Genomic DNA, 57,671 nt, shown 5'->3' on the forward strand with positions numbered 1-57,671 from the left:
CAAGTACGTCTTCATTGCTTGGATTAGTCAACTTGTAATATTCCGTGTCCGTTAGTCCTGAAGTATGATTTAGCAGTTGTCTTATGGTTATGTCTTGAAGATAAGCTGGATAATTTGGGAAAAAGACTTTGATTTTATCGTCAAAAGAAAGTTTACCCTGTTCCTGCAACATCATAATCCCCATAGCAGTTACTTGTTTGGAAACCGATGCGATGTAAAAAATTGATTCTGTCGATATTTCTACTTTAGTTTCTTTGTTGGCGTACCCAAAGGCTTTCTTATAAATAAGGGTGTCGTTTTTTGCAACCATAACAGCTCCATTAAACATTCCATTCGAATGACTAAAATTGAACAAGGAATCGAGGTGCTGTGCTTGAACAGTTCTTTTTTCCTCTTGCGCAATTAAGTTCTCTGAGCAGGAAGTGAAAAATACGAGCGCAACTAATAAGCTGCAAATAACATACTTCATTGAGATGGTTTTCATTAAGGAGGATTTGACTAACTCTTGAAAAGGGCTTTTGGTCTGCAACCCAGTAGAGAAACTAAGATTTCTGGGCAGCATTAGTTGATATCACAAAGCGATTAATCTTTCATGATACTATCTATCGGATTTGCGTTTGCGGCATTGATAGTTTTGTAGATCACCGTGACCATACTTACCATAATCGTAATCACCGCCGAGCTAATCAGTAAGAAATTGGTATTGTCGATTTTAGATGCAAATCCGGAAAGCCAGGAATCCATCGCGAAATAGGCAAGCGGAGCTCCTATAAAAACCGAAACCGCAACCAAAACGATAAACTCTTTAGAGAGCAATTGCGTCAATTCGGAAACTGAAGCTCCCAAGACTTTACGCACGCCAATTTCCTTGGTACGCTGATCCAAACTAAAGGAAACCAATCCCCATATTCCCAATAGACTTATCAAAACAGCAAGGCTAGTGAACGTGTAAGCTACTTTTTTGAGACGAATTTCCTCTTGATATACCTTAGTCATCTCATCATCCAAAAACGAATATTCAAAGGGAACACCCGGATTGATTGCCAGCCAATTTTCTTCGATAGCCTGTAATACTTCCGTAGGACTCTCCGCATTAAAACTCACTACTGCATTAGACAGCTCTGTGTCATAAAATGTCGCCACCGGTTGAATCTCACTTTTTAGCGAAAGGAAATTGTAATCTTGTATCACCCCTACAATCTCATATGCTGGACTAACTCCTCCATCTGGGTTCCAAGGCTCAAAAAGCGCTCCTAACGCCTCTTCTTGGGCGATTCCAAAGTGTTTCAAGAATGTCTCATTCACCACCATTTGGGTGCTGTCATTTTCATTAATTGTTCGACCTACCAGTAGTTTGATTTCCATGGTTTCGAAGAAATTCTCTCTAGTCCTATTTATATGAACAATTTTCCCATCACTTACGGAAGTGCCCTTTCTGAACATTTTATTGTCATGCAAAATATTTTGAGAAGGATAGAATTGACAGGCCGTCACTGAGTTGACCTGAGAAAGCGCTTCAAATTGAGTCTTGAGAGTGGTGTAATTGGCAGATACTGAGGCAGTTTTAAGAGGTATCACCAATTTCTGATTCTTGGAGAATCCTGCGTCTTTTTCATTTAAGTGTGATAACTGCTCCGAAACTACAGTTACTGCATAAATCAAAAGGAATACCATCGCAAACTGGAAGACCACCAGACCATTTCGAAGCGAGAAAGGAGATCTGGAGGACTGGCTTTTGACCTTAAATATCTTATTCACATTGACCATGCCTAGATAAAATGCCGGGTAAGCGCCTGAAATAATTCCGGTCGAAAATCCCACCAACAAGATTGAAATAAACATATTCAAGGATAGTACATCTCTAGTCACCAGCGAACTGTCAAATAATTGATTCAGGTAAGGAAGTGAACCAATCAAAATTGGAACGGCGAAAAGTACCGCAAGCAAAGAAAAGAAGATCGATTCGATTACAAATTGAAGCATCAGCGATCTACTCGAAGCTCCATTCACTTTCCTAACCCCTATTTCTTTTGCCCGGCGCATCCCCTGCGCTGTAGTCAAATTGATGTAATTAATACAAGCCATCAACTGTATAAAAAACCCAATTGCAATCAGAATATATAAATAGTTGATGTCTGAGACTTTACTCAATGGAAAACTATAGTTGGCAGATTTAAGATTCAAATCTTTGATCGGAAACAGGCCTAATTTCTTATCCATATTGGCAGATTTTAGCTGCTCTCCTCCGTGACTTTCCAAGAAATTAGGAAGTTTCTTTACTACATCATCTAGGTTGGTTTGTGGGCTAAGTTGAACGTATGTATGTACAAAATTATTCCCCGCCCATCCGTCATTATTCAACACAAAGTTCCCAAATCCAGTACTTGACATACTGAGAATAAAATTTGGATTCAAATGAGTATCACCCATATTCTCATCAAAAACTCCGGTTACTTTCATAGAAAGATCATCATCTTCACTGGTAAGCTGGACTTGTTTTCCAAGTGCAGAATTACCTTCACCGAAGAGCTTTGATGCGAGTTCTGAAGAAAGAACCAAGCTTCTCGGTTCTTTTAAAGCTGTTTTTGAATTCCCTTCCAGCATCGAGAAACTGAACAACTCAAAAAATGTAGAATCCACCATATAACTATTGGATTCAAAAAACGCCTTATCAGAGCCTTCGGGTTTCATTAGATATTCCCCACCCAATCCTACCACTCTTGCTTGTCGGGTAACCTCTTCAAAATCCTCTGCTAACGCCGGCCCGATTGCTGGACTGGCCGAAATAAAATGAGAATCAGGAAACTCACCATGGTTATTGATGTACGTAGTGACCTTATAGATATTTTCGAAGTGGTCAAACTGCTTCTCAAATCCAAATTGCGACTGGACGTAAAGAAGAATCGCCAAACTGCAGACTGTTCCAGCTGTCAGTCCAACCAGATTAATGAGCCCAAAAGATTTGAGGTTTCTGAAATTTCTCCAGGCAATTTTGATGTAGTTTTTGAACATTTTGTGAAGATTGAAATATTGGAAAATTGGAAGACTGGAAGATTAGGCGTTCAGAAGTTGGAAAGTTGAAAGATGGTAAAGTGGTAAAGTGGTAAAGTTGTAAGATGGATATATGTCTGACTGAGCGTAGTCGAAGTCTTTTTCACTACGAATTTTTTTACTCTAATCTTCTTCTTATATCTAGTCTCTTGGTTCCTAATTCTTGATTCTAAAATCTTATGTCTTGTTAATTAATACTTGTCATTACTCGCTCTTCAGCGTCCTAGCAGGATTTGTCAAAGCTGCTTTGATCGATTGGAAACCTACAGTAGATACAGCGATAAGCATAGTGACTATTCCAGTGGCGACAAACACCCACCATTCTATCCCAACATTATACTGATAGTCCTGAAGCCATTTATCCATAATGTACCAAGCAACGGGGATTGACAGAAAAAAAGCTATACCAACAAGCTTTAGAAAATCTTTGGAGAGTAATAAAGAAATACTACCAACACTCGCTCCTAAGACTTTACGAACGCCAATTTCTTTTAAGCGATTAGCTGCCATGTAGGTTGAAAGGCCAAATAATCCCAAACAAGAAATGACAATAGTTAGAATAGTAAAGACTATAGACAACTTGGCCGTCCTGGCCGTGTCATCAAATTTCTTGGCATATTGTTCATCTGCAAAGTGGTATTCAAAAGGAAAATTCGGGTTGAATTCTTCAAAAACTCCCTGAATAGAGGCTAGATTTTCTACAACTGGCTGATTTGGATTGAGACGGATATGCAGGTAACTGTACCAAGATGCTGGCCCAAAAACCATCAAAGGATTCACTGGATCATAAGGCGACTCGAAAATAAAATCTTCGATAATCCCTACAACTGTGTAATCATCTTCTCCATCATGAACTATTTGACCAACGGGATTTTCCAATCGCATTTTCCTTATTGCTGTCTCATTCAATAAAATGGCAGTAGAATCACTTGCAAATTCATAGATGTCAATATCTCGACCTTCAACCAAATTAGTCCCCATCACTTTCATGAAATCAGCATCTGAACTGAATCGAACGAAATCTAGCTTCTCGTCTTCAGGGGTACTCCCTTCCCAAGAATATCCCCACCCATCACTATAACGCTGCGTAATAGGACTCATAGATTTGGTTAATGCAACAGTTGACCCACTATTGAGCAGGGATTGTTTAATGGCATCATAATGCTTTTCTATATCTCCCTGCATGTTGATATAGATTAAGTTATCCTGATTATAGCCTAGCTCACGATTTTGAGCATGACTGATTTGTCGCTGAATAATTATTGTAGAGACAATCAGTACGATCGCGAAGCTGAATTGCAGAACAACCAATATTTTTCTCGGATTGACAGCTGAGGCAGCTGATCGAAAAGTACCTTTCAACACATTAACTGGACTGAATGAAGAGAGAAAAAATGCTGGATAGCTTCCTGCCAAAATACCTGTAAGGAGTATAAACCCAATTAACTGTATCCAGAAAATCAAATCCTTATATGGCAGATATAGCTGCTTTCCTATTAATGTATTAAAGGAAGGAAGCGCGAGTTGGACAAAAAGCAAGGCAAAAACTCCCGCAATTAATGCGATGAGTGTACTTTCTCCAATAAACTGTGCGATTAGAGATGATTTACTAGCTCCCACTACTTTTCTCAAACCTACTTCCTTAGCTCTCTTTTCACTCCTCGCAGTGCTCAGATTCATAAAGTTGATACAAGCAATGATTAAAATAAAAAGTGCGATAAACCCAAACATACGGACAGTAACAATACTTCCTCCCACGAGTTGTCCATTCTCACTTTTTCCATATAAGTGAATTTGTGATAAAGGATAGCTAAATACATCTGCAGTATTCTCACCATTAGTATGTTCCTTAGTGACATTTACCACCTTTTCATTAAAGGCCTCATGGGAGGCATTTTCGGATAGCAACACATAATTCTCGACGGAGTTGTTTCCCCAATATTCATCGTCCCACCCGAGTTTTTTCATGTAGGCCCACGAAACAAAGTAGTCTGATTGGAAGCGGGTATTATTTGGCAAACTCTCTAGTACTGCGGTCACCGTAAAAATATCTGTACTGTCAATTTTGACCGTCTGGCCCACAGCCATTTCTGTACCGAACAGCTTTTTGGCAAAATCTTCAGTGACCACCATGTTATATGGATCTTCCAAAGCCGTAGAACTATTGCCGTGCAGCACAGGAAAATCAAATACTAACAAAAAATCAGGATCAATGAAAGAACCTGATTCATTCATTTTTTTATCACCTACTGTGAAAAGGAAATCAGCATCGTTAATCCGAACAGCCTGCTCCACTTCTGGATAATCCTTTTCTAATGTAGGGCCAAGTACCTTTGGAGTAGTACCCCATGCCCATAGCTCACCGCTAAACGTATCCCGATTGTACATTCTATAGATCCTGTCTGACTTGGGATGCTCCCTATCCATGCTCGTTTCGTTCTGTATCCACAGCAAAATGAGAATAGCCGAAGCCATACCAATACCTAAGCCACCGATGTTGATAAAAGCGTAGCTTTTGCTTCTGACGATATTTCTCCAGGCAATTTTGATGTAGTTTTTGAGCATTTTGTGAAGATTGAAATATTGGAAATTGGAAGACTGGAAGATTAGGCGTTCAGAAGTTGGAAAGTTGAAAGGTGGTAAAGTTTTAAGGTTGCTGTTTCTCCAGTTCTTAGATCATTATTGATATTTTAACTTATCGCAGGTCTTTTATCCTTTTTCTTGATTCTTGATTCTAGCATCTTGAATCTTATGTCTTGATACTTATGTCTTGCTACTTAATACTCTCTTTTAATTAAACTCCAGATTGATACTTCCTCCGGAACTTTGTATAGTCACCGGATTGCCACCTCCGTTGATTTTACCTAGAATTCGGTCTTTCTTTACTTCTCCGCTGAAATTGGAAAGTCTGGAATTCACTCTTCCTCCACTTAGATCAAGATTTAATCCCAACCCCTCAGGAACTACCGCTGTGATGCTTCCACCACTAGATTTCATGGTTAGCTCTTTTTCTACATTAGAAAGCTGGGCTCTGATAGATCCTCCGCTGGTATTGGCAGAGATGCTTCCGCTGATTTCTTCCAAATTCACACTTCCTCCTGAGGTACTCACATTCAAATCACCTGTAAGCTTATTCACTTTCACTGACCCACCACTGCTCTGAACATCTACATTTCCCTTGAAATTCTCAACTCTTAGTGATCCTCCTGAACTATGTGTATCCACATATCCACTGCTGTTTGAGACCTGAATACTTCCTCCACTTGTAGCGATTTCCTGATTTCCGTTTATTCCATCCAATGAAATCGATCCTCCACTGGATTGGAATTTGGAGGACATTTCCTCAGGCACCTGGATTTTGAAAGACAGATTCAATTTACTCCTCCCGCTGTTGTTTTTCTTTTTTACAATCAAAGCGATTGTATTTCCATTCTGACTGATGTCAAGGGTATAATTTTCCAATTCCCTTTCTACATCTGCATTTTCCGTTTCGACTTCTCTTCCGTCGTATTTCACATACATGTCTACGACCACTTGATTTCCTCTTCCACCAGTCACAGAGAATGAGGACCCAGAAGTTTCTACTTTGAGGTTACCAGCACCATTCAGTGTAAATTGCTTAGTGAGGTAAGGATCAGCTTTGAAATCAGATGCAAAGGCTGAAAATTGCAAAGATAGAAGAGCTGAGACTAAAAAGGCAGAGACTAAATTCGAGAATTTCATAGATGGAATGTATAGATTCACCGTTTTCGGCTAACCTATTATTTCCATTTGTATGCCATTAAAAAAACAGAGGATTTTCGTTAGAAATGCTTTTTTAGCATTTTGAGACGGTATATCTCGGACAGTTTTGTTCGCTGGTGGGCAATATTAACTTAGATGAATGTGGCATAATTTTAAGATTATAAAGAGTCCACAGTCTTTGGTTATCCTCATTCTCTTACATTATATCTTAAGTCCCACATCTTTGGTCTAGACTAGCTAAACTTACTAGTTAACTAAAAATAGTCCCTACCAACTCAAGCATTCTTTTCCACCTCATTGCCACTCTGGAAACTATATAATAAGTAGAAAAGCGAAGGAAGAATGAATACACTTCCGATCATCAAGGCCCAAGCTAAGGTGGTAATTGATTTGCCCGTTGCAGAAGAATTGAATACGGATAAGTTCTCGCCTGATTTTAAAATAATCAGATCTGGAAAATAGTGATATCCAAAAGCAGAAAGAATCGCTGCAACCACAAAACCACTTAAGAGTCTAACCAATATTTTATTTCCATTCTTCAAGTTCAACCAAAGTAAGGCAATTGCCAAAGTTGCCAGCACCAATATCCCAATTGTAATCCACTCTGTAAAAAGCAATCCTACTAGTGGCACCTCATCGATAATTGAAGCCCCAAAAACAAAGCCTCCTGCTAAAACCACAAACACGATAAATAATTTTGCTTTTTTTATTACAAAAGATTTTACTTCAGGCCTTTTTGCTTCGCCAACCAAAAAAACAGACGCTAAAAATCCACAGATAGCAATTGTGAAGATACCTACAGAGATGCTAAAAAGGTTGAACCAAGGATGTATATATGCTTCATAGAAACTTTTGGCTTCAGGATCTATCTGTCCTCCAACAGCTGCTCCAAAAATTAGCCCAAGAAAAAATGGCGTGATAAAACTGGAATAGGTAAAAACAAAATTATATACTTTCTGCATATCATCCTTATAGGCATCATAATGTCTAAATACGAACGCTGTTCCCCTTCCAATGATCCCAATTAGCATGAGTGCCAACGGAATATGCAAATGCACAGAAAGTGTAGTGTAAATCGGCGGAAAACCGACAAAAAGTATCACAATGGCAATTATCAGCCACATGTGATTGGCTTCCCAAATCGGCCCGATAGTTTTATAAGTAGTATCCCTCAGTTGATCCCTCATCGATGCGGGAGTAAACATTTCAAGAATCCCTGCACCAAAATCAGCACCACCTAAAATGACATACATTAACAACGAGAGTCCAAGAAATATGATAACGACGTATAGCATAATTTCGAATTAAGATTCACTTGATGTATGAGTATTATTTTTTAAAGATTCAGGCACCGCTTTAATTTGTCTATAGAGCAAGAATGACACTATTGCAGCAAGTGAAACATAAATGGCAGTAAAAATGAAAAATGAATACTGAATACCAGGAATTGGGGTCACAGCATCTTTGGTGAGCATTATTTCATAAATTATCCATGGCTGTCTCCCAACTTCGGTCACAGTCCATCCAGCTTCTAGCGCAATAAATCCCAAAGGAGTCGCAATGACAAACAACCATAGAAACCATCGCTTTACTTGCCAGTTTTTCTTTTTCCAAAGGGAAATGAAATACAATAAGCTCAAGGAAACCAATACCATCCCCAGACCTACCATGATCTGAAAAGCATAATGCACTATCGCGACAGGTGGATGATGCTCTTCAGGGAACTGATCTAAACCAATTACTTCAGCCTCAAAATCGCCATGAGCAAGAAAACTTAAGGCACCGGGAATTTTAATAGCATAGTTCACTTCCTTGGCCTCTACATCAGGAATCCCTCCAATGATCAGTGGTGCGGCTTTGCTAGTCTCAAAGTGAGCTTCCATTGCTGCCAGTTTCGCGGGCTGTCGTACAGCAATATCTTTTGCTGAAATATCTCCAGAAATAGGTTGAAGTAAAGCAGCAACTGCTCCAAAAAATATGGCGATAGTAAAGGCTTTACGATGAAATTCAATATTCTGTCCCTTCAGCATCATGTACGCATGAATTCCTGCCACTGCAAATCCTGTAGAGACAAAAGCTGCTAAAGACATATGCAATGCCTGAGTAAACCAAGCATCATTAAACATCGCAGCGATAGGATCTATATTCAGAAATTTCCCGTCTACATAATCAAATCCACTTGGGCTGTTCATCCAACCATTTGCAGCGACTACTAATATCCCTGATGCTAATCCGCTCACCCCTATCACTACTCCGGTAAACCAATGAAACCAAGGTTTGAATTTACCCCAACCGTAAAGGAAGAAGCCTAAAGCAATCGCTTCAATAAAAAAAGCCGTTCCTTCTAATGAAAATGGCATCCCGAAGATCGGACCTGCATGAAGCATGAACTCGGGCCAGAGTAATCCGAGTTCGAAAGAAAGCATAGTCCCTGAAACCGCCCCAGTCACAAAGAATATAGCCACTCCTTTACTCCAAGCCTTGGTCAAATCCAGGTAGAGCGGATTGTTTGTTTTCAGGTATTTGTAATGAGAGGTCGCCATGAAAAAAGGCATTACCATACCAATACATGCGAAAATAATATGGAAAGCCATAGAAAGAGCCATCTGAGATCGAGCGGCTAAAAGATCTTCCATAGGGTAATTTCGGTTAGAGTTCTGAAGGAAAAACCTCCTTAAAAATTGAGTTTACTTATCCAGTCTTTGACGATTTTACGGTCAGATTAGTTCGTTAAAAATCTCAATAATTTTTTAAATTTTCATTTTTAACGAGACTGCATTTAATAATTCGCATTCCATTATTTATATCTCCCCAACACCAGAGTCCAATCCAATTGATCTAAAATCAATTGGATTGCAGTGGATAATATTAGTATCTTTTTATTATTAAAATAAAAACCAATTTTTATGTATGTAAAGCGGTATTACAGTTTTTGGATGACTATACGCTGGTCCAAATACTCACTTATCTATGGAGTTCTGTACTCTTCTGTAATAATTATTCTTTACGAGATAACCAAAATCCCTTTTTCTCTTCCATGGGAACCGATTTCAGTAATAGGTATAGCTGTTGCGTTTTTCTTGGGTTTTAAGAATAACAGTTCCTACGATAGAACATGGGAAGCAAGAAAAATCTGGGGAGCGATAGTAAATGATAGTCGGATTTTCGCAACTGGAATCCTCAGTTTCCCTAACTCAGATTTACCTTTTGAAAGTAAAAGAAAAATTGTACACAGACATCTAGCGTGGGTTTTGGCACTCAAGCATACCATGCGAAGAGAAAAAACGTGGGAGCACAACCTACCCGTACATAAGCTGCAATTCATACCTAGATTCATTAAGGAGTATTCTGATGGAATGAACGTTGAAATCGAAAAGTACCTCTCTCAAGAAGAACTGGAAAATTTAAAAAATCTGTCCAATATCCCTTCTCAATTACTCAAAAATCAAAGCAATGAAATAGGTTTGCTAAACAAGCAACAATTCATCAGCGACCATAAGCTGGTACGCCTTCATGAAATAGTTGGGGATCTATACGCCAATCAAGGCATGAGTGAGCGGATCAAAAACTTCCCATTTCCTAGGCAATACGCTTCCACTGGTCTATGGATCACATATATCTTTTGCGGGCTGATTCCTTTTGGATTGCTGGACATCTTCGCAGAGTCTAGCGCATTGCATTATTGGCTAACAATTCCTTTTTCAGCTATTATAATTTGGACGTTTTTCGTTGTGGATAGAATTGGTGATTATTCAGAAAACCCATTTGAAGGCGGCTATAATGATGTTCCAATTTCATCAATCTCACGTGCCATTGAAATCGATCTTCTGGAAATGCTAGAGGAAGAAAACATCCCAGCCCCATATGAGATTGAGAATGGCTTTTTGATGTAGAGGGCTTATTACCTTATCTGCAATGATGCCATTAACATTGCATTCTTCGGTGAAATGGCTGGAAGGCCTCCCGGTAGTTCTCAAGAGAAGGGTGACCGAAGTTGCCTTAATTTTTGCTTGATTTTTTACAAATCCAATGACGCTCTTGCCCATGTCTGGTAAAAGAGCGGAATTAATAAAAGAAAATTTTGAGCGAAAAAATGTGCAGAAAACAACTACGTTCGAGGCTTAGAAATCTCATAGGTCATTTCAATCACAGCGTCCTCTTCGAATCCCGATGACCATTGGGACTCCGTGAACTTTTCGGTTAAAAATTCTCACAAAAAAAATCTCTCAAACAGACGCTTGAGAGATTATATCCCTACGTTTAGAAAAGGCTACCTCTTATCTTTTTCTGATACTGCTTGACCCGGAAGTTTTAATATTCCCTAATTGTGGAGAACCAGTGTATGTGACGTCTCCAGATCCTGAGGCACTAACAGATACTTTTCCCAGATCACCAACATGTGTATCTCCAGATCCTGATTTGGCTACGGTTAATTCTCTGATGGCTAGGTTCTCCCCATGAAAATCACCCGAACCAGACTGCTTGATTTCAGCTTCCTCCACAGATCCTCCTTTGATTTTCATATCAGCAGACCCGGAAATAGAAACAGATAATTCTTCCGCTTCAAGCTTTTCCATTATAATATCTCCTGAACCAGATAGTCCAGCATAAAAGGCTCTAGTCTTTACTGGAGATGTCACTTCCATCGTTCCTGAGCCTGAGCATTTCACTCCTTCAATATCCTTGTAAGTGATGTAGAATTTCAATTTGACATTGTTATAGTTTCCTTTTACCAAGCCTACATTTAGCACGCCTCCATCTATTTCGGTCTTGACTTTGTCAAGAGAAACTCCCCGTGCTTCGATTCTTATTTCTTCTTTGTCTCCTTGTTCCAAAATCACTTCCCAGCTTCCACCGGAATGCACTTTTGTGAAATGGCCTGGAGTTCTGGTTTCAGTAGATTGTGCTTGTACACACGATGCCATCCCTAATACGACCAAGGCAAATGCTAGAATTTTTGTATAGATTTTCATTTTTGAATAATTGAAAGATTGAAATATTTGAAAATTTAGTAACTGGAAAATTGAAAGGTTGAAAAGCAGAAAGTTCTAAACATGCCAGCAATTCAGTTTTCATCTATGAGATGCTGTCTGGATCTGAAAGATTGCACTCTCAGACATTAATTCTTCACTCTCCACTCTTGATACTTGCTATTTTGTACTTAATTCTTTTGCCTCAGAACTTACTAATCACTCACTCTTGATACTTTTCACCGGATCAGACCAAGCAGCTCTCAAAGCCTGAGAAATCACAGTGAGTGCTGCAATAGTTCCAGCTATCAAACCAGCCCAAAGAAATACGGTCCAGCTGATGCCTATAGAATAGGCAAAGTCCCCTAGCCAGCTAGTCATCCCAAACCAAGAAATCGGAATGGCAATTAAAAACCCAAGTAGAACAAGCTTTAAGAAGTCTTTTCCTAACAAAATCAAGATACTGGAAGTCTCTGCTCCCATTACTTTGCGGATTCCTATTTCACGTGTACGCTGTGCTGTAGCGAAAGTAACCAATCCAAGTAGTCCCAAAATAGAGATCACTACTGCAAGAGCCGAGAAGAAAGTGAAGATCGTTTTGACCCGCTCCTCTGCTTCGTACTGCTCATTAAATCCTTGATCTACAAATCTAGGCTCAAAAGGAAAACCTGGTCTGAGTACTGCCCATTCATCTCTCAAGTAGGCGATTGCTTCTTCGCGGCTCTCTGCATCAATCTTAATGCTCATTACATTATTTCCATTGGTCCCGATTTCAAACAAGAGAGGAACGATAGGCTGGTGTAGGTTTTCAAAGTGAAAATCTTTCATCACTCCAGTCACAAAGCCTCTTTTGGCCCCATAGTGAAACTGCTTACCAATAGCCACTTCAGGACTTTCAAAACCTATTTCTCGTATAGCTGTTTCATTCAGAATAAATGCTTCTGTAGAATCACTCGCTCGGAGCACATCGAAATCTCTACCTGCTACTAGTGGTATCCCGTAGGTTTTGAGAAAATTATGACTGACGTCAATATCTGCAATTCGAATTTCAAGCTGCGTAAGTTCTCCGTCGATTTCGACCGAACTTCCCTGATTATCCAGCAGTCTTCCTGAAGGTGCCCTACTAGATACGGTGACCGCTTGGATTCCAGGGTGATTTTCTAAACGGTCTTTAATGATGTTATAATTTTGTTCTATGGATGGGCTTGTCGGCAGAAGTACAATATCCTCCTTTTCGAAACCTAGATCTTTGCTTTGCATAAAATCCAGTTGATTCACCACCACTAGCACCGCCACAATCAACACAACTGAAATCGCAAACTGACCGATAACCAATATAGCACGAAAACGCTCGTGGCTCTTACCTGCTTTAAATACTCCTTTGAGAACTTTTCCGGGCTGGAAACCAGAGAGAAACAGAGCCGGGTAGCTTCCAGAAATCAATCCAACTATTATAATCAAACCGAATATCCCCAGTAGAAACTCAGGGTTCTTAATAAAATTAAGACTTAACTGTTTATCCGAAAAATCAGAGAATATAGGGAGAAATAAATAGACTAATAGCAGGGCAATCCCCATAGAGATGGTAGTGAGCATAAAGGACTCCCCCATAAACTGTTTGATCAAGCTGGTTTTATCAGCTCCCATCACTTTGCGCAAGCCCACCTCCAAGGACCTCAAAGATGACCGAGCTGTAGAGAGATTCATGAAATTAATACAAGCAATCAGGAGGATAAATAATGCAACGGCGAGATATATATACACATAAGCAATGTCACCATTTGCTTCGATCTCGGTATCCAGATTAGAATAAAGATGGATATCTTTCAGGGGCCAGAGGTACAATTTTGTTCCTTCGGACATTGGAGTTCCAGCTTGGGTTTCTCCCATGTATTTATCAATAAGGTTCGGAAGTTTTCCTTCAAAAGCCAATCGATCAACACCTTCATTTAACCTCAAGTAGGTAGAAAAACTATTACTTCCATAATTGTTCATAAAAGCGTCAGGCCCGCCATAGAACATCACCACAGGCATCATTGATGCGAAAAAAGTAGGATGAAAATGAGAATTATCAGGAAAATCTTCGAATACCCCACGCACTTGAAAAGTAATTTGCTGACCGCTTAACTCTATCAACAATTCTTCTCCTAGTGGTGAATTTTTTCCGAAATATTTGATCGCAGATGATTTAGAAATCATCAGGCCATCATTTTGACTCAATCCGTTTTTGACATCCCCCTCCAAAATTTTAATCGAAAAAATGTCAAAAATTTCAGGATCGGCAAATGTAAAGTGATCTTCGATAAATTTGGTATCGCCCTTAGTCACCAATGGATTTGCTTCCATCATTCTAGCAGAAAAAGCAACTTCATCTGGATACTCAGATTTGATCAGAGGACCAAAAGGTGGTGCCGTATGACCTAGGTGAAGACTGGTTTCTCCATCGGGGTTGAACCAAGCTCGCGAAACTCGAACAATACGATCGGCATTTTCATGATAGTTATCGTAGCTGAACTCATGCTGTACAAACAAAAATATCAACATGCTCACAGCCATTCCTACTGCCAACCCAGACACATTAATAAACATGTAGAGCGGGTTTTTCCGAGTATTTCGGATCAGTATCTTAAAGTAGTTTTTGAGCATGGTTCCTTGGTTGAAATTACTTGTCCGCCCTGGCGGATTGAAAGATTACAAAATTGAAAGATTGAAATTAGTTGGATAGAGTTACTAAGTATTAAAAGCTGGAAAATCGAAGAGCAATTCTTCAGTCTCCCGTCCTCTGTCTTCAAAACTATTTCCTCACTACTCTTCCAGACCCTAAACTCCCTTTATTAATGTCAGTAGGTTCTCCATTGTAATAAACACTTCCTGAGCCCAATGAACCCACGGTAAGTTCGCCCTCTACCCCAATATAAGTATCACCCGAACCAGTTTTACCGACTTTCACATCTTTGCCCTTCAATGCTGAGGCTTTAAAATCTCCTGAACCAACTTGTCCAATATTGACATCGGAAGCAGTACCGCACGATATCACCACGTTACCTGAGCCAGCCATTCCCACATTCAAATCACCGGTAGTAAGCATATCCAGTGTGATAGTTCCCGAGCCCGCCTGTCCTATGCTAAATTCTTTGGAAGAGATATCAGATCTAACAATTATATTTCCCGAACCACTTAAACCCAAACTTTCTAGATTTCTGACTGTGACATAAGCAGTGAAATTTGCGCGATTATCATCATCGGAATCTTCCAATTCGATTGTTAGACTTCCATCTTCTATTTCGGTGATAACCTCGGCCAGATCAAATCCTTTGGAGACCAGTTTGACTTCATCCTTATCTCCAAGAGTGATGATCACATCCCAAGAGCCTTCGGAATTAACCCCTGTGAATTTGCCAGGCTTGCGTATTTCTGTTTGAGCTTGAACAGTGGTCCCCATCAGAAAAAGTAGCAGGACAAAAGCGGATATTTTAGAGAAGTTCATAGTGAATTGCATTTAGTTGTATTCCCCTAGTACTTTTCAGAGATTGTGCCAATGCCAAAAAACGCCTTTAATCTCGATTTAACAGTATTTCACATACTCAGCCTGTCCGAGCAGGCGCTTTTTTGTGCGTATGCGAACGATTTGTTGGAACATCAAAAAATTAATAATTAAAAGATTTGAGAATTAGGTAAGTTCATTTTGTAAAACTTTAAATCTAGGATATGTTAGATCTGACTCGATAATGTCTGAGATAGCATGACATAGTGAAATTCGGGGCAATTTCTCTACATATCAGTATACTGACTTTCCCCAACTTGTCGCAATTATTTGGTTTATACACAACTTTATATTATATAAATGCCTGTTTGTGATCACAAAATAGACCTTCATTAATCATGGCATTCCCATTGTCTGGATATTTTGGTAACAATAAACCAAAATAAAAAATCATGGGACTATTTGACTTTTTTCAAAAAGGAAAAGAAGAGAAACTACCAACTGCTACTCCAAAGGCGCCGGATATTGATCTTCATCCAACCAGCGAATTAACTAAGCATGTGGTAATTGCGGGTGATTCCCTTTCTAAAATTGCTAAAAAATACTACGGCGATTCAATGAAATGGAAGTTAATTCATGATGCTAACAAAGAATTAATACCAAAACCTGATCTTATTCATCCAGGCCAAATTTTGGTAATTCCTCAAGACACTCCTTCTAAATAAAAAATTATCAACTTCCGCTTAACCTCACAGTTATGAAAATCAATTACGTCTTATTCCTACTCACATTTTTGTTTATAGCAGATTCCTGCACCAACAAGGAACTTACCAATGAGCAAAAACTCTCGGGAGAATCCAGTAAAACCTGGACAGCCAAAAGGGAATTCAATGCCGAAGGAGATAAAGAAAAATTAACCCGGGAAGAGAAAAAAGAAAGCATGACTTTCTATTCAAACGGTAAATTTAATATGAAATCTGGTACAGATGCTATGAGTGGTACTTGGACTATCAGCGGCGATAACACCCTGAGCTTGGTATTTGAGAACAGTTCAATGTCTGAAAACTTTCAAATCATCAAACTTGACGATGATGACGCAAGACTTAGGGCTGGCGACGGTTCAGAATTGGTTTTGGATGCAGATTAATTGGTATTACTAATAAATTGTACGCTTTAATAAAATCACGGTACTTAGATCATAATCCAGCGTTTTTATTAGTTAACAGTATTTAATGCCACGGTAGAAAATAGGTATGTAGTATTGACATAGCGTTAATTATACCTAATAATTTACATTATATCTATCCTAAAACTAACTAATTACTATGAAAATAATTATGAGAAGTTTTGCACTAGCGAGTGTGCTACTATTTAATCAGGCCTGCGTAGAAGATGACGACCTTATTAAAGTGCAGAATCATGATGACAACGAAATGATGGCCATAATGCATGATATGATGGCAAACATGATGGCAATGGAAATGACTAATGATCCTGACAATAATTTTGCGATGATGATGCGGATACATCATCAGGGAGCTATTGACATGTCAAAGAAAGTTCTACAAAATGGCGATGATGACCAAATGAAGGAAATGGCTGAGATGATCATTAGCGCGCAATTGGCTGAAATACAGCAGTTAAGTAATTTTCTAAGTACACATGCTGCTCATGGTGATGTTCCACAATTTAAAATGGAATCTATGGTTGGAATGGAAAGGTCTGCCAAAAATGCGGATCTACAGATTATTAACGGAGACAGCGATCATGATTTTGCCATGCTGATGATAGGACATCACCAATCTGCAATTGATAATTCCAGGCTTGAATTGATTTATGGACATGAGCCAGCAATGAAAACATTGGCCAAAGAAATCATAGCTGCTCAGGAGAAAGAAATTAAAGAACTTCAGGAATGGCTTCTTTCAGACGGTAAATAATTGATCTTATAAATTTATATACAAAACCATGAATCGAAATTCACCTCGATTCATGGTTTTTTTTTGCCACTACCTATTTTTGCCACTTGTTTTGTCTTCCCAACTAGAGGAGAGTATTGGCTCTTATTTCTTAAATATTACTTAGTCAACTTTTTAAAATTGATCCCCCTATTTAATATCCTTTTTAATAAGTTTTTCCATTATCATTATTTTAAAAGTTTTTAATTTAAGTAATTGCTGCTTCCTCGAAATTATCAACAAAGACCAACCGGAATTAAATTGAACTGGAAAAATATTACCGTCCCCTATCTCCTCTTTCTGATTTTTAATCTGAGTTGTACTGCTCCTGCTAAAAATCAGTCAAAAGAGTCTCTTCAAAGTGAATCCACTTCGGATCCTGTGATTATGGCTTATTACGTAGCAGAGCGTGATTATCGACCTGAAAATATCCCGGTAGAAATGCTGACTCACATCATCTACTCCTTCACTAATGTGATTGATGGTGAAATGAAATTCAGAAATGAAGAAGTAGCAGGTCCAAAGATTGAAGCACTGGTAAAACAAAAGGATCGAAATTCTGATCTAAAAGTTATGATCGCCTGTGGCGGTTGGGGGGCTGACGGATTCTCTGATATGGCTTTGACTGAAGAAAGCCGCGCAAAATTCATCAAAAGTGCGTCTGATTTCATCACAAAATATAAGCTTGACGGCATGGATATGGACTGGGAATACCCAGGGATATCAGGTGCAGGGACCATGGCTCGTCCAGAAGACACCAAGAATTTTACAGCTTTGATGAAAGGTTTACGCGAAATGCTAGACAAATTCGATTCTCCTAAACTTCTGACTTTCGCTTCTGCTGGCTGGAAGCGCTATTATGACTATGTAGAAATGGCAGAAGTAATGAAATATGCTGATTACACGAATGTGATGACTTATGACCAGGTATCTGGCGTATCCATTTACACTGGACATCATACGCCATTAGGTGATGTGAAATCTGAAGATATAGCTGGAACACCTTTTAAATCACATTTGGATAGCTTGTATGCTAGCGGTGACAATTTGGATCCCGATCCACGTTCCTCCCAAAAGATTGTTGACTTCCTAATTAAGGAGGGTGTAGATCCCAAGCAAATCGTCATCGGTGGAGCCTTCTACGGCAGAGCATGGAAAGGTGTGCCTCCAGTAAATAATGGATTATACCAACTAAGCAGCGGACTTCATATCGGCTGGATGGCTTATCATCAGATCCGGGACAAATACGAACAAGACAGTCACTTCAAACGCTTTTGGGATGAGGTAGCACAAGCACCTTATATGTATAATGCTTCGGACAGCATATTCTTATCCTATGACGATACGGTTTCGGTAGCACTGAAAACCAAATACATCATGGAAAAAGGTTTGGGTGGTATTATGTTCTGGGAATTAGGCAACGACACTAAAGAAAAAGGAAGTCTGCTTGACGCGATATATAAGGCTGCAAACGAATAAGATTTTAAATACTTCTTAATTCGAAGTTCATCATTTGGTTATAGAATTGATTTAATTGGAAGAAAAAACAGGTTACAGTTTCAAAGATCTCAGAAATCGCATTTCGTAATTCACAATTCTACTACCTCCCTTCCAAGCAATTTTCTTACCTTTGCAGCTTCCTAAGTTTTCAAACCAACCCATTGCCAAATGGCTACGAAAAAAATTCAATCTGCTCTTATCTCAGTCTTTTATAAAGACAATCTAGAACCTATCATCGCCCTATTGAAGAAAAATGGAGTGAAGATTTACTCTACCGGTGGCACTCAGAAATTCATCGAGGAGCAAGGCGCTGAAGTTATCCCTGTAGAAGAGTTGACAAGCTACCCTTCCATCTTCGGCGGACGTGTAAAAACTCTTCATCCAACCGTGTTTGGTGGTATTCTGTACAGAAGAGACAATGACGGCGATGTGGCGCAGGCTGAAGAATATAACATTCCGGCGATTGATTTGGTGATCGTTGATTTGTATCCATTTGAGGAAACTGTAGCTTCTGGAGCTTCGGAAGCAGATATTATCGAGAAAATCGACATAGGAGGAATTTCTTTGATCCGTGCAGCTGCAAAGAATTTCAAAGATGTAACCATCATTGCTTCCAAAGATCAATACGCTGAACTTGAGCAACGACTAACTGCCCAGGATGGAGCAACTACCCTAGCTGACCGTCGTTATTTCGCGGCTCAGGCTTTCCAGGTTTCTTCGAACTACGACACTCATATATTTAATTACTTCAATGCAGAGGAAAGCATCTCAGCACTTAAAGTATCAGAAACCAAAGCAAAAGCTCTTCGCTACGGAGAAAACCCTCATCAAAACGCTCACTTCTATGGAGATATGGAGGCACTTTTTGATCAGTTGAATGGAAAAGAACTTTCCTACAACAACTTGGTCGATGTAGATGCAGCGGTGAATTTGATCGCTGAATTCAAAGGAGAAACAGCCTTCGCTATCTTGAAGCATACTAATGCTTGTGGTGTTGCTTTGGCAACAACTGTAAAAGAAGCTTATCAGAAAGCTTTTGCAGCGGACACTACTTCTGCCTTCGGAGGTGTGTTGATTACCAACCAAACGGTTGACAAAGACGCAGCAGAAGAAATGCATTCCTTATTCTTCGAAGTCTTGATAGCACCAGCTTTCACAGACGAAGCTTTAGAAGTATTGAAAGGCAAAAAGAACAGAATCTTATTGTTGCAGAAAATGGACCTTCCTGGCACTAAAATGATCAAGACCTTGCTTAACGGGGTGATCGAGCAGGACAAGGATTTGGCAACTGAAACAAAGGCTGATTTCACTGTAGCTACCAAAAAAGCTCCAACAGAAGCTGAAAAGGACGCATTGGTATTCGCTGCAAAAATATGTAAGCATACTAAATCAAACACGATCATCCTCTCTAACGGAGATCAGTTGTTCTCCAGCGGAGTTGGTCAAACTTCCCGTGTAGATGCATTGCTTCAAGCAATCGACAAAGCGAAGGCATTTGGCTTTGATTTGAATGGAGCTGTGATGGCATCTGATGCTTTCTTCCCATTCCCGGATTGTGTCGAGATCGCTGGCAAAGCTGGAATCACTGCGGTAGTTCAGCCAGGCGGATCGATCAAAGATCAGTTGAGCGTAGATTACTGTGACGCAAACGGCATCGCAATGGTGATGACTGGAGTGAGACATTTTAAGCATTAGGATTTTACTAACCTTTTGGGTCTTTTTTTGACCCCGAAGGTTTCAGTAGATTTCACTATTAATACCTTCGAGGTTGGAAAAATCTCAAAGGAGACAACATATCGAGACCTTCGGAATTCATACTTTCGAAGGTCTTTTTTGTGTGTTACCGACGAGGTAAAACCCAACGTTGAGCAAAAAAAGTCAGTGCCTAGTGTCCGTTAGCCATATGATCATAATAGTTATTTTTATTCCCTTTCTTTTCCCCACTCGAATCCGCTATTTTGCAGCCTGAATCAATTTCGGGCTTTTTCCGTTCTTGATTTTTGATACTTAGTACAGATTCAACCAATGAAGTCGCATAATCTTAAATTATACAATACTCTTTCCCGCCAGAAAGAGGAGTTTCAACCCATCAATCCGCCTTTCGTAGGCATGTATGTCTGTGGACCAACAGTCTATGGAGATGCTCACTTAGGTCACGCCCGTCCAGCAATCACGTTTGACACGGTCAATCGCTACCTGACTCATATAGGCTTGAGGGTTCGATACGTGCGCAATATCACAGATGTAGGCCATTTACAAGGAGATGCGGATGAAGGCGAAGACAAAATCGCTAAAAAAGCCAAATTAGAGCAGCTGGAGCCAATGGAAGTTGCTCAACAATATACTGACAGCTACCACAGAGATATGGCTCTTTTGAATACTTGGAAACCAAGCATCGAGCCTCGTGCGACTGGACATATCCCAGAGCAAATCGCTTTGGTGGAAGCTATTTTAAAGGAGGGTTTTGGGTATGAAGTAAATGGATCTGTGTATTTCGATGTAATGAAATACAATGAAACGAACAACTACGGCAAGCTTTCAGGTCGTGACTTGGAAAACTTGCTGAGTGGAAGCCGCTCGCTTGACGGACAGGATGAAAAGCGTAATACAGTTGATTTTGCGCTCTGGAAAAATGCTTCTTCTGAACATCTAATGAAGTGGGATTCTCCTTGGGGAGTTGGTTTTCCGGGTTGGCACCTAGAATGTACAGCCATGAGTTCAAAATACCTCGGCAAGCAGTTTGACATCCATGGTGGTGGAATGGATCTACTTTTTCCACATCACGAATGTGAGATCGCACAGGGAAATGCATGCAATCATCAAGATCCTGCCAAGTACTGGATGCACAATAACATGATCACCATCAACGGACAGAAGATGGGTAAGTCTCTGGGTAATTTTATCAATTTGCAGGAGCTTTTCACTGGAAGCCATAAACTTCTAGAACAAGCTTATAGCCCAATGACGATCCGTTATTTTATTCTGACAGCCCACTATCGCTCTACGCTGGACTTCTCCAATGAAGCTCTTCTGGCTGCGCAAAAAGGCTATAAGAAATTGATTAACGGTTTGAGAATCTCCAAAATGCTAACTTTTGAAGCTAGCGAGATGAAGAAAGATGAGGAGCAGATCCAACAGGTGGAGCAAATTATCACTAATGCTTACCGAGCAATGGATGACGATTTTAACACTGCCCAAGCGATAGGACATCTATTTAATTTGCTGAAAAAAATTAACTCAATTTATACAGGACAGTTAAATGCAGAGGTTTTTGGAGAGGATGTTTTCAACAAATTGATCAGTTCCTACCAGCTATTTATTTCCGAAATCTTGGGATTGACTGAGGAGAAATGTGACAATCAAAATGAGCTATTGAATTTACTTTTGCAATTATATGCAGATGCTAAAACTGCCAGAGATTACGCAAAAGTAGACGAGATCAGAGCTGGACTGAAGGCCTTAGGATTTGTAGTTAAAGATATGAAAGATAAAATTGATTGGGCATATGAAGAATAGATTTTGGCTGATTGGCCTCGTAGCACTTGCTTGGTCATGCGGAAGTCCCGAGCAGCAAACTGAACTTGCTACTAAAAGTCCAGCAAAGCCCTACCCTACCTTTTCTGCAGATTCTGCTTACGCCTTCGTACAAAAACAGGTTGATTTTGGTCCTAGGGTACCCGAAACTGAAGCCCATTCTGCCACTAAAAATTGGCTATTGTCAAAGTTTAAAGGATATGGTTTTACTGTTCAAACCCAGGATTTCGAAGCTAAAACTTACGATGGTCTCACTTGGGGCTTGAGTAATATCATCGCTTCCTACAATCCTCAGGCGACTAAGAGAATCCTTTTAGCTGCGCATTGGGATACCCGTAGAATTGCCGACAAAGATACTGAGCGTATCAACGAACCTATTAACGGAGCCAATGATGGTGGAAGTGGTGTGGGTGTCTTGTTGGAAATCGCAAGAGTCATAGGTTCTCAGGAATTAAAACCCAATGTAGGAATTGATATAATATTATTTGATGGTGAGGATGACGGCGAACCAGAGCATGCTACCACTAGAGATAATAGTCAAATCTGGTGGTGCTTAGGCTCACAGCATTGGTCCAAAAACAAGCATATTCCAAACTACTCTGCTTATTATGGGATTTTAGTAGATCTAGTTGGTGCCAAAGGAGCAAGATTTTACAGAGAAGGATATTCCCGTCAGTATGCATCCGGAATAATAAAGAAGGTATGGGATAATGCACACCAAATAGGTCAAGGAGATTTTTTCATCTATAAAGACGCAGATTCAATTCTAGATGATCATGTATTTGTGAATGAATTTGCAAAGATCCCGATGATCGACATCATTGAATTTTCTCCGGACTTTGGCTTCTCTCAATATCATCATAAGCACAGCGACAATATGGACATCATTGATCGAAGAACTTTGAAAGCTGTGGGAGAAACAGTTTTATTTACAATTTACCAAGAGTAAACCCGTATCTTACCGTCTTAGAATCGTTCAATTTTGAATGATTAGAAGTGATAGTTTAATAATATTGTCCACATGAAGAAAGGTCATCAGGTTACGATGAAAGAAATTGCCAAGAAGTTAGGCTTTTCTGTTTCGACTATTTCCAGAGCACTGAAGGACTCTCCTGAGCTACACCCTGACACTAAGAAAAAAATAGTGGATATGGCAAAGGAGATGAATTATCAGCCTAATCTCCTCGCTCAAAGTCTTAGAATCAGTCGTACAAATACGCTCGGCGTAATCGTCCCAGAAATCACTTCTCATTTCTTTGCCTCCTGTATTTCTGGAATTCAGGATTACGCTAATAAGCGCGGATACAATGTGATGATTTGTCAATCGAACGAGACGCTCGATCTTGAGATTGCTAATATCAGAACCTTAGTATCATCTCAAGTGGATGGCTTATTGATCTCCTTAAGTAGAGAGACAAATCAATATGATCACCTATTTGATATTTATAATAGAGAAATTCCTTTTTTACTCTTCGATCGAGTTAATGAAGACATTCCTGTATCAAGGGTAACATTTAATGACGAAGGAGGAGCTTATCAAGTGACCAAATATTTATTAGAAACTGGATGTAAACGTGTCATGTATGTGTCAGGTCCTGAGGATCTGTACATCAGCAAAAAGCGTAAAGAAGGCTATATTCATGCTTTGAATGAGTTTGGTATTGAGTTAGATTCTGATTTAGTTAAAATTTCTGACCTAACCACCGAGGGCAACATCAACATAGCTAAGGAAATCGCTAATATGAAAACAAGACCAGATGGTGTCTTTTGTATGATAGATCCAGTCGCGATTGATATTCTGACCTTTTGGAAATCAATAGGCATCAAAGTTCCAGAAGATATGGCATTAGCAGGATTTACTAACAACCCAACCTCCGCTGTAGTGGAACCACCATTGACAACTGTGGCTCAGCCTGGCTATGAAATGGGTAAATTAGCGGTGAGCCATTTACTTGATCAACTAGAAGGTATCGCTTCTGACGACCCTATATCTATCGTATTAGAAACCACCTTGGTTCCACGCCAATCGACCAAAGCGCTTAGCAAAAATGAAAAATAATATTGCCAGATCATTTGAGAAAATCTTTCAAAGTAAGCCTATTTTGGCCTTCGCTCCAGCTAGGATAAACCTAATCGGAGAACATACTGATTATCAGGAAGGTTTAGTGTTTCCAGCTGCAATAGAGCAGGGCATCTGGGTAGCGATTCAAGAAAACGACTCCTCTTCATGCCGAATTTATTCTGAGGATTATAAGGAGGAATTTGTCTTTGACATCCACTCTTTTTCTCCCAAAAAAGGCCATTGGGCAAACTACATCATGGGTGTGGTGTCACAATTTCAGCAAGCTGGTTATAAAATTGAGGGTTTCGATCTGGTTTTTGGAGGTAATATTCCGGCTTCAGGTCTTTCCTCATCAGCCGCACTATCTGTGGCTATCGGCACAGCATTGACAGAATTATTTAAGCTAACCATCACCAAAAAGTCAATTGTTCTCTATGCTCAGAAGGCGGAGCATTTATTCGCTGGCGTAAAATGCGGCATTATGGATCCTTATGCTTCAGCTTTTGGAGTAAAAAATCGTGCATTATTGCTGGATTGCCGAACAAATACACATTTTGAAGTAGAAGTAGATTTGGGCAAACATTCGCTCCTACTTGTCAATTCCAAAGTAAAGCATAGCCTCGCTGATTCTGCTTATAATAAGCGTAGAGAAGCGTGCGAAGAAAGTGTTCAAATCCTAAAGGCAACTTATCCAGAAGCGACTACACTACGAGATATTCCAATAAATGACCTTGAGAAAGTCAAGGCACTTTTACCCGAAACACTTTTCCCAAAAGCCAAACACGTCATCACAGAAATCGAGCGTGTGAACTTAGCGTCAAATGCACTTCATGCGAGTGATTTAAATGCTTTCGGAAACTTGTTAAAAGAATCCCACAGAAGCTTAAGTGAAGACTTTGAAGTGAGCTGCGAAGAACTAGATTTTCTCGCTGAACAATCTTGGGAATTACCTGGCGTACTTGGATCTAGAATGATGGGCGGCGGCTTTGGAGGCTGCACTATAAATTTGATTTCAAATGCACACATAAATGATTTTCAATCAGCCCTTAAAGCTGCCTATCGTGCAAAATTTAACATTGAAGCTGAATTTATCCAAATAACACTTTCCGAAGGTGCCAGAATTATAGAACAATAATCTTTTTGCTAAACCTATTGTTTCAAATAGACATTATGTGCAATAGCTAACAAAAAAATCACCAATTTGTAAGCCCAACTCTCAACCGAGTTTTAATAACCTATTTACCCAAAAATTATATTACCTATGAATTTCCCAAAAAACCTAAGAAGCCTAGTGCTGCTAGGACTGATTGTGAGTATAGGATTCTGGAGCTGTAACTCCCGCTCTGGAAAGCCTAAAGTACTTGTATTCAGCAAAACTGCTGGATTCCACCATGAGTCCATCCCTCAAGGAATAGAAGCAATTGTAAAACTTGGAATAGATAATGACTTTGAGGTGGACACCACTACACAAGCAGAGATGTTCTTTGAGGAGAATTTGTCACAATATGCTGCAGTAATATTCTTAAGTACTACAGGTGATGTGCTAAATACCTACCAAGAGGCAGATTTCGAAAGATATGTTCAATCTGGCGGTGGCTTTGTCGGTATTCACGCAGCCGCAGACACGGAATATGACTGGAATTGGTATGGGAAATTAGTAGGAGGTTATTTCGTAGATCACCCAGGGATCAACGATCCACATCCAAATGTTCAGGCTGGAAAAATAACTGTGGTAGATGCAAGCAATGCCTCAACTTCATTCCTCCCTTCCCCTTGGGAAAGAACTGATGAGTGGTACTCCTATCAGAAAATGAATACTGAAGTCAATGTACTTTTAACCTTGGATGAAAATTCATATCAAGGTGGACTTGATATGGGAGAACATCCAATCGCTTGGTATCATGACTTCGACGGAGGGCGTGCCTTTTATACTGGCGGTGGTCATACCAATGAGTCTTTCAAAGAAGAACAGTATTTAAAACATGTATTAGCTGGAATTGAATATGCTATTGGAGACAATAAGGAATTAGATTTTACTAAAGCAAAAAGCAAGAGAGTACCAGAGGAAAATAGGTTCACCAAAACTACTTATGCGTACGGTGCTTTTACTGAGCCAACTGAAATGACTATTCTTCCAAACTTGGATATCCTTGTGGCACAAAGAAGAGGTGAAATTTTGATGTTCGACGCTGAGACTGAAGAAATAAAAGAAGTAGGCAAACTTGACGTTTACTGGAAAACGGAGGTCAAAGGAGTCAATGCGGAAGAAGGCTTAATGGGGATTCAAAAGGATCCAAATTTTGCGGAAAACGGTTATGTTTTTGTTTACTATGCACCTACAGGGACAGAAGAAATCAATAGACTTTCCAGATTTACTTTTAAAAACGACACGTGGGATATGGCTTCTGAAGTTGTCATTTTAGATGTTCATTCTGATCGAAATATTTGCTGCCATACTGGTGGATCAATCGCCTTCGACAAGGATGGTAATTTGTTTCTTTCCTTGGGTGACAACTCTACTCCTTTTAACCAAGCAGACTCTAAATTCATAAATAATGGTTATGCTCCACTGGATCAAAGACCTGGAAATAAGCAATTCGATGCACGAAGATCTTCAGGAAATGCAAATGATTTGAGAGGCAAAATACTTAGAATCAAAGTAAAAGAAGATGGTTCTTATGATATCCCTGAGGGCAATCTTTACCCGGTAGGAACAGAAGGAACTAGACCGGAAATCTATGTGCAGGGAAATAGAAATCCTTACAGAATATCTATAGATCAGAAAAACGGCTTCTTATATTGGGGTGAAGTAGGGCCGGATGCCCGTGCTGATAGTATGGACACTAGAGGTCCTAGAGGATATGACGAGTTAAACCAAGCTAGAAAAGCGGGTAATTTCGGCTGGCCATATTTTGTGGGAAACAACTATGCCTACCATGAATTTGATTATGTAACTGGTGTATCGGGAGCTGCTTTCGATCCAAGCGGTCCAAAAAACAATTCAGTAAATAATACGGGTAGAACTGATCTTCCAGCATTAGCACCAGCGTTCATCTGGTATCCTTACGGGGAGTCCGAAGAATTCCCACAAGTTGGTTCTGGCGGAAGAAATGCAATGGCAGGTCCTATTTATTATTCTGACATGTACACTTCAGATACCAAATTCCCTGATTATTATGATGGTAAGATTTTCATATATGATTGGATCAGAGGTTGGATTAAGGCTGTAACGATCAAGGAAAATGGTGATTTTGACAAAATGGAAGCATTTATGCCAAACACCAAATTCAATGCATTGATAGATATGGAAATGGGCCCTGATGGTAAAATCTATATCTTGGAATACGGGAATGGTTGGTTCTCTAAAAATCCTGATTCAGGACTTTCGAGGATAGATTTTAATGGTGGTAACAGAGCACCTACAGTAAGTAAAATTTCCGCGGATAAAACTTCAGGGTCAAATCCGTTGACAGTTACATTTAACGCAACGGCTTCAGATCCTGAAAAAGATGCAATGACCTATGTATGGGATCTGGGAAATGGAGAGACTAAGACAACAGAGGTTCCTACCTTGACGCATACCTTTAACGCGATAGGTGAGTACGATGTGAAAGTTACTGCCAAAGATTCCCAAGGATTAGAAGGAACAAGCACAGCTGCAAGTGTGTATTCTGGAAACATTGCTCCGGAAGTTTCTATTAAAATCAACGGCAACCAGTCCTTTTACTTCCCTGGAAAGAAAGTCGAATACAGCGTATCGGTAGCGGATGCTGATAATCCTGAAGCAGCTTCGGACTTGAGTACCCTATATATCTCTGCTGACTATATCGAAGGCTTAGACAAGGCCGAATCTGACATGGGTCACAAGGTCATGTCTGAAGCGATGATGGGCAAATCGCTCTTCACAACATTAACTTGTAAAACCTGTCACAAAGAAGCTGAAGTTTCTATAGGTCCAGCTAACTTGGATGTGGCTAAAAAATACAACCAAAGTGACGCTGACTACTTAAAGAACAAGATCAAAAATGGTGGCGGAGGCGTATGGGGAGAAGTTGCTATGCCTGCGAATCCAGAAATGAAAGATTCTGATTTGAATGCTTTAGTTGCGTATATTCTGTCGCTAGATCAAGTGACTACACCATCTCTTCCTGTATCAGGATCTGTGGATGCTACTGCTGGTAAAAAACCAACTACTACGGGTGTGTTGATGCTCAACGCTTCCTACACAGACCAAGGAGGCCAAAACATCAAACCGCTCAGTGGTTCTAAAACTGTACTCTTAAAGAGCAACACGATAGACATGGGTAATACTACTGACTATATTGGTGGCTACAGCAGCATGAACTATGATGGCAATAATCTAGTGATGGTGCCTAAGGATGAAGCTTCGTTTGCGATCAAAGCAATAGACCTTACTAACATCTCTTCAATTACTGCGACTACAGTCACCATAGGAGAACTTGGGGATGAATATGTATTTGAACTAAGGCTAAATAGCCCTACAGGCGAATTGGTAGGAACAGGTTCGTTTGTTCAAAAGAATAAAACTGGATCTACGGATGCTCCTAATTACGAGCAATTAACAATACCTGTAACTGGATCAGCCGACGGAAAACTCCATTCCTTATTTGTGGTTTCAAAACCTAAAAACGAAGGCGGAACTGGACCTTTTATAATAGCTGCAATGACATTCAATGCGAAGTAATAGCTAAGTCTTTAAATCATCAAATCCAACCTCGGAATCGGGGTTGGATTTTTTTTCTTCTCAAAATTATTTGGTATAATAAGCTCCTGTAAAGCAGAATATCTTTTAGCGTAAATACTAAGGTTCTCGTATAGACTTTAAATCCTAATCATATCAAGCCATGAGAAACTTCACAAGTATACTTTTACTTAGCATATTTGGAGCCTTTTTATTTAGCTCCTGCCAAGAAGATGAAAAGCCCATAGACAATTCAACTCTGGTCCTTGGATATTGGCAAACCAGTATAGCATCTGATGAAAACATGCTTTTTGTCTCATACTATACATTTTTAGAAAATGGAATATTCCACTCAGCTTCTGTTTATTTAGACGCCGACAGCAAGGATCTTGCGGGCTACTCTTCTAGATCGAGCGGTGAATATACGCTGCTCGATGACCAGCTAACAACTCACACCACCATTGTTTATGGTGTTCCAGAATCTTCTGATGCGCCATATGTACAAAATACTGAACTTGTACAAAAGACAGATAGTTATTCGTTTGAAAGAAAAGTAAAATTCACTGAAGATAAGATGATATGGATTTCTCCTGGCTGTGGGCCACTTGAGAATTGTATTGGAGATCAGGTGTTTGAGAGATATATATCTTTGGATTTCTGAAAGTAACCCAATCAAAAATATAGGCTAAATCATCATTACCCAATACCAAATAGTAAACCCCATTTGTTTAGCCTCAATAGCTTTAGCAAATGGGGTTTTTATTTCCAAACAAAGATCTCTCAAGGCCAAAGATGGATTTACTCCTTTTACTTCAAGGTAGAAAAAGGCAAAGTCTTCAAGAATACTGCATCAACTTTTTCTACAATCTTCCCATCAGCTTCAGATGCATCTCGCGCTTTCACCCAAGCTGAATCTTTGATGAAATTCTGGAAGTCCATTTCAAACGATGCCTGATCCTTGTCGGCCAGAAGATAAACTAGCTTTGGCTGACTTCCATCCTTCTCTACTGTCACCCAATATGGGTAATTTCTCAATCCCTGCTTTTCAAATAAATCCTGCGTGTGATCCTTAAAGCGTCTAAGCAGATTATCTAAGCGGCCATCTAAAGATGTATAAGTTCTAAGCTGAAAAATTCCACTTTCCTGAGGAGTTGGTGTATCATTTAGGCCTTTGGCCAGTTTCATAAAGGTCTGATCCACACTTTTCACCAGTCCCCCATTCACCTCAGAAGCTGCTTTTGCTTTCTTCCATTCAGGATCATTTGCAAATTTCTCCCACATACGATCCCGTGATTTTTCATCAGGGTACCCTAAAATATAAGTCATGGAATTATCCGTATTATCTACTGGGAGAAAATAGGCAATGTTTTCCATTCCGCTTTTCTCAAAAAGTTCCATCGTATGATCTTGGAATCGCTTGATCAGATCTGGTAATTTGCCTTCGTTGGCGTAGTACTTTCGTATTTCAAAATAAGTAGAGCTACTGCCACTCAATTGCTGCGCAAAAGCACCAAATGTAAAAAATATGGAAAGTAAACTAAGGATTGATATTTTCATGGTTTATTGAATTTGAAAGGATTTTTTTTGGATAATATATGTATCCGCTTCTGCACCAATAAAAGAGTCAAAGCGAATTATTTAAAGTAAAGACTAGCATTTAGAGTCTGCAGCCCCGGTCTTCGGTCTTCTCGCCAGTAAAGCTATGAAGATAAGGTTACTAGCAAGATACCGGCCATTCATATAGGCCGCTCGACTTCAATTCCTTTTCCAAGCTTTCCAAAGTGCTGGACTAAGTACCAACGCTACAATCAAAAGTCCAAAGGTTTCTCTAGCTTCCTCCATTTGCGGAGTTTTCATGCTCAGATCATGTTGTTCTACCTCTTGAGAAATCCAATCTCCTATGCCTCCGGGGTAAAAATAAATAGCCCCAGCCACACAAGCTAAGACCACCACTGCCAAGGGGAATTTAGGGAAAATGCCCCTGGTACCCATCATACAAAAGATAATTGCAACTCCATAAATGCTTACCCAAACTTCAGGATCTGGATCATTGAATTGCCAATAAGCAAACAGAGCAAAGATGAGAATCCACAGCCCAAAGTAGATTTTATTAAACTTCATGATATTTTAGGGTTTACCTCAAAACTACTGAAAACAATGAAAATTACCTGTCTTATAAGCATTCGAATCTAACAGAATATACTGCGGATTTTTATCATACAGATAAACAAAGGGCAAATATGAGTGATACAATCCGGCAACTCAAAAAATAGGCTACAAGTATACTCCTAATCGCCTTTTGCGTTTTCATATTTCGAGCTCATCTTTTTGCACAGCAAACAGATTCACTCGCTGTAGTTCCATAACAATCTCAAGATCAGAAATTTCCCTATGAGTTCTCTATACACACCATAATCGACATCAGTAAAAAAGTAGGTGCTTTGTGTGCTGAAGAGAGAACAAATAATTAAAGTAAAAGACTTGAACTACTATTATAAAATTAGACGCTGGACATAGCTTTTTTTAAAACTTATGCAGATGTTCTCGAAGTCGAAATCTTGTATTATAGGCAGGAAACACTACAAAAAACAAAAAGGGAAACCCTCTTGCGAATGTTTCCCTCTCTCTTATTGATAACCCTAGTCATCGAAAAGAGCCAAGCTACTGTTTAAAGACTTTTCATCCAGTTGCCCGGATTCCTAATACTGACTTTCAAACTCCTCCCTCGCCACCTTGCGGCTTTGAAGATATCAATCAACACTTCTGTGGTAATCCATTTCAGACAAATACCCTGAGGTCTTTGACCATTCATGTTTTAATTACGAGCTTTCAATCTGTATCCGAGATCGTATTCTCGGTCTTTGTATCTCTTACTTGGTTTAATAAATATCTCCCTAAATTCGTCCAATTGCAAGATTCTTAACCCTTAATTCTCCACCATCTTTCCACCAAATTATATTCTAAAAGAACAGACTTATCCACCGCAAATACATGGTTATCAACTTTTTAATCGAATACAAAAAATCATATCCTGAAAATCAAACGAATTGAATCCTAGTTCAATTTGATCCGCATCAAGAATGCATCTGCGGTCATATATAAATAGCGCTCATCTTCATCAAAAGTACAATTCGAAGTGCCTTGACCAGTTTGAATAGTACCGAGATGTTTTCCCTCTGCACTTATCACCCATATCCCCCCAGGGCCTGAAGCAAAAAGAGTCCCCGAACTGTGAACAGTCAAACCATCGGGCAAGCCAGGAAGATTTTTTCCTACACTTGCCGTGGCATCTAATAAGATCTTCCCAGTTTTTACATCACCATTTTCTTCCAGCTCAAACGCATAATACCTAGCTTTTTGAGCGTCGGATTGTGCCACGTAAAGTGTTTTCTGATCCGGACTTATGCCTATTCCATTTGGTCGATTCAGGCTATCCAGGAGCAAATGCAAAGTGCCATCTGTATCCAATCGATACACTCCTTGAAAATCCAATTCCTTAGGATTCCAATCGTCCAACCCGTAAGGCGGATCGGTGAAAAATATTTGCCCAGAGTTATTTAGCACCAAGTCATTTGGGCTATTAAATTTTTTCCCTTCGTAATCAGAAGCCAAAGCAGTAAAATCAGGCGTTGGCGTGGCAATCGAAGTGTTCATTTTCGCAATGCGCCTTTCTCCATGCTGACATAAAATCAAATTTCCCTCTAAATCCAAAGCCAAGCCGTTTGCCCCAGGCTCTTTCTTGTTCTTCTCAGTTCCCAAATACCCTGAGGGCTCCAAAAACAAAGTCAAACTATCTTCCTCTGTCCACTTCCAGATTTTATTTGTTGGAACATCTGTAAAAATCAGTGCATTTTGAGTTGTAAGCCATAGTGGACCTTCTGACCACTCAAACCCAGAAGCTAAAACTTCTATTACAGCTCCTTCAGGAATTAATTTATAGATATCTGAATCGTATCGTTCTACAGAACCGATTGTCTTATAGTCTGATGTCTCTACTAAAACCTCGGTAGCGACTTGTGGGCTAGCGCAAGAAATCGCTAAAGCAAGGAAGAAAAAGGTATGTAAGGTTCTCATAGCTAACTGGTAAATCGGTATCAATGAAATTGAATAAACAAAAGAAAAAAGTAGACTAATACTTAGAAAATAAAAGCCTCCATGAAACTTTCTGTTTCCAGTCTTTAGACTCAAGAAAGAAAAGTTTAATGTCAAATTCCAGAGCAAAATGACCAGCTCATTAAGATTCTTTAATGCATAATTTCTGCTTGAGCAAAATATATAATTACTATTTAAGCAGGACAGGCAAGGATACTATCTTACTGGTAACTATCTATATTTAATTATTCAAAGGTTTTACAGTACATAGATTGGGTACAAAAAGGCGGAGATTTTTCTCCGCCTTTTATCATTTTAACCTATTACTTTTTACGCTCTGAAGGGAGCAATTCGAAAATAGGATTTGGCGTATGCGCAGCATTCATCAAGCCCTCCAGTTCTTTTACTTTTTCAGGATTTTCTGCCGCGATATCGTTTTCCTCACCTATATCTACACTCAGGTCATAAAGTTCAATCTTCGGGTCATTGGCACCAAAGACCTGTAGCTTCACAGCTTTCCACTTGCCTTGTCTCACTGCTTGTTTGCCTCCCTGCTCATGAAATTCCCAGTACAAATACTCGTGCTTTTTCTGGTCTTTTTGCTCAAGCATAGCTGGTAAAAATGAAATCCCATCGATATTAGTTGGCGCTTTCACTCCAGCTACATCCGCAAAAGTGGGCAGCAAATCCCAGAAGGCAGAAATATGATCACTTTGCGACCCTGCCTTCACTTTTCCTGGCCACCATGCTATCATTGGCGTACGCACTCCACCTTCATACAGGTCCCGCTTATGCCCTCTATATGGCCCATTACTATCGAAAAAGTCTGGATCAGCACCACCTTCTTGGTGAGCTCCATTATCTGAAGCAAAGATAATCAACGTGTTTTCAGCTAATCCAAGCTCTTCCAATTTAGCCAACACCTCTCCTACATAGACATCCATTCGCTCTACCATAGCAGCAAAAGCCGCATGAGGTGTAGGGTGAGATTGGTAGGCAATGATACTCATATCAGGACCATATTCAGTCCCTTTACCTGCGGGATGCGGCTTCTCATCAGCGAATTTGGCTCTGTACTTTTGAATGATTTCATCCTCAGGAGCTGCCAATTCAGCATGAGGCATTACTATAGGCATGAATAGAAAGAAGGGATTGTCCTTATTGTTTTCGATAAAAGTGATCGTCTCTTTTTGGATCACATCTGGAGCATATACTGTTTTTTCTACCCACCCATTTCCTTCTAAAACAATTTTATCACTATTGTGCCATAAATGAGCAGGATAATATCGATGTGCATAGCGCTGACAATTGTACCCATAGAATTCTTCAAACCCTTGCTGATTTGGATCCCCGGTAGTTCCAATAAAACCTAAGCCCCACTTCCCAAAAGCACCAGTTTTATAACCAGCATCTTGTAGAATGGTTGCCACTGAAGGAATAGAATCCGGCATAGGGTACTGACCTTCGGGCTGAACTTCTTTATTACCTCTAATAGGCGTATGTCCAGTATGCAAACCTGTCAATAAGGAAGATCGTGATGGCGCACACACTGTCGCCCCAGAATAGTGATTGGTAAAAAACATCCCCTCCTTAGCCAGTCGGTCGATATTTGGCGTTTCTATATACTGTTGGCCTAAGAAAGCTAGATCTCCATATCCGAGGTCATCCGCGAGGATAAAAATTATGTTTGGCTTTTTTGCTTCCTCTACGAACTCTTCCTCTTTAGTTTGGCAGCTAAAGAGTGTAGTAGCGAGAAGCACTAATGCAAAGGGTATGAAATTATATTTTAACATGCCCGAAGATACTAAGATTTATAGTTGACTAAAAAATAGAATTATGCGATTTCCTTCCTCGTTCATGAACCAATTTATTACGAATCATCAATATTCTATACGCCTCTAAAGGTTCAGCAGCACCTCCTGCACGCACTCTAGCTTCACATACCAAAGGTCTCACATCAGTCAAATAAGCCATTTGAAGGATCTCCTGAGCCTGTGAACCTTCTCCGTTTTGCTGAAATTCTTGTAGCTTTTTCCTATCTACTAAAAGTGCTTTGGTATAGGCTATGGAGATAGACTCCAATGCCTGAATTAAATCCACCAATGGATCTTGCGTGTTATAACTTGCATCTATCATCCAAGAAATACTATCCCAAGTCTGTGCTCCATCTTCATCTCCACTGATCAATTCGCAAAAGATCAAAAAAAGTTGATACGGTTTTATGCTACCTGCATTCAATTCATCATCACCATATTTACTGTCATTGAAATGAAACCCAGCCAACAGATTTTGATACATTAGAGTAGCTACAATCTGCTCAATATTCGTTTTAGGTAAATGATGCCCAAGGTCCACCAGCACTTTTGCTCGCTCGCCGAGCCTCTTAGCAAGCATAGAGGAAGTCCCCCAATCTGGTACCACGGTGTGATAACAATTGGGTTCATAAGGCTTATATTCTAGCATCAAATCCCAGTCTGATGGCATATACTCGTAAATCTCACGGAGCGATTCTTCCGTCCATCCAAGTGTACTTCTAAATTTGGACTGCCCAGGATAATTACTGCCATCAGCCATCCAAACCGTCAATCCTTTGCTACCAAGTTTTTTTCCAATGTTGATCACCTCCTCATTGTGAGCTATTGCCTCATCACGAATCGCTTTTTTTGGATTGCCTAAAGAACCCAATTTGGCATATTCTTTCTGGTTTTGATCTTGTGAGCTAGTACTGTTCATCGTGTCGAATTCCAGATTAAGTTCATTCGCTAAGTCTTTCACCTGGCCAAAATCCTCAGGTATATCATATGGAATGTATATAGACACCGAATTAGTCTTGCAAGTCAATTGCTGCAATAAACCTATATCTTCAAGTTTTTCACTTAAATCCCTTGGCTCTCCTCCAGTTCTGGATTTCTTTTTGCTCGCCCTTCCATTACCTAAAGCTGCACTAGGTATTGCAATCTGAAATTCCTGAATTTTCCGAATCACCTTCTCAAAATCAATGTGTTGGTTTGAGAATCGCTCGCGTAAAAGTTCAAGTGAACGAAAATGAAAGTTATTGGGAGAAAATGAGGCAAGTTGGTCTTTAGTAATTCTCATACTAATATATAGCTGTTGCGCTGTTACGCAATATGTTTAGAAAAAGGACAATAAAAGAGGTCAAAATAACTATCTAGGACTAGGATGAGACAGGCATACTTTTCCTTATACTCATTATTTTAGAGTCAATAACTCTTAATTTATTGAGATAGGCTCCCATCATTTAACCTTGATATTCTAAGTCAAAAAACCACTTCTAAGCTTAAAATACATAATAATCTGCCATTTCCAGAATTTCACTTAATGAAAGAAACGGTGATCATCTCCCAATTAATAAACTTAATTGATGGGTGATCTATGAATTTGATGCCTTAAGCTCAAGACAACTCAAACAAACTAGTAACCAAAAATTATTTTCAACTCAATGATACTTTAGTCCCTCATACCTTATATAAAGCATAGGTGAAAGTAGCTCCTCCTAACGAAAAATTTAGCAGCGCTTAATCAATGATCCTCATGATTTGCGAACAATACATTTTAAATTACAATCTTAATTGATTTCAAACTCTATCAAAAAAAGATAAAAACTAGTCGTTTAAGGTGTAATCTATTACATGACTAAATTTCTATATGCAACAAAATATAATTCTACATAGCCCTACCTATACTACTTAAAAAGGCCATTATACACGAAATTACAAAATTTAATCATAGTTCGTGATCAAATACTTTAATTAAATCCCATTGGCAGTCAAGACAGCACAGGATACCTGAGGCGATCTTTCCTGCCATATTCACTATCAGAACAATCTGCTAAACGCAATGAGCATAAAAACACAAAACTTTACACATGTAAGTTACCTCTGGGATGATGCTGTAGCATCTAAACTTGAAGGCAAAGAAGTAGATCTTCTTATTTACCGTTCAAATATACTTGGAGCCGATCTGAGAATCACTAATTACGGTGGCGGAAACACAAGCTGCAAAACCTACGAAGCAGACCCTTTGACCAATGAAAAAGTTGAAGTAATGTGGGTAAAGGGCTCAGGTGGAGACATCGGAACCTTGACAAAAGCTGGTTTAGCAGGTCTTTATGTGGACAAGCTTCGTGCGTTGAAAGGAATTTACAGAGGTTTGGAATTTGAAGATGAAATGGTTGAGCTATTCAATCACTGCATTTATGACCTTAAGTCTAAAGCCCCTTCCATTGACACGCCTTTACACGCATTTTTACCATTCAAGCATATAGACCATCTTCACCCAGATGCAGCGATTGCAATTGCAGCGGCAAAGGATGGAGAGCAAATCACAAAAGATCTTTGGGATGGTCAGATCGCATGGGTGCCGTGGCAAAAGCCAGGTTTTGATCTTGGCTTGCAACTTAAGCAAGCATTAGACGAAAATCCTGGAATCCGTGGAATTATGCTCGGTGGTCATGGACTATTCACTTGGGGGGATACAGCTTACGAGTGCTATGTCAATAGCTTGGAAGTAATTGAAACTGCTTCAGAATATTTAGCTGAGAACTACGGCAAAAACCGTCCAGTATTTGGAGGTGAGAAAATTCAATCTCTGGCTCCAGAGCAAAGAAAAAGTCAAGCAGCTATCCTTGCACCTCTATTGAGAGGTCTGGCTTCTTCAGAAAATCTTATGATTGGGACATTTACCGATGCTCCAGAAGTTTTACAGTTTATCAATAGTCATGATCTCAGCAAATTAGCTCCAATGGGAACTAGCTGCCCAGATCACTTCTTGAGAACTAAAATATCTCCGTTGGTTTTGGACCTCGCTTCAGACGCAGATCTTACAGATCTTTCTGCATTGAAAGAACAAATCAATGTAGCTTTCCAAGCTTACAGAGAGATGTATGGCGATTATTACGAAAAGCATAAGCATACAAATAGCCCAGCTGTTCGAGATTCTAATCCTGTAATTATCATCTGGCCAGGCGTAGGGATGTTCAGCTACGCAAAAAACAAGCAAACAAGTCGAGTAGCGAGTGAATTCTACATCAACGCTATTAATGTAATGCGTGGTGCTGAGGCCGTATCCGAATACGTATCCTTACCACTTCAGGAAGCATTTAATATTGAATATTGGCTACTTGAAGAAGCTAAACTTCAGAGAATGCCAAAAGAGCAACCACTTTCCAGAAAAGTTGCGCTAGTAACAGGAAGTGCTGGAGGAATTGGTTTGGCTATCGTAGAGAAATTCATTCAAGAAGGGGCATGTGTAGTAGTTACTGACATTGATGGAGACAGACTACAAACAACTGGCGATGCATTGTTGAAAAAATACGGAAAAGACGCGTACCTAACTGTGAAGCTGGACGTGACCAATGGCGAAAGTCTGGAAGCGGCGATTGAAGCAACTTGCTTACAATTTGGCGGAGTGGATATCATGGTCAATAATGCGGGTATCTCTATCAGCAAGTCTTTCGAAGATCACACAGATCAAGACTGGGACAGGCTGAATGACATCTTGGTGATGGGCCAATATCATATCTCCAAAGCTGGAGTGAAAATCATGAAGCTTCAGGGCCATGGTGGTGATATTGTAAACATTGCGAGTAAGAATGGCTTGGTTGCAGGTCCAAAAAATGTAGCATATGGTACTGCCAAAGCCGCTCAACTTCACATGTCAAGACTTATGGCTGCCGAATTGGCTGAGGATAAGATCAAAGTAAACGTCGTGAATCCTGATGCTGTGATTGAAAACTCAAACATCTGGGAAGGTGGATGGGGCGAAAATCGCGCTAAAGCTTACGGAATTGAAGTGAAAGACTTGCCACAGTTCTACGCAAATCGTACCTTATTGAAAGAAAGTGTGAAAACTAGCGATATCGCAAATGCAGCATTCGTCTTTGTAAGTGGTCAGCTTGGCAAAACAACTGGAAATATGCTGAATGTAGATGGCGGACTAGCAGCTGCATTCCCAAGATAAATAGTAGATTAATTAAGTTCGATTACACTTAGTACCCCCAATAACCCCAAAATACTATGTTGGTTGATAAGTCAGAAAAGATCCACACAGATTCGCGAACTCCTAAGTACATGCAAGTGGTCAATCTCATTTTAGAAGATCTAGAAAGAGGTAAGCTAAAGATCGGAGATAGAATACCTTCTATCAATGAGACTAGTTTTGATTTCCTTCTCTCTCGGGATACGGTAGAAAAAGCCTACAATGAGCTCCGAGATAGAGGTATCATTAGTTCTGTGAGAGGCAAGGGATTCTATGTGAGTTCTACAAATATGGCTAACAAGCTAAAGGTGTTATTGATTTTCAACAAGTTGAGTTCTTATAAGAAGATCATCTATTATTCCATTATAGAGACATTAGGAGATAATGCGACGGTGGATTTACAGATCCACCATTACAATCGTACGATTTTCGAAAACTTGTTGGAGCGAAACTTGGGGCACTACAATTACTACGTCTTAGCACCACATTTCTTTGATGAGAATAATCATCCAGAGACGTGTTATGACCTGATTCAACAAATTCCAAAAGATAAACTCCTGATCATGGATCGTGATGTGAAAGATCATGAAAATGAATTTCCAGGAGTTTATCAGGATTTTGCTAGAGATATATTGGAGGCATTGGAGTCTGGCATTACTCACTTGAGAAAATACACTAGATTGATTCTAGTTTTCCCAAGAGGAGATATGTACCCAGTGGAGATTATTGATGGCTTTAAGCGCTTTTGTTTCTTCCATAATTTCAACAACCTAATTTTAGATGGTATTGATGATGAACAATTATATGAAGGCGATTCATTCATAGTTTTGGCTGAAACAGATTTGGCTAACATTGTGAAAAAATCCCGAGAGCAATCTTTTCAATTAGGTAAAGACATCGGACTCATTTCGTATAATGACACTCCTCTCAAGGAGATTTTAGCGGAAGGAATCACTACTATTTCTACCGATTTCATCAATATGGGTACTGCAATAGCGAATCAAATCCTAGGAGTAGAGGACAAAATCCCTCTTAAAAGCCCTTTCAAAATGATCATCCGAAAATCGCTCTGATAGCGTGACTATGAGTAAAATTCCAGTAACGGCCGTTTTTGACATAGGAAAGACGAATAAAAAGTTTTTTCTTTTTGATGAAAATCTTACCGAGGTACATAGCTCCTACACACGTATAGATCCTGTTCCAGACGAAGACGAATTCCCAAGTATGCCGCTGGCTCCACTTGAAGAATGGATGTTAAATACATTTAAGGAAGCGCTTACGTCTCCGGAATACCAGATCAAGCGTTTGAATTTCTCTTGCCATGGAGCTTCGTTCGTGCACATTGATGAAAATGGCATACCTGCCACTCCACTTTATGATTACCTGAAGCCTTTTCCAGAGGATCTTCTGAATAAGTTTTATGAAGAAAATGGTAGAAAAATGACCTTTTGTCGAGCTACCTCATCTCCTCCTTTGGCAATGCTCAACTCAGGTTTGCAATTATACTTCATCAAGTATACTAAGCCAGATTTCTTTAAAAGAATCGCTCATTCCTTCCACTTCCCTCAGTACTTAAGCTTCCTATTTACCGGAGAAATGGTCTCTGATTACACCAGCATAGGATGTCATACAGGTCTTTGGGACTACGAAGCTAATGATTATCATGAATGGGTAGATAGAGAAGGAATTCGCAAACTGCTTCCTCCGATTGTGCCAGGAAACACGCTGTTGAAAACCAAACCGGAACTCGGAAATATACCCTGTGGGATCGGAGTGCATGATTCCTCGGCCGCATTACTTCCATACATCAAACAAGAAACAGAACCTTTTGCTCTCCTTTCTACAGGCACTTGGGCGATCTGTATTAATCCGTCGAACAAAACAAAGCTGAAGAAGAAAGAGCTCAAAAGTGATTGCCTACAATTCCTCAGCATCAAAGGAGATCCCATCAAAATCTCTCGTTTGTTCATAGGAGAAGAGCACAAATACCAAGTAGAAAAGCTATATGAGCACTTTCAGATGCCTCAGGGGACATACAAGAAATTGAAATTTAACGTGACTCTTTTTGAAAAAGTAAAAGATTACGAAGGCAAACGCGTACATTTTCAATACCTCAAACCTGAACATTACGATTTAGAACAAGCCATTGAAAATAATTGGTCGCGCTTTACGGAGTTTAACGAAGCGTATTACACCTTCATTCATGAGCTCACCGATTTGCAAACCGCAGCCATCAAACTTGTTCTAGACAATGCCCCGGTAGGCAGACTCTTCATCGATGGAGGCTTTAATGCCAACGATATCTTTGTCGAGATGCTTCGCAAAAAGCTTCCGGAATTAACAATCATTCCAAGTGATTTCCCGAATGGCTCTGCATTAGGTGCGGCTATGCTGGTTAATTAGAAAAATCACTACTCTAACTTGGTTTTGTATTTGATATCCTTAACAAACTGTAAGAAACTTCAGCTGTAAGAAAGAACCTGACAAGTTTCAAAAAAACTGTCAGGTCTCTTATTTTCAAAACTTAGGAATACCAACATAGTACAAATCAAAACCACCTAGTCCACCAGGACGATTGGATGAGAAGATCATTAAGCGATTGGTGAACCCTGGATTTTCTGATACTATAGGTCGATATTCATCCTTGTCAGAATTGATATTTGGCCCGAAATTCACAGGATCAGACCAGTCAGAATCCGTCTTGAAAGAATAGTATAAATCATACCCTCCAAATCCTCCCGCTCTATCAGAGGCAAACACTAACAAATCCCCATACACAAAAGGCATGTGATCATTTGAAGTAGAATTAATCGAAATCTTTGAAAGAGGTTTCGCACTGTTACCAAATAAATAATCCAAAGAAGAAATATCACTGGGCAAGTCCAATTCATAAATATCGAAAACTCCATCCCGATCTGATGACATTAGAAATTTTTCAGGCTTTCCCTGACTTGAAATATCTGACCCTTTCAAATAATTCTCACCGTAAAAGCTTGGATACATTTCGCTGACTGACTCTTCAAAGAGTTGAAAGCTTTGATTCGTTCGGGCATTTGGAGCTACTGAAGGTATTTCTGGCTCAGCATAGATGGAATAAATCCCTTGGTCATCATCTCGACTAAATAACATGGTTTTATTATTCTCCATATCTACAAAGCTGTAAGGCCCTTTCTCATTGTATGTTGATTCAGTCCTTCTGACCCAAGCAAGAAGGCTATTATCGAAAAGTGAGTTCCCCTTACCTACACTTAGAAAACCTTCAGATCTATCCCAGTAAAACACCAAATCGAACCCGACAAGATTAAAATGATTTGGTTGAGAGCCTATGCGATTGGAAGAAAACACAAGTTTGACCTCATGATTTACAGTCGGCATATCCGAATTGATATCATCAAATGCCGAATTTATTACGCCCAAATTGGTCGCCGTTTCTGGGAAAACTCCAACGTTATATTTATTTTGATTACAAGATTGAATCAAAACAAGCAGTAGAATATAACCTATTAGTTTTATCATCTTAAACTAACTATCGTTTTCAAAACTTAGGAATACCAACATAGTACAAATCAAAACCACCTAGTCCACCAGGACGATTGGATGAGAAGATCATCAGACGATTTTCAAACTCAGAATACTCATCCTTTATTGAGATAGGACGAAATTCATCAAATTCTGAGTTGATTCCAGCTCCTAGATTTACTGGTTCTGTCCATTTTCCACCTACTAATAAGGAATAGTAGAGATCATAACCACCATATCCACCATCTCTATCAGATGCAAATAGCATTAGCTCATCACTTATGAAAGGAGAATGATCATTTCCATTTGACACTATTTCCTCTATCATTATTATTTCTTTAGATGAAGAGGAGGTTAGAAAATCAAAGGGATTTTGGTTGGTTGGAATCCTTAATTGATATAATTTATATAAACCAGATATATCTGAAGAAAACACTAGATACTCTGGCCTAGGTATTTCAGATCCAATTAGTTCTTTGGAGAAATTATTACCCGAAAAACTAGGGTACATTTCATTTGAAGATTCTTCAAACAATTGAAAAACAGATTCCTCATTCTTTGAGCGACCAGAAAAACTTAATTCTGAAAATTCCTTTCCAATAATTTTATATCTCCCACTACAGTCTCTTGAAAAAAGCATATATCTCAACCCAACTTCCCCCCTTTGTTCAAAGTAAGAATAAGGCCCCTTTTCATTACATTCAGACTGAAGCTCTTGAACTTTATTGTAGAAATCACTATACCCATCGGCATTATTAGTCAATATGCGATGAGACAGCGTTCCAAATTCCTTGTCCCATATAAAACTTATAAACTTTGCTTCAAAGTCAAAATCATTGCCCAATTTCTTGGAGTTACTAGAAAATATAAACTGCGCCTCCTGATTGGAAGTGGACGGTATGTAGTTTGAATTCATTTCGTCAAAGCGAGTATTTAACTCCATCAGATTCACCGGTTGTTCTGGAAAATAAGCTGTCTCAAAGGGCAGATCTTCGTCACAACTCCAAAATGAAATCAAAACGAAAAGCATTAATAAATTTCTCATCTTATACCAGTTATCATTTTTAAACTATTATTGTAGTTGCTAGAAGAGCCATAGGGAGTAAAAACACCACTACTATAAAAACCATTAGATGTTTGAGTACTGCCGTTTAACTTGGCATTATTCCAACCCCAATTCATGAAATACCAAGTATATGACCATTCCATACAGCCATCCAAATCACAATCGTAAGCTTTGTAATTATGCGTTTTATAGCCATCGCTAGTCCAAATATGCCATTCCAGCAGTGAATCTCTTCCATAAAATATTGCTGGATACCCTTGTGCTAACTCATTCTTGAGCGTAGATGGATTGAAATTAGATGTATTCCCACCATTTTGGAGTCCCATAGATTTAAGGGCTGGGCTTATTCTACCGGGAAGAGTCATCCCATTGCATGTGGTTCCAAAATTGAAATCTGTATTTGCAGCTAAAGCAGAATTATACATTAATAAGGCTAGGCTAATTTGTCCAGATGTCGTAGGAGCACAAGGTGAATAGGAATACTGAGGCATCAAATTATATGAGTAAGACGAGCCAGGTTTGAAATACCACAAGGTTTGAGCGATAGCTACTGCACCACATCCGATTGGGCTTCTATCATTGCAATCACAATCATGAAAAAGGTTTGTTGGTGCCATGTGATTTGAAATACCTGTCTGTCCCCAAGAAATTTGATTGCTATATAGAGGTTGTCTTTGAGATATTGTCATATATGGATTGCACATGAATTGTCCATATTGATACCACTCGTAGCAGTTTGAGTTGGGATTGTAAGCAATAGCATTATCCCAAATTCGTCCTTGAGGATCGTATTCTTCAGTGTACTTTTTCCATTCGTTATAAACTATTGGATGAACCTCATCAATTTCCTTAAGCTGCTCATCTATCTGTTTCATAGTTTCCTGATACCACACTTTCAATCCATTCACTTCTTCTAAGTTTTTTGCTGTCAATTCACCTTCCGAGGAATATGCCAAAATAGGCATAACTCTAGAGTCCCCCGATATCATCACAAATCCTTCTAATTCATTGATTACAAATGCTTCAAAATCCAGCGTGTCTGAAAGGGCTACTCTAGCTATATCTCTAATTTTGGGAGAGCTTTTTATTTTCCTCCCAGCAATATAACTTGAATCAGTCGCAAAAAACCACAAGGCTATTTCCTTAGCTAAATCTTGCGAAACTTTATAAGAAACTTCGACTTCAGCCAAAATGTCCACTGGCTCATCAGAAAAATCGGATTCTGTCCGGCAACTAGCTAAGAGTAAAAATAGTACTCCAAGCAATTTTAAGCTTTGTTTGTTTGATTGTTTGATTTTTTTCATAAAAAGTTTGTGTAAAAGTGATCAAAATCTAAAAAGTAGTTTTCACTTTCACAAGCGACTTTGAAAAAAACTAAAAAATTAACATTAAAGTAAGTCACTCTTATTCAACCCTTAATACCTCCATCTGAAATAGCACTAAAAAATTCTCCTTTTCCATAAAACCTCCTTGAAATTTCAAAGCAATAAGCCATAGTAAAAAGCCCTATTTACCTTCTAACATATATCTCAAAATAACCGACAGTAAAGGATAGGAATCAAAATCAAATCAAATAACTTGATATCAGTTTAGCCACCAATGGTTGACTTTCAAAAGGACTGCATATTTACTAATCCCCGATGAAAAATAACCCAAGGCCTCATATTGGCCTATTTATCCCTTGCTACATAGATCAGTTTTATCCAAATGTAGCTATCGCTACACTTGAACTATTAGAAAAGCTTGGCTGCAAAGTCACCTATCCACTGGGCCAAACCTGTTGTGGACAGCCGATGTCTAACGCTGGGTTTGAATCAGATAGTGAAGGTACTACCTCCAAGTTCATCAGTGATTTCGCACATTTTGATTACATCGTAGCTCCTTCTGGCAGCTGTGTATTGCACGTCAAAAAGCACTCACCTAAGGTGGAAAAGCTCAAGAAAAACCAAGAACATGTACAATCAAACATCTACGAACTCAGTGAATTTATCACCGACGTGTTAAAGATAGATTCTATCAAAGGAAGCTTTCCTCACAAAATCGGATTCCATGCTTCCTGTCACGGACTTCGCGGACTTAGATTAGCAAGTGATTCCGAGCTGAATGAACCCAAATTCAACAAGACCCTACAGCTGATGAAAGATCTGGAAGGAATGGAAATAGTAGAGCTGACAAGAAAAGATGAGTGCTGTGGATTCGGCGGAACTTTCGCTGTAACCGAAGAAGCTATCTCTGTGCAAATGGGCAAAGACCGAATCGCCGATCACGTCGATAAAGGCGTAGAAATCATTGTTGGCGGAGACATGTCCTGCATTATGCACATGCAGGGAATTGCCACACGGGACAAAGACAACGTACAACTCATGCACTTCGCAGAAATCCTTAATAGAGTTATATCATGAGCCATCCGCAAAATGCTACGGTATTTTTAAAAGATAAAGCTAGGGCCAAATGGCATGACGATACACTTTGGATCGTTCGTGAAAAACGGGATGCCACCATTCATCTAATTCCAGAATGGGAACAACTCCGCGAACTCGCTTCACAAATTAAGGATCACACGCTTTCAAAACTGGACTACTACCTTGAAGAATTAGAGAAAAATGCTACTGCAAATGGCATCAAAGTTCATTGGGCCGAAAATGCGGAGGAGCATAATCAGATCATCGGAAAGATCCTGGAAGAGAAGAAGTGCAAAGCCATAGTCAAGAGTAAATCCATCCTTACGGAAGAGTGTCATTTGAATCCATTCTTGGAAGAAAGAGGCATTGAAGTCGTTGACACAGATTTGGGCGAGCGGATTATTCAGTTTTTGAAGCAACCTCCTAGTCATATCGTGATGCCGGCTATCCACTTGAAAAAGTCGGATATCTCAGACATTTTCCACGAGAAACTACATACAGAAAAAGGTAACGTAGACCCAGTTTACCTTACGCACGCAGCTCGACAGCACTTGCGTGAAAAATTCCTGCAAGCCAAAGTAGCTATCACGGGAGTCAATTTTGCTATAGCAGAAACTGGGGAATTCGTGGTTTGTACCAATGAAGGGAATGCCGACATGGGCGTTCACTTGGCTGATACGCATATCGCTTGCATGGGAATAGAGAAACTCATTCCTAGAAGAAAAGATTTGGGTGTATTCCTTCGACTTTTGGCTAGATCGGCGACAGGACAGTCAATTACCAACTACAACTCACATTTTCGCAGTCCATCACCGGGTAAAGAGCTTCATTTGATCTTGGTGAACAATGGCAGAACGAAGCAACTTGCCAGAGAGAAATTCAGAAACTCGCTGAAATGCATACGCTGCGGAGCTTGTATGAATACCTGCCCTATCTATCGTAGAAGTGGTGGATTTAGCTACGGAAGCACGGTTCCTGGCCCGATAGGATCAATCCTTTCACCAGGAATTGACTTGAAGAAGTACAGCACCTTACCTTTTGCCTCCACACTTTGTGGTAGCTGCACGGACGTATGCCCTGTGAAAATCAATATTCATGAGCAACTCTACGAATGGAGACAGGAAATCACTAAAGCACAAGGCTCTTCCCTGAAAGGACTTTCTATGAAGTTGGCTAATGGAATTTTCACAAGTCCACTTGCCTATAAAATTTCCGGCAAGATGATGCGTGCATCCCTGAAAACTTTGCCAAACAGCGTTATTTACAACCCTTTGAATGCTTGGGGAAAAGGAAGAAATCTTCCAGAATTACCAACAGAATCATTTAAAGATTGGTACAAAAAGAATAGAAATGAGCAGTAAAGCCTCCATATTAGCAGCTATTAAAGGATTGAACATGAAAGAGAAGCCTCTTCCAGAAATCCCAGTTTTCGATGTTGCACCTAACCTAGTAGAAGCTTATACGCTTGCTTTGAATAGCAATAAAGGAACTGTCTTAACTAAGAAAGAACTGGAAGTTTTGATTACTGAATCATCATTTCAAAAAATCTACAGCTCGTCCCCTACATTCAATCAATTCACCAATTGTGAACTGCCTCAGCATCCTTCTGATTTTGCAGACCTGGACTTGGCTATTATTGAAGGACAGTTTGCATCTGCTGAAAATGCGGCAATTTGGCTTGATGATAGCAATCTGGATCTAAGAGCTATTCCGTTTATCACTGCCCATTTAGTGATTGTGATCAAAAAAGAAAATATCGTGGGTAATATGCATGAAGCTTACGAGCGAATCGGATCGACAAATTCGGGTTTCGGAGTGTTCATCGCTGGCCCATCCAAAACTGCCGATATTGAGCAGTCATTAGTGATCGGAGCACACGGAGCGATGAGCTTAAAAGTGGTGATTCTCTAGCTCAAGTGTTTTGACAGCTTAAAGCAATTATGTCCTTCCCCTGAGCTGCTATATTTTAATTCAAACTTAATCTTATCTGCAATTTTTTTACAGAGCGGTAAGCCTACTCCCGTTCCTTTTTCTTTTTTGGTACCATAAGACGTTCTAGCACGGAATAGAAAGAGCTTTTTTTGATCTACTCCCGAAATTGAAACACCCTGATTACAGACCTTCCAGCTCAACCTCTCCTCTTCAATCTCCAAGTTTAAACAAATAGTAGAATTCACCGGAGCAAACTTGATCGCATTATCCAGTAAATTTTTCAGAATAATCTTAATCTCATTTATCTCTAAGGAAATAGATCTGTCTTCACCAAGTACCGTCAACTGAATAAGTTGATTTTTATCCGTCGCTTGCATAAGCATCAATTCCTTCATTTCCTGAGTTAGCTTTATTAAACTAATCTGTTGAAGTTGGACAGGAGAATTTTCAAGTTCCGTCATAACCCAACTAAGTGTATTATTCAACACTTTATTTAAGTGGAAACTTTGACTTTTTAGGTTTGTTAAAATCTGCTCCAATTCTCCTGGCTCAAAGGCATCTTTCTCCACTAACCCTAGCGTGGTATGTAGCATGCCAATTGGGTTTTTGAGATCATGTGAAAGAATAGCTATCAATTTATTTTTTTGATCATTAAGGATCTTTACTTCTGTCAATGATTCCTCTTGTCGCTGTTTTATAGTATGGAGCAAAAGACTTTGATTCTGATAACTTTTAATAAAGAAATGTATCACAGTCACTACAAATAGGCTAATCCATACAATGGTTATAGTATGATCAATGAACAAGTTCTGACTGGAAGAATAGAAACCTTTAACTTCTAAATACCCATAAGCCTCTCCAAAAAACAATATGAAAAAAAAGGATAGAGAGACAATAAACCAGGCAATTTTACGCCAACCTCTTATTAGAAGTGAAGAAACTACAAGTATTAAGAAATAAGCATATATAGTAGGACCATTACTTCCATCATTATATAAGAAATTGAAACAAATGACTACATGAGCCAAAAACAGCAAAATATTTATTGCTAGTTGTTCTTTTCCGTATTTAGAAACTAGAAAGTAAGCCGCCAGAAATGGGAACGAAATTCCAATTTTAACCGCAACTACAATGGATGACATTCCTAAAAGGAAATCAGAAATCCCCAATATTATTAATAATACAAAGGCTAAAAAGGAAACTATAATTGCTATTTGTCTCTGAATATATTCCAGATTTGTAACGTTTTCTTCTGAAATTAAAAGCCCTTTGGTCAGCAACATATAAAAATTCTAAATTAATTTTAAATTTTAGCAGATCTGCTTAAATCAACATCTTTCTTAACTGCATAGGTCAGCCTAATAAATAACAGTTAACTCATTGAATGTAGAGCGATACGATTACCCTCAGAATCCAAAAAAACTCCCATGTATCCATATTCGGGTGAAATCATCTTTTTTTCAATCTGAATAGTCCCGCCAGCATCCTCCACTCTTGACAACTCAATAACTACGTCCTCGGAAGAAAAATAAATTAATGCACCTGCATGATTACTTGTCGCATAAAACTCTTTATTAAATACCAAACTACCCTCTGCACCTTTGCCTCCGCCTTCTCCAGGAAACATCGCCATTTGAAAGTCTCCCATATCAAGCTTGTGAAGGGTACAGTCAAATACCTTTTGGTAAAAATTGATAGCCCTGTCCATGTCAGAAACAGGAATTTCGAACCAACCAACTGTTACTTTTTTCATGATTTATAAAATTTAAAAATTACAACATTTATAATGCTGGCTAAATTAAACTCTAGTAAGCTTAATTGGATAAGTTTTCCCAGCATTCCACTGACACACATAAATGTTTTCATCCTGATCAATACACACATCATGACAATGCTTGAAGATCGCTTCGGATTGCACCATCAATTGGAGTTCACCATTTCTGTATTCTGGGGCAGTACCTCCTGGATTGGAAACCACTAAATTATTTTTATCCAGTATAGTTACAAAACCAGAATCAGGCGTTTGCTCCAAGTATCTTAATCTAGACCAACATACGCCTGCATAAAGATTATCTCCATGGATCACAGGACGGCACACAAATGCTCCCGGCAAAAATATCGTCTCCATATATTCTCCCTCCATGGTAAAACGCTTGAACGAGTTATGACCTCTAGAAGTACAAAGCAAGGTTGGCGCCTTGCCTCCACGCTGATCTACTGTAATGCCATGAGCTGTGCTGAACTGCGCATCTCCCGATCCACTTCCTCCAAATTTGTTAATAAACTTCCCATTTTTATCGTAACGGAGAAAATACTGTGAACCATAGCCATCCGCTACATATAAGTCTCCATTGGGTGCGATTGTAGTTTCTGTTGGCACATACGACATTTTTTCTGTATAAACACCTTCTGATACCGGTGCAGCTATTTCTGCCACAATCATTCCCTCAAGCGTTGTTTTCACCACTCTACCTGCATTGTCTGAGATCCATAAATATTCAGCATCTCCTTCATCCACCAATGTCAACCCATGTGCACGGTCCATCCCGAGTGTCCAAGCTTTGAGAAACTTTCCAGATTGATCGTAGATAATTACATTGTTTTTAGGCTCATCCGTCACCATGATCATTCGACCTTTGCGATCCATCACCATCTCATGACAGTTATTGACTGGTACTTTGGCAGGATCTAGCAAACCCCACTTCTGGTCAACTTTGTATTGGAAATCTCCATGGCCAATTACCATGTCACGATTATGTGCAAAAGAAAAATTTGGTGAAATAGACATAGCAATTCCCAACAGGGATGTATTTTGGATAAACTTTCTTCGATCTGAATTCATATTTTCTGACTAAGCCTGAATTTAACGATAACATTCGAAAACTGGTGAATTATCCATAGTTTAGGTCAACGCTAATTATAAAAACGATGAAAAACACAATTAAAATCGCTTTACTAAGCCTGCTTATACTGTCACCACTTGTCAAGCTACAGGCTCAGGAAGTGGCACTCCAACTCTATTCCCTACGCAATGAAATGAAGGTAGATCCGGTGAAATATCACCAACTTATTTCTGAATGGGGAATCTTTGCTTTGGAAGGCGGCGGACAATACGGTCTTCCTGAAGCCGAATACGAGAATCTTCTTCAAGACAATGAGCTTCGTGTGGTCGGAGTAGGTGCCGATTACAATCAGCTCAATACAGACATTAGACCCATTATAGATCAAGCGAAAAAGTTCGGGGCCAAATATGCGATCTGCTATTGGATTCCTCATACAGGTGGGCCGATATCAATCGAAGAAATCAAAATTGCGACTGCACTCTTCAACGCAGTTGGCGCAGAGATGAAAAAGGAAGGGATCACTTTTCTCTATCATCCTCATGGCTATGAATTTACAAAGTATGGAAAAAAAGGTGTGGTGATGGATTACATGTTTAAAAACGCTAAAAATTTCGCCTTCAATATGGATGTGTATTGGGTGAAAATGGGTGGCGGTGATCCGCTGGCTATTATGAAAAAATACCCAGGGAAATTCCCGATGCTTCATCTCAAGGATAGAAAAAAAGGTACTCTTGGGTCTAAAAATGGGCAAGGAGATGTGGAAACAAATGTAGTATTGGGCACAGGAGATATAGATATTGCTGGATTGATCAAAGAAGCCAAAAAGCAAGGGACAGAATACCTAACTATTGAAGACGAGAGTTCCCGATCAGTTACTCAGATTCCATTGAGTATAGCGTATATCAAGAAGGAATTGGAAAAGAATTAGTAGTTGGAAGCTAGGAAAATGAACAAAACAGAAATTGTTAAAAGTATGATAGTGTAAGTGGTAGTATTGTCAGAACTAATAGGTGAATAACCACTTATTAGAAGGTAGACACAAGAATGGATGATATATCGGACAACTGATAGCTATTCAGCATTTTAGCCAGACAACTAAGGAAAAAGTATCTACTGACATCATTAAGTTTAATCAGATATTCTATTTATGAGTCAATACGATGTAGCAATAATAGGTGGTGGCCCTTCAGGAGCACTAGCCGCTTATTATCTAGCAAAGAAAGGAATCGCGGCGGTTATCATAGAAAAGGAAAATTTACCACGATATAAGACATGTGGTGGTGGATTGGTTTTTAGAGGAAGACGTAAATTGCCATTCGACATTTCATCAGTAGTCGAGCGAGAGTTTGATCGGATGAACGTATATATGGAAGGTGAGCAAAAAGTACTTACAAGCATACGCGATGTCCCGGTGATCAGTATGGTAATGAGAGACAAATTCGACAATTTTCTAATTGACAAAGCGATAGAAGCTGGTGCTGAACTTAGACAAGGACATAAACTTACTGCCATTACTTTCGGTGAAATCCTTACTCTACACACAAGTCAAGGAGATATTCAAGCGAAATTACTTATTGCCGCCGATGGTGTGCTTAGTCCAACTGCCAAACTAGCTGGTTGGAAAGAAACTCGACAACTCATCCCTGCTTTAGAGTATGAGGTGGAGGTTAACGCAGCCGATTTCGAAAGGCTATCTAAGGAAGTACGTTTTGATATGGATAGCGCTCCATCTGGATATGCTTGGAGTTTTCCCAAAAAAACTCATCTCTCCCTCGGTATCGCTGCTACTAAAAGATCGAGAATTAACCTTAAAGCCTACTACAAAAAATATCTTGATAAGCTAGGAATCAAAGAAATTCTGAGTGAGAAAGCACATGGTTATCAGATTCCTATTTCTCCGCGAACTGATGGTTTTTATCGAAAAAACATCTTCCTGATTGGCGATGCGGCAGGCTTAGCAGATCCAGTTACTGCAGAGGGCATTTCCAATTCCTTTTGGAGTGCAGAATTGGTAACTGAAGCGATCTTCGAAGCCAAGTTGAATGCCGAAAAAGCAGGAGCTCTCTATGAGCAAAAACTAGCCGAAGAATTGCTCCCTGAGCTCAAAACTTCTCAAACGGCTGCTAACTGGTTTTACGGCTATAGAATCATACGAAATCTGCTCTTAAGAAAATATGGAGATTACGCTATTGACTTTATGACTGATCTCTATATAGGAAATAGAGGCTATCCTAAGAACTTGATAAAAACCATCAAAAGAAAAATTACTGAAACGAAAGTCACTAAAGCTTAGTAGCTTAGCACTGACCATGTCCTAATTTTACCAAATTTGAATTAAATTACTTCCAAATATAATCGCACATCTATTTACAGACTTATGAAAAACAACAAATTCTTTTTATCAGCATTAACCTTACTTCTCTTTTTCTCAGTTTCTACCCTTTCTTTTGCGCAGCTTCAGGCACCAGCAGCAAGTCCGGCAGCGCATGTTTCTCAAAATGTCGGCTTCACGAAGATCAGCATAGACTACTCCTCTCCAGCAGTAAAAGGAAGAAAAGTATTCGGAGAATTAGTGCCTTTTGGCACCTCTTGGAGAGCTGGCGCAAATGGAGCAACAATCATCGAATTCAGCACTGCAGTAAGTATTGGAGGTAAAAACATAGGCCCAGGCAAGTATTCAGTTTTCATCACCCCACAGGCATCTGGTGAATGGACTGTTCATTTGAATAGCAAAAGAAATGAAGTCTATGCATACACCAAAGATGGCAAAGTTGATGAAGCGGCTTTAGCAATGGATGACGCGGCATCTATCAAAGTAACACCGGTTGCAGCTCCTGAGAACTTCGAAAGACTGGCTTACTTTATATCAGCAGAAGACAACAAAGTAGCTACGGTTACTTTCATGTGGTCTGATATGATGCTTTGGTTCGAAGTAGATACTCAAGTAGCTCAGAAAATGGAGCAATTCAAAGGAGTTTTCTAAGTAACAACTCATCAGTTAAGTACTAAAGCCTGGAGATGATTCGGGCTTTTTTTCTTTATGATGGTACAAGCATTTCAGCTAAATCACTCCTATTTACTAAGATGATTTTTTAAAAAATGAAAGAATATTTCTGCTTTTTATTCATGATTAAGGTAGGCAGTTCATAGTATTAATCAACTAACTATACCGTAAAATCTTTAAGGATAAAGCAAATATCCCAATCGCATTTTCTTGTAAGCAGTCAGTTCAGCCTCCCAATCTGCTCTGATGGTTTCAATCGGCACATTGTCGATGATTTGCTGTCTGAAATCACCACGTCCTATCTGAATTTCGATGTTGTTCATTTGGTTGCTCAGCTTAGAGTCAAAAAACTTCTCCTTTTCGGGACTGGCATTATAGAGTTCTTGGATCCATTTAAAATTGATTTGCCCGGATTCTCTTAATTGCTCAGTGTCATACTCCCGAAGATCTAGCCCATAGCAAACTTGATCCATGAACAATGGCGTTTCAGCCATTCCTTTGATGCCTGTAGGCGTAAAGCTAAATTCGTAAATCCCTTTGTAAGCAGGGCTTCCCAAAACTGTAAACGGAAAATAGGTACCTCGTCCGAGATTGATATAAGTTCCTTCGAACATACAAAGACTAGGATAAAGCAAAACTGACTGTGGTGAATTCAGATTTGGAGATGGAGCAACAGGCAAGTCGTAACGCATCGCATGTTCATAGTTGGCCACTGGAATGACTTGAATATCCGCCTTGACTTTGCCTGCCAACCAGCCTTCTCCATTTGCCATTAGCGCAAACTCACCAACTGTAAGTCCGTGCGACATGGGAATTGGAAACATACCAATTCCCGATTTATAGTTCATATCCAGTACAGGCCCATCGATGAGATAGCCATTTGGGTTAGGTCGATCCAAAATTAATAAGCGCTTATCATTTGCTTCACAAGCTTCCATCAAGCGAGCCAAAGCATTGATATTCGTATAAAAGCGAACACCAACATCCTGAAGATCATAAATCAGAATATCTACATCTGCTAAATCTTCTTTACTTGGTTTATTCTTTTTACCATAAAGCGAGATAATCGGGATACCGGTGCGCTCGTCTATAGCATCAGACACTTTTGCGCCAGCACTCGCATCTCCACGAAAGCCATGCTCTGGACCAAAAACCTTCACTATATTGATCCCCAAATTTTGTAAACTATCCACCAAATGAGTTTTCCCAATGATGGAGGTTTGATTGGCCAGCACCGCAACTCTTTTACCTTTCAAAAGAGGTAGGTAAAGGTCTGTTTGCTCTGCACCTGTTTTAATTTCCTTGGCTGATTTCTCAGTATCATTAGCCGGTGATTTTGTGGTACAAAAGCAAAGCAAGATGCCGAGTAAATAAAGTAAGATGGATTTCATATGTTTGGGAATAGGATATAGTTATTTCAATGACGATGGATGGATTCTATTTTAAGAAACGAGATAGACATAAGCTGCAAACTCTGTCATCGACGTGGAAGCAAAAACTCTACCTTTTCGAAACCATTGCTAAATCATAAATCCGGATACCAACCCGTTCGATATGCTTGTTTAACTCTGGCTCTTTTATTTTTTCAAAGTGAACTAGATCAATAGCCTGCAAGAGCTCAATTTTATCTAAAGCAATAGAAATATTAAGGAGTTGCTTGAAATCTAGCTTTTCTCCATAGACGGCTATGTCAATATCGGAACCCTCATAAAAGTTGCCTTTTGCCCGAGAACCAAAAAGTACAGCCTTTTCGACTTCGGGGAAATTGGAAAAAATTGAAAATATTTCCGATAAGGTGCTATTGCTGATTCCAGTATTCATAATAAGTCCAATAATCCCTGATCAGCTGATCTTTCAGATTCAAGTTTGATTTGAAGATCCCTAAAAAGCTTGAAAAATAAATCCAAAATCAACTTCTTAATTTCTTCAGCAGTTTCAGGATCATAGGTATGGGAAGTTTTCTCTCGACTTTTTTTCAATTGACTTCAACCATTGGAGTCAGTAATCAACTTCATTTTAAGCGCTTCCTGTAAAACTTTAGACGGGCCATTAATATCTAAAATACCAATATCCTTTATGTAGTCCTGAAGCGTTTTCCACGCAAGTTCATAGGTGTAGTCAAAACGCTAAATTAACCCTTCCGTCTCCAGTTCTGACAATTTTCCCTCCTTAGCCTGTGCTACTGCTTGAGTCAATTTTGCAAACGCCTTTTTAAAATTTGAAAAACGCTGCTGCCATCTAATATCTTGTTCCATGTCAAGACACGATATGATTTTCTAAAATTCATTACCCAGAATTGGACAAATTTTCTCATTCAACAAGGCTTGTCGCCTCCTCTCCGCCGTGATTTATCCCTTCATTGTGATGGGAAACTTGAGATCAATCACAACATTAATCGTTACGCTATTAATCTATCTGATAATGTTTCTAAAAACAGATTGCTTTGTCTCGTTCCTCTTCTCGCATCCCATAGCTATATGATGACTATACAAAACCTATTTCTAAAAATCTAACTCGAATTTTTTAACTTTAAAAACCACCTAAATTTTTGACGTATGAACTTGTTGATCCTACCCCTTATTTCACTTTTATTTTCTGAGCTTGAAAACCCAAAATTTGAAGCCCAAACTATCGATTCAAATGTCTCCATAGGCTATGGCGTAGTCGTAGGTGATGTGGATGGAGACGGTAAGCCTGATCTGATTTTGGCGGACAAAAAACAATTCGTCTGGTACCGAAATGGAGATTGGAAACGATTTGTACTAGCAGAAAATCTAACTGACCGGGATAATGTCTGCATTGCGGCTAGAGATATCGATGGAGATGGCAAAGTGGAAATCGCTGTTGGTGGACAGTGGAATCCAGGAGAAACCAACGATGAAGCCCAATCTGGCTCGGTGCATTACCTAATCCGACCAAGCGATCCCACGCAACTCTGGACAGCAGTTCAACTTCCTCATGAGCCTACGGTTCATCGCATGTATTGGGTGAAAACTGGTTCTTCTAACCATCAACTCGTCGTCCTCCCTCTCCATGGCCGAGGCAATAAAGGCGGAGAAGGTGCTGGGGTCAAAGTCATCGCCTATGAAAAACCAGCTGACCCAAAGAAACCTTGGAAGACAAAGCTTATCGATTATTCCATGCATTTGACTCATAATATGATTTCCAAAGAATTGGGAGTTGGTGAGGGAGAAACGATTTTCATAGGAGGTAAGGAAGGAGTAAAAAGCTTTTCCTATCAGGATGGAGAATGGTTCTCTGGACCAACAGAAGCGTCAGCGCTTGAAGATCATTCTTTCGGGGAATTGAGTTTAGCCGTTATTCCAACAAATGGAATGCTGCTAGCTGGAGTGGAACCCATGCATGGTAATCAAGTGACCCTTTATCTGGGGACTTCGGGAAAAGAGGAATCATCCCAACCTCGACGAATTGTACTAGACGAAACCCTCAAAGAAGCCCATGGTATCGTCACAGGAGATTTTCTGGGAAATGGAAGAATTCAAGTTGTCGCTGGATGGAGAGTACCAAATGAAGCTGGAGAAATGGGCATCAAACTCTATGAACCAGTGGACGAATCCTACAGCCAATTTAAAACCCATTGGATCGATCAAGGTGGCATGGCCACTGAAAGTCTTACTGCCGCTGATCTCGATGGCGATGGTAAATTGGATATAATCGCTGCGGGCAGATCCACCAATAATTTGAAGATTTACTGGAATCGGAGGTAGGGAGGTACTTGCGAAATAAGGACAATCATTTTTGCCACTATGATCTGTGGCTCACAGACCACTTTATCTGCTAAAAACAGCTT

Annotated in this window: 45 protein-coding genes and 1 pseudogene (1 of these 46 running past the window's edge); 22 read left to right on the plus strand and 24 right to left on the minus strand. The window is 39.5% G+C overall.

Annotated elements, in window-relative coordinates:
• The 6 genes from BVH02_RS02465 to BVH02_RS02490 all read right to left on the minus strand — a co-directional run.
• Positions 1-484, minus strand: the 5' portion of a protein-coding gene (locus BVH02_RS02465) for a serine hydrolase domain-containing protein (RefSeq protein ID WP_158093850.1). It extends 1,007 nt beyond the left edge of the window; only the first 484 of its 1,491 coding nucleotides appear in the window; its start codon is at positions 482-484; its stop codon lies beyond the left edge, outside the window.
• A 98-nt stretch (positions 485-582) separates the two neighbouring features.
• A complete protein-coding gene (locus tag BVH02_RS02470) occupies positions 583-3,012 on the minus strand; it encodes an ABC transporter permease (RefSeq protein WP_086498499.1) in 2,430 nt (809 codons plus the stop codon).
• 243 nt (positions 3,013-3,255) lie between these two features.
• Positions 3,256-5,616 (minus strand): ABC transporter permease, encoded by a 2,361-nt coding sequence (locus BVH02_RS02475; RefSeq protein ID WP_086498501.1) that lies wholly within the window; start codon positions 5,614-5,616, stop codon positions 3,256-3,258.
• A gap of 225 nt (positions 5,617-5,841) precedes the next feature.
• Complete coding sequence (locus BVH02_RS02480; RefSeq protein WP_086498502.1) at positions 5,842-6,774, minus strand: DUF4097 family beta strand repeat-containing protein; 933 nt, start codon at positions 6,772-6,774, stop codon at positions 5,842-5,844.
• Positions 6,775-7,070: 296 nt separating this feature from the next.
• Entirely contained in the window at positions 7,071-8,090 is a 1,020-nt protein-coding gene (locus BVH02_RS02485) for a cytochrome d ubiquinol oxidase subunit II (protein WP_086498504.1), read from the minus strand.
• A gap of 9 nt (positions 8,091-8,099) precedes the next feature.
• Positions 8,100-9,431, minus strand: a complete 1,332-nt coding sequence (locus tag BVH02_RS02490) for a cytochrome ubiquinol oxidase subunit I (RefSeq protein WP_086498505.1) — start codon at positions 9,429-9,431, stop codon at positions 8,100-8,102.
• Between the two features lie 270 nt (positions 9,432-9,701).
• Between BVH02_RS02490 and BVH02_RS02495 the strand changes: the two genes are divergently transcribed.
• Positions 9,702-10,688 carry a bestrophin family protein gene (locus BVH02_RS02495; protein WP_086498507.1) on the plus strand — a complete coding sequence of 329 codons (987 nt, stop codon included), beginning with the start codon at positions 9,702-9,704 and terminating at the stop codon, positions 10,686-10,688.
• Between the two features lie 384 nt (positions 10,689-11,072).
• Here the strand turns inward: BVH02_RS02495 and BVH02_RS02500 are convergent, their stop codons facing one another.
• From BVH02_RS02500 to BVH02_RS02510, 3 genes are all read right to left on the minus strand, one after another.
• Positions 11,073-11,768, minus strand: a complete 696-nt coding sequence (locus tag BVH02_RS02500) for a head GIN domain-containing protein (RefSeq protein WP_086498509.1) — start codon at positions 11,766-11,768, stop codon at positions 11,073-11,075.
• 216 nt (positions 11,769-11,984) lie between these two features.
• A complete protein-coding gene (locus BVH02_RS02505) occupies positions 11,985-14,411 on the minus strand; it encodes an ABC transporter permease (RefSeq protein ID WP_086498510.1) in 2,427 nt (808 codons plus the stop codon).
• Between the two features lie 148 nt (positions 14,412-14,559).
• On the minus strand, positions 14,560-15,252 hold the full coding sequence (locus BVH02_RS02510; protein ID WP_158093851.1) for a head GIN domain-containing protein: 693 nt from the start codon (positions 15,250-15,252) through the stop codon (positions 14,560-14,562).
• 449 nt (positions 15,253-15,701) lie between these two features.
• On the opposite strand from BVH02_RS02510, the gene BVH02_RS02515 reads away from it, so the two are divergent.
• The 11 genes from BVH02_RS02515 to BVH02_RS02565 all read left to right on the plus strand — a co-directional run bounded on the left by BVH02_RS02515 (position 15,702) and on the right by BVH02_RS02565 (position 29,666).
• Complete coding sequence (locus tag BVH02_RS02515) at positions 15,702-15,974, plus strand: LysM peptidoglycan-binding domain-containing protein (protein ID WP_086498514.1); 273 nt, start codon at positions 15,702-15,704, stop codon at positions 15,972-15,974.
• Between the two features lie 32 nt (positions 15,975-16,006).
• On the plus strand, positions 16,007-16,396 hold the full coding sequence (locus BVH02_RS02520) for a lipocalin family protein (RefSeq protein ID WP_086498516.1): 390 nt from the start codon (positions 16,007-16,009) through the stop codon (positions 16,394-16,396).
• A 178-nt stretch (positions 16,397-16,574) separates the two neighbouring features.
• On the plus strand, positions 16,575-17,189 hold the full coding sequence (locus tag BVH02_RS02525) for a DUF305 domain-containing protein (RefSeq protein WP_086498518.1): 615 nt from the start codon (positions 16,575-16,577) through the stop codon (positions 17,187-17,189).
• A gap of 279 nt (positions 17,190-17,468) precedes the next feature.
• Positions 17,469-18,686, plus strand: coding sequence for a glycoside hydrolase family 18 protein (locus tag BVH02_RS02530; protein ID WP_223271803.1), 1,218 nt, complete (start codon positions 17,469-17,471; stop codon positions 18,684-18,686).
• Positions 18,687-18,875: 189 nt separating this feature from the next.
• Positions 18,876-20,402, plus strand: coding sequence for a bifunctional phosphoribosylaminoimidazolecarboxamide formyltransferase/IMP cyclohydrolase (purH, locus tag BVH02_RS02535; protein ID WP_086498520.1), 1,527 nt, complete (start codon positions 18,876-18,878; stop codon positions 20,400-20,402).
• 330 nt (positions 20,403-20,732) lie between these two features.
• A complete protein-coding gene (gene cysS, locus BVH02_RS02540; RefSeq protein ID WP_086498522.1) occupies positions 20,733-22,223 on the plus strand; it encodes a cysteine--tRNA ligase in 1,491 nt (496 codons plus the stop codon).
• Entirely contained in the window at positions 22,213-23,190 is a 978-nt protein-coding gene (locus BVH02_RS02545) for a M28 family peptidase (protein ID WP_086498523.1), read from the plus strand. Before cysS ends, BVH02_RS02545 begins: the two co-directional genes overlap by 11 nt.
• 72 nt (positions 23,191-23,262) lie before the next feature.
• The gene (locus BVH02_RS02550) at positions 23,263-24,300 is read left to right on the plus strand and encodes a LacI family DNA-binding transcriptional regulator (RefSeq protein ID WP_086498525.1); all 1,038 of its coding nucleotides are present in this window, start codon (positions 23,263-23,265) and stop codon (positions 24,298-24,300) included.
• Positions 24,290-25,438 (plus strand): galactokinase, encoded by a 1,149-nt coding sequence (gene galK / locus BVH02_RS02555; RefSeq protein ID WP_086498527.1) that lies wholly within the window; start codon positions 24,290-24,292, stop codon positions 25,436-25,438. Before BVH02_RS02550 ends, galK begins: the two co-directional genes overlap by 11 nt.
• Positions 25,439-25,564: 126 nt before the next feature.
• Entirely contained in the window at positions 25,565-29,008 is a 3,444-nt protein-coding gene (locus tag BVH02_RS02560; protein ID WP_086498529.1) for a ThuA domain-containing protein, read from the plus strand.
• Between the two features lie 160 nt (positions 29,009-29,168).
• Positions 29,169-29,666 carry a hypothetical protein gene (locus tag BVH02_RS02565; protein WP_086498531.1) on the plus strand — a complete coding sequence of 166 codons (498 nt, stop codon included), beginning with the start codon at positions 29,169-29,171 and terminating at the stop codon, positions 29,664-29,666.
• A 146-nt stretch (positions 29,667-29,812) separates the two neighbouring features.
• Here the strand turns inward: BVH02_RS02565 and BVH02_RS02570 are convergent, their stop codons facing one another.
• The 5 genes from BVH02_RS02570 to BVH02_RS02590 form a co-directional block, all read right to left on the minus strand.
• Positions 29,813-30,562, minus strand: coding sequence for an NIPSNAP family protein (locus BVH02_RS02570; RefSeq protein WP_086498534.1), 750 nt, complete (start codon positions 30,560-30,562; stop codon positions 29,813-29,815).
• A gap of 198 nt (positions 30,563-30,760) precedes the next feature.
• Complete coding sequence (locus BVH02_RS02575) at positions 30,761-31,126, minus strand: transmembrane 220 family protein (RefSeq protein ID WP_223271802.1); 366 nt, start codon at positions 31,124-31,126, stop codon at positions 30,761-30,763.
• A 933-nt stretch (positions 31,127-32,059) separates the two neighbouring features.
• Complete coding sequence (locus BVH02_RS02580; protein ID WP_143244175.1) at positions 32,060-33,079, minus strand: SMP-30/gluconolactonase/LRE family protein; 1,020 nt, start codon at positions 33,077-33,079, stop codon at positions 32,060-32,062.
• Between the two features lie 341 nt (positions 33,080-33,420).
• Positions 33,421-34,890: an arylsulfatase gene (locus tag BVH02_RS02585; protein ID WP_086498540.1), complete on the minus strand. Its 1,470-nt coding sequence runs from the start codon at positions 34,888-34,890 to the stop codon at positions 33,421-33,423.
• Positions 34,891-34,918: 28 nt separating this feature from the next.
• Positions 34,919-36,193: a TIM barrel protein gene (locus BVH02_RS02590; protein WP_086498542.1), complete on the minus strand. Its 1,275-nt coding sequence runs from the start codon at positions 36,191-36,193 to the stop codon at positions 34,919-34,921.
• Between the two features lie 762 nt (positions 36,194-36,955).
• On the opposite strand from BVH02_RS02590, the gene BVH02_RS02595 reads away from it, so the two are divergent.
• From BVH02_RS02595 to BVH02_RS02605, 3 genes are read left to right on the plus strand one after another with little or no spacing between them, the layout of a single operon-like run.
• The gene (locus tag BVH02_RS02595; RefSeq protein WP_086498544.1) at positions 36,956-39,076 is read left to right on the plus strand and encodes a bifunctional aldolase/short-chain dehydrogenase; all 2,121 of its coding nucleotides are present in this window, start codon (positions 36,956-36,958) and stop codon (positions 39,074-39,076) included.
• A 56-nt stretch (positions 39,077-39,132) separates the two neighbouring features.
• Positions 39,133-40,167 carry a GntR family transcriptional regulator gene (locus BVH02_RS02600; RefSeq protein ID WP_086498546.1) on the plus strand — a complete coding sequence of 345 codons (1,035 nt, stop codon included), beginning with the start codon at positions 39,133-39,135 and terminating at the stop codon, positions 40,165-40,167.
• A 10-nt stretch (positions 40,168-40,177) separates the two neighbouring features.
• The gene (locus BVH02_RS02605) at positions 40,178-41,497 is read left to right on the plus strand and encodes an FGGY-family carbohydrate kinase (RefSeq protein ID WP_086498548.1); all 1,320 of its coding nucleotides are present in this window, start codon (positions 40,178-40,180) and stop codon (positions 41,495-41,497) included.
• A gap of 114 nt (positions 41,498-41,611) precedes the next feature.
• Here the strand turns inward: BVH02_RS02605 and BVH02_RS02610 are convergent, their stop codons facing one another.
• The 3 genes from BVH02_RS02610 to BVH02_RS02620 are packed head-to-tail and all read right to left on the minus strand — an operon-like array spanning position 41,612 to position 44,983.
• On the minus strand, positions 41,612-42,610 hold the full coding sequence (locus BVH02_RS02610; RefSeq protein ID WP_086498550.1) for a TolB-like translocation protein: 999 nt from the start codon (positions 42,608-42,610) through the stop codon (positions 41,612-41,614).
• A gap of 19 nt (positions 42,611-42,629) precedes the next feature.
• Positions 42,630-43,658 (minus strand): hypothetical protein, encoded by a 1,029-nt coding sequence (locus BVH02_RS02615; RefSeq protein ID WP_086498552.1) that lies wholly within the window; start codon positions 43,656-43,658, stop codon positions 42,630-42,632.
• Positions 43,655-44,983: a C10 family peptidase gene (locus BVH02_RS02620; RefSeq protein ID WP_086498601.1), complete on the minus strand. Its 1,329-nt coding sequence runs from the start codon at positions 44,981-44,983 to the stop codon at positions 43,655-43,657. Before BVH02_RS02620 ends, BVH02_RS02615 begins: the two co-directional genes overlap by 4 nt.
• A gap of 336 nt (positions 44,984-45,319) precedes the next feature.
• Here BVH02_RS02620 and BVH02_RS02625 point away from each other — a divergent pair, with 336 nt between their 5' ends.
• Genes BVH02_RS02625 through BVH02_RS02635 form a run of 3 tightly spaced genes read left to right on the plus strand, consistent with a single transcriptional unit; the run spans position 45,320 to position 47,992 of the window.
• Complete coding sequence (locus BVH02_RS02625) at positions 45,320-46,081, plus strand: (Fe-S)-binding protein (RefSeq protein ID WP_086498604.1); 762 nt, start codon at positions 45,320-45,322, stop codon at positions 46,079-46,081.
• Complete coding sequence (locus BVH02_RS02630; RefSeq protein ID WP_086498606.1) at positions 46,078-47,442, plus strand: lactate utilization protein B; 1,365 nt, start codon at positions 46,078-46,080, stop codon at positions 47,440-47,442. The genes BVH02_RS02625 and BVH02_RS02630 overlap by 4 nt, the downstream gene beginning before the upstream one ends.
• Positions 47,432-47,992, plus strand: a complete 561-nt coding sequence (locus BVH02_RS02635; protein ID WP_086498608.1) for a LutC/YkgG family protein — start codon at positions 47,432-47,434, stop codon at positions 47,990-47,992. The genes BVH02_RS02630 and BVH02_RS02635 overlap by 11 nt, the downstream gene beginning before the upstream one ends.
• On the opposite strand, the gene BVH02_RS02640 is transcribed toward BVH02_RS02635, so the two are convergent.
• The 3 genes from BVH02_RS02640 to BVH02_RS02650 form a co-directional block, all read right to left on the minus strand.
• Positions 47,989-49,296 carry a sensor histidine kinase gene (locus BVH02_RS02640; RefSeq protein WP_086498611.1) on the minus strand — a complete coding sequence of 436 codons (1,308 nt, stop codon included), beginning with the start codon at positions 49,294-49,296 and terminating at the stop codon, positions 47,989-47,991. The two genes, BVH02_RS02635 and BVH02_RS02640, sit on opposite strands and share 4 nt — an antisense overlap.
• Before the next feature lie 89 nt (positions 49,297-49,385).
• On the minus strand, positions 49,386-49,766 hold the full coding sequence (locus tag BVH02_RS02645) for a VOC family protein (protein WP_086498614.1): 381 nt from the start codon (positions 49,764-49,766) through the stop codon (positions 49,386-49,388).
• A gap of 45 nt (positions 49,767-49,811) precedes the next feature.
• Positions 49,812-50,855, minus strand: a complete 1,044-nt coding sequence (locus tag BVH02_RS02650) for an NHL repeat-containing protein (RefSeq protein ID WP_086498616.1) — start codon at positions 50,853-50,855, stop codon at positions 49,812-49,814.
• An 86-nt stretch (positions 50,856-50,941) separates the two neighbouring features.
• Here BVH02_RS02650 and BVH02_RS02655 point away from each other — a divergent pair, with 86 nt between their 5' ends.
• The 3 genes from BVH02_RS02655 to BVH02_RS02665 all read left to right on the plus strand — a co-directional run bounded on the left by BVH02_RS02655 (position 50,942) and on the right by BVH02_RS02665 (position 53,839).
• Positions 50,942-51,784, plus strand: a complete 843-nt coding sequence (locus BVH02_RS02655; RefSeq protein ID WP_086498619.1) for a sugar phosphate isomerase/epimerase family protein — start codon at positions 50,942-50,944, stop codon at positions 51,782-51,784.
• Positions 51,785-52,003: 219 nt separating this feature from the next.
• The gene (locus tag BVH02_RS02660) at positions 52,004-53,149 is read left to right on the plus strand and encodes a geranylgeranyl reductase family protein (protein WP_086498622.1); all 1,146 of its coding nucleotides are present in this window, start codon (positions 52,004-52,006) and stop codon (positions 53,147-53,149) included.
• Between the two features lie 84 nt (positions 53,150-53,233).
• On the plus strand, positions 53,234-53,839 hold the full coding sequence (locus BVH02_RS02665; protein WP_086498624.1) for a DUF2911 domain-containing protein: 606 nt from the start codon (positions 53,234-53,236) through the stop codon (positions 53,837-53,839).
• 197 nt (positions 53,840-54,036) lie between these two features.
• On the opposite strand, the gene BVH02_RS02670 is transcribed toward BVH02_RS02665, so the two are convergent.
• From BVH02_RS02670 to BVH02_RS21725, 4 genes and pseudogenes are all read right to left on the minus strand, one after another.
• Positions 54,037-55,251, minus strand: coding sequence for an exo-beta-N-acetylmuramidase NamZ family protein (locus tag BVH02_RS02670; RefSeq protein WP_086498628.1), 1,215 nt, complete (start codon positions 55,249-55,251; stop codon positions 54,037-54,039).
• Between the two features lie 109 nt (positions 55,252-55,360).
• On the minus strand, positions 55,361-55,681 hold the full coding sequence (locus BVH02_RS02675; protein ID WP_086498630.1) for a nucleotidyltransferase domain-containing protein: 321 nt from the start codon (positions 55,679-55,681) through the stop codon (positions 55,361-55,363).
• Between the two features lie 164 nt (positions 55,682-55,845).
• A pseudogene (locus tag BVH02_RS22005) lies at positions 55,846-55,974 on the minus strand (nucleotidyltransferase substrate binding protein); the annotation flags it as partial.
• A 12-nt stretch (positions 55,975-55,986) separates the two neighbouring features.
• On the minus strand, positions 55,987-56,115 hold the full coding sequence (locus tag BVH02_RS21725) for a nucleotidyltransferase substrate binding protein (protein ID WP_223271800.1): 129 nt from the start codon (positions 56,113-56,115) through the stop codon (positions 55,987-55,989).
• A 300-nt stretch (positions 56,116-56,415) separates the two neighbouring features.
• Here BVH02_RS21725 and BVH02_RS02685 point away from each other — a divergent pair, with 300 nt between their 5' ends.
• A complete protein-coding gene (locus BVH02_RS02685; protein ID WP_086498632.1) occupies positions 56,416-57,588 on the plus strand; it encodes an FG-GAP-like repeat-containing protein in 1,173 nt (390 codons plus the stop codon).
• Positions 57,589-57,671 lie beyond the last annotated feature (83 nt).

The organism is Algoriphagus ratkowskyi, from assembly GCF_002150505.1.
GTDB classification, from domain to species: Bacteria; Bacteroidota; Bacteroidia; order Cytophagales; family Cyclobacteriaceae; genus Algoriphagus; species Algoriphagus ratkowskyi.

Bases quoted from the DNA above. Each gene is read 5' to 3' on its own strand.
- BVH02_RS02470 (WP_086498499.1), bottom strand. From the start codon at position 3,012: ATGTTCAAAAACTACATCAAAATTGCCTGGAGAAATTTCAGAAACCTC.
- BVH02_RS02475 (WP_086498501.1), bottom strand. From the start codon at position 5,616: ATGCTCAAAAACTACATCAAAATTGCCTGGAGAAATATCGTCAGAAGC.
- BVH02_RS02480 (WP_086498502.1), bottom strand. From the start codon at position 6,774: ATGAAATTCTCGAATTTAGTCTCTGCCTTTTTAGTCTCAGCTCTTCTA.
- BVH02_RS02485 (WP_086498504.1), bottom strand. From the start codon at position 8,090: ATGCTATACGTCGTTATCATATTTCTTGGACTCTCGTTGTTAATGTAT.
- BVH02_RS02490 (WP_086498505.1), bottom strand. From the start codon at position 9,431: ATGGAAGATCTTTTAGCCGCTCGATCTCAGATGGCTCTTTCTATGGCT.
- BVH02_RS02495 (WP_086498507.1), top strand. From the start codon at position 9,702: ATGTATGTAAAGCGGTATTACAGTTTTTGGATGACTATACGCTGGTCC.
- BVH02_RS02500 (WP_086498509.1), bottom strand. From the start codon at position 11,768: ATGAAAATCTATACAAAAATTCTAGCATTTGCCTTGGTCGTATTAGGG.
- BVH02_RS02505 (WP_086498510.1), bottom strand. From the start codon at position 14,411: ATGCTCAAAAACTACTTTAAGATACTGATCCGAAATACTCGGAAAAAC.
- BVH02_RS02510 (WP_158093851.1), bottom strand. From the start codon at position 15,252: ATGAACTTCTCTAAAATATCCGCTTTTGTCCTGCTACTTTTTCTGATG.
- BVH02_RS02515 (WP_086498514.1), top strand. From the start codon at position 15,702: ATGGGACTATTTGACTTTTTTCAAAAAGGAAAAGAAGAGAAACTACCA.
- BVH02_RS02520 (WP_086498516.1), top strand. From the start codon at position 16,007: ATGAAAATCAATTACGTCTTATTCCTACTCACATTTTTGTTTATAGCA.
- BVH02_RS02525 (WP_086498518.1), top strand. From the start codon at position 16,575: ATGAAAATAATTATGAGAAGTTTTGCACTAGCGAGTGTGCTACTATTT.
- purH (WP_086498520.1), top strand. From the start codon at position 18,876: ATGGCTACGAAAAAAATTCAATCTGCTCTTATCTCAGTCTTTTATAAA.
- cysS (WP_086498522.1), top strand. From the start codon at position 20,733: ATGAAGTCGCATAATCTTAAATTATACAATACTCTTTCCCGCCAGAAA.
- BVH02_RS02545 (WP_086498523.1), top strand. From the start codon at position 22,213: ATGAAGAATAGATTTTGGCTGATTGGCCTCGTAGCACTTGCTTGGTCA.
- BVH02_RS02550 (WP_086498525.1), top strand. From the start codon at position 23,263: ATGAAGAAAGGTCATCAGGTTACGATGAAAGAAATTGCCAAGAAGTTA.
- galK (WP_086498527.1), top strand. From the start codon at position 24,290: ATGAAAAATAATATTGCCAGATCATTTGAGAAAATCTTTCAAAGTAAG.
- BVH02_RS02560 (WP_086498529.1), top strand. From the start codon at position 25,565: ATGAATTTCCCAAAAAACCTAAGAAGCCTAGTGCTGCTAGGACTGATT.
- BVH02_RS02565 (WP_086498531.1), top strand. From the start codon at position 29,169: ATGAGAAACTTCACAAGTATACTTTTACTTAGCATATTTGGAGCCTTT.
- BVH02_RS02570 (WP_086498534.1), bottom strand. From the start codon at position 30,562: ATGAAAATATCAATCCTTAGTTTACTTTCCATATTTTTTACATTTGGT.
- BVH02_RS02575 (WP_223271802.1), bottom strand. From the start codon at position 31,126: ATGAAGTTTAATAAAATCTACTTTGGGCTGTGGATTCTCATCTTTGCT.
- BVH02_RS02580 (WP_143244175.1), bottom strand. From the start codon at position 33,079: ATGAGAACCTTACATACCTTTTTCTTCCTTGCTTTAGCGATTTCTTGC.
- BVH02_RS02585 (WP_086498540.1), bottom strand. From the start codon at position 34,890: ATGTTAAAATATAATTTCATACCCTTTGCATTAGTGCTTCTCGCTACT.
- BVH02_RS02590 (WP_086498542.1), bottom strand. From the start codon at position 36,193: ATGAGAATTACTAAAGACCAACTTGCCTCATTTTCTCCCAATAACTTT.
- BVH02_RS02595 (WP_086498544.1), top strand. From the start codon at position 36,956: ATGAGCATAAAAACACAAAACTTTACACATGTAAGTTACCTCTGGGAT.
- BVH02_RS02600 (WP_086498546.1), top strand. From the start codon at position 39,133: ATGTTGGTTGATAAGTCAGAAAAGATCCACACAGATTCGCGAACTCCT.
- BVH02_RS02605 (WP_086498548.1), top strand. From the start codon at position 40,178: ATGAGTAAAATTCCAGTAACGGCCGTTTTTGACATAGGAAAGACGAAT.
- BVH02_RS02610 (WP_086498550.1), bottom strand. From the start codon at position 42,610: ATGATAAAACTAATAGGTTATATTCTACTGCTTGTTTTGATTCAATCT.
- BVH02_RS02615 (WP_086498552.1), bottom strand. From the start codon at position 43,658: ATGAGAAATTTATTAATGCTTTTCGTTTTGATTTCATTTTGGAGTTGT.
- BVH02_RS02620 (WP_086498601.1), bottom strand. From the start codon at position 44,983: ATGAAAAAAATCAAACAATCAAACAAACAAAGCTTAAAATTGCTTGGA.
- BVH02_RS02625 (WP_086498604.1), top strand. From the start codon at position 45,320: ATGAAAAATAACCCAAGGCCTCATATTGGCCTATTTATCCCTTGCTAC.
- BVH02_RS02630 (WP_086498606.1), top strand. From the start codon at position 46,078: ATGAGCCATCCGCAAAATGCTACGGTATTTTTAAAAGATAAAGCTAGG.
- BVH02_RS02635 (WP_086498608.1), top strand. From the start codon at position 47,432: ATGAGCAGTAAAGCCTCCATATTAGCAGCTATTAAAGGATTGAACATG.
- BVH02_RS02640 (WP_086498611.1), bottom strand. From the start codon at position 49,296: ATGTTGCTGACCAAAGGGCTTTTAATTTCAGAAGAAAACGTTACAAAT.
- BVH02_RS02645 (WP_086498614.1), bottom strand. From the start codon at position 49,766: ATGAAAAAAGTAACAGTTGGTTGGTTCGAAATTCCTGTTTCTGACATG.
- BVH02_RS02650 (WP_086498616.1), bottom strand. From the start codon at position 50,855: ATGAATTCAGATCGAAGAAAGTTTATCCAAAATACATCCCTGTTGGGA.
- BVH02_RS02655 (WP_086498619.1), top strand. From the start codon at position 50,942: ATGAAAAACACAATTAAAATCGCTTTACTAAGCCTGCTTATACTGTCA.
- BVH02_RS02660 (WP_086498622.1), top strand. From the start codon at position 52,004: ATGAGTCAATACGATGTAGCAATAATAGGTGGTGGCCCTTCAGGAGCA.
- BVH02_RS02665 (WP_086498624.1), top strand. From the start codon at position 53,234: ATGAAAAACAACAAATTCTTTTTATCAGCATTAACCTTACTTCTCTTT.
- BVH02_RS02670 (WP_086498628.1), bottom strand. From the start codon at position 55,251: ATGAAATCCATCTTACTTTATTTACTCGGCATCTTGCTTTGCTTTTGT.
- BVH02_RS02675 (WP_086498630.1), bottom strand. From the start codon at position 55,681: ATGAATACTGGAATCAGCAATAGCACCTTATCGGAAATATTTTCAATT.
- BVH02_RS21725 (WP_223271800.1), bottom strand. From the start codon at position 56,115: ATGGAACAAGATATTAGATGGCAGCAGCGTTTTTCAAATTTTAAAAAG.
- BVH02_RS02685 (WP_086498632.1), top strand. From the start codon at position 56,416: ATGAACTTGTTGATCCTACCCCTTATTTCACTTTTATTTTCTGAGCTT.